The organism is Roseateles asaccharophilus (assembly GCF_031458115.1).
GTDB lineage: Bacteria > Pseudomonadota > Gammaproteobacteria > Burkholderiales > Burkholderiaceae_C > Pelomonas > Pelomonas asaccharophilus_A.
Map to the genome: position 1 here is coordinate 676400 of NZ_JAVDXV010000001.1, position 57671 is coordinate 734070.

The following is a 57671-nucleotide window of genomic DNA, read 5'->3' on the forward strand; positions in this document are numbered from 1 at the left end:
TACCAGCTCCTACCGCGCCGAAGCCGGCACCATCCAGGGCCGTCTGGACATGGCCAAGTACATCACCATGCCCAAGGGTGAGCTGGCCGGCCGCGTGCTGTTGGTGGACGACCTGGCCGACTCCGGCGTCACGCTGAAGGCCGTCGTCGAGCGCCTGCGCGGCATGCCTGCCATCACCGAACTGCGCTCCGCGGTCATCTGGACCAAGCAGGTCTCGGCTTACACGCCGGACTACTACTGCGAGATGCTGGAAACCTCGCCGTGGATCCACCAGCCGTTCGAGGAATACGACGGCATGGGGCCGGAGGCGCTGGCGAAGAAATTCGTCGTCTGAGGCATGACGGTGGGCGCCAGGCACGAATCGCTGAAGCGCCCGTCGAGGGCCTCGGGCTCCTGGCGCCAGACCTTTTGCGCCTTTCCCGAGCACCAAAGCAAAAAGGCCGGCGCTTTCGCGTCGGCCTTTTCATTTCTTGTTTTGGTGCCCAGGAGAGGACTCGAACCTCCACGGAGTTACCCGCTAGTACCTGAAACTAGTGCGTCTACCAATTCCGCCACCTGGGCAAGGTGCTCAAAACTTCTGTTGAAGTCCTGAGCCGTTTCAGGAAAACCGAGACTATATCATCAAAAACTTGAAGAACACAAATTCGTCGCCTACGGGCGATGGCGCAGGGCTGCTCGGCGAGATCGAGGGCACGCTGCAAGGCCACCGCGACGGCCACGGCTTCCTGATCCCTGACGACGGCTCCTCGGACATCTACCTGTCCTCGCAGGAGACGCACGCCGTCATGCACGGCGACCGCCTGCGCGTGCGCGTGGTGCGCTTCGACAAGCGCGGCCGCCCCGAAGGCAAGGTGCTGGAGATCCTCGAGCGCAAGAAGCGGCCCATCATCGGCCGGCTGCTGCTGGAGTCGGGCATCTGGCTGGTCGCGCCCGAAGACCGGCGCATGGGCCAGGACATCCTGATCCCCAAGAACGGCATTGCCAATGCCACGGCGGGTCAGGTCGTCGCCGTCGAGCTGACCGAGCCGCCGTCGCTGTATTCGCAGCCGGTGGGCCGTGTGGTCGAGGTGTTAGGGGAGATTGACGATCCTGGCATGGAGATCGAGATCGCTGTGCGCAAGTACGACGTGCCGCACCGCTTCAGCCCCGAGACGCTGGCGCAATCCGCCAAGCTGCCCGAGAAACTGCGCGCTGCCGACCTGAAGCACCGCATCGACCTGCGCGACGTGCCGCTGGTCACCATCGATGGCGAGGACGCCCGCGACTTCGACGACGCCGTCTACTGCGAGCCCTACAAGGTCGGTCGGGGCAAGAAGGCCTTCGAGGGCTGGCGCCTGCTGGTGGCCATTGCCGATGTGTCGCACTACGTGAAGCCGAACGAGCCGCTGGACGCCGATGCCTACGAGCGCGCGACATCCGTCTACTTTCCGCGCCGCGTCATCCCGATGCTGCCGGAGAAGCTGTCCAACGGCCTGTGCTCACTGAACCCGTACGAGGACCGCCTCAGTATGGTCTGCGACATGCTCGTGTCCAGCGACGGTGCCGTCAGCGCCTACCAGTTCTATCCGGCGGTCATCTGTTCGCACGCGCGCTTCACCTACACCGAGGTGGCCGCCATCCTCGGCAACACGCACGGGCCTGAAGCGGCGAAGCGGCGTGAGTTGGTGCCGCATCTGCTGCATCTGCACGAGGTCTATCGTGCGCTGCTGTCCGAGCGCCAGCGCCGCGGCGCCATCGACTTCGAGACCACCGAGACGCAGATCGTCTGCGACGACAACGGCCGCATCGAGAAAATCATCCCGCGCACCCGCAACGATGCGCACCGGCTGATCGAGGAGGCCATGCTGGCCGCCAACACCTGCTCGGCCGACTTCATCCAGACCAACAAGCATCACGCGCTGTACCGCGTGCACGAAGGCCCCACGCCGGAGAAGCGCCAGACGCTGCAGGCCTACCTGCGCTCGCTGGGCATCGCGCTGGGCATCTCCGACGACCCGGCGCCGCGCGAATTCCAGCAGCTGGCCGAGGCCACCAAGGACCGCCCGGACGCGCAGCAGATCCACCAGATGCTGCTGCGTTCCATGCAGCAGGCCATCTACACCGGCACCAACTCCGGCCACTTCGGCCTGGCCTATCCGGCATACACGCACTTCACCAGCCCCATTCGACGCTATCCGGACCTGCTGGTGCACCGCGTCATCAAGGCGCTGCTGGCGAGCAAGAAGTACGTGCTGGACGCCAGCAAGATGAACGTGCCGCAGGCGCCCAAGCGCCCCGGTCGCCCGCCGCCGCCCAACCCGGCGGAGGCGCGCAACGAGGCCGAGCGCTGGGAGGTCGTCGGCGCGCATTGCAGCGCCAACGAGCGCCGTGCCGACGAGGCCAGCCGCGATGTCGAGGCCTGGCTGAAATGCCGCTACATGCGCGACCGTCTGGGCGAGGAGTTCGCTGGCACGGTCAGCGCCGTCACATCGTTCGGCCTGTTCGTGCAGCTGGACGCGCTCTACGTCGAAGGCCTGGTGCACATCACCGAGCTGGGCGGGGAGTACTTCAAGTTCGACGACACGCGCCAGGAGCTGCGCGGCGAGCGCACTGGCATCCGCTACGCCACCGGCGCGCGCGTTCAGGTGCAGGTCAGCCGTGTGGACCTGGATGGGCGCCGCATCGACTTCCGCCTGGTGCGCGATGCCGACGAGGCGCGGCTGCTGAGTCGAGGCAAGCCTGCGCCCAAGGCGCCGGCGAAGAAACGCGCGCCCAAGACCGCCGTCGAGGCGCTGGACGAAGTGCGTCAGGCCGACCGTGATGTGAAGAAGAGCCGCAAGGAGGTGGTTGCCGGCCTGCATCCGGTCAAGGCGGCGCAGCAGGCGGCCAAGCGTGCGGCCACCAAGGCCGCGAAGAAGACGGCCGCCAAGGCGGCGACGCGCAAGCGCCGCTGAGCGTCAGCGCCCGTCGGGCAGGCGGGCGATGAGGTCGCTGGCGCGCAGCACGCCGTCGACCTCGCCCGCGCGGCCGTGGGCGTCGACGCCCGCGCAGGCGATGCGATGGGCGCTGGCGCCGGGCTGCTGCGCCCACAGGCCGCCCAGCCAGCCCGCAAGCACATCACCGCTGCCGGCCGTCGCCAGCGCCGGCCCGCCGCTGGCGCAGATGGCAGGCCTTTCATCGGGCGATGCGATGACGCTGCCAGAACCCTTCAGCACCACGGTGCAACCCAGTCGCCCGGCCAGCTCCTGCGCTGCGCGCAGGCGGTCGGCCTGCACTCCGGCCGTGTCCAGGCCCAGCAGGCGCGCCGCCTCGAGTGGATGCGGTGTCAGCAGCGTCGCGGAAGCCGGGCGCCCCCGCAGCAGCCCTTGCAGTGACGGATCGGCGGCGATAGCGTTCAGCGCATCGGCATCGATGACGAGCCGTGGCAGCTGTTGCAGCAGCGCGGGCAGGGCATGCGCAATGGCCGGGCCGGCGCCGCAGCCGATGACGCCTAAGGCGTTCGGCAACTCGGCCGGCGTGCCGCGCATCAGTTCCGGCTGGCCAGGGTCCGTGGCTTCGTCGGGTCTGCTGTTCAACAGGTCCAGATAGACCCGGCCCGCACCGCAGGCCAGTGCAGCTCGGGCGGCCAGCCGCGCCGCGCCCTGCATGCCCGGCGCGCCACCGACCACCAGCACCTGGCCGTGGCTGCCCTTGTGGCTGGTAGGGCTGCGGTGGGGCTGTGCTGCGGGACCCAGCAGGTCAGCCGTCGGCGCCTCGTCGGGCGCGACGCGCAGGTCATCAAACCAGAGGCGTCCGGCATGGGCGCGGCCCTCGCCGGTGAACAGGCCAGGCTTCCGCGTCAGTAGCACCAGCGTGTGGTCAGCGCGCACGGCCCGCTCGCCGGCGGGTTGCCCCGTGTCGGCCAGCAGCCCGCTGGGCAGGTCCACGGCGAGGATGGGTGCGCTGCATGCCTGCATGGCCGCCATCGTCGCCAGCATTTCGGCGTTTGGTGGGCGGCTCAAGCCCAGGCCCAGCAGGGCGTCGATGACCAGGCTGGGGCGCTCCGGTGCGGCATGGCCGACGTGGGCTGCGACGCCGGCCTCGGCCAGTCGCCGTGCGGCGATGCGACCGTCGCCACCGTTGTTGCCGGGGCCGCAGACCACCCAGACCGGGCCGTCCCCGCGCCGCAGCGCCAGCGCCAGCTTGGCCACCGCCAGGCCGGCCCGTTCCATCAGGTCGGGCGAGTGGACGAGCGCGCGCGCCTCGATGCGCCGGCTGGCGGCGATGTCGAACAGCGGCAGCGTGGCGGTGGTGGGCAGCAGCGCGTGCATACCCAGGAGCTTAGGCCAGCCGCTGCGGGCCCAGCGCGGTGATGTCCAGCGCCGGCGTCTGGCCGCTGATCTGCTGTGCCAGCACCTGGGCGATACCGCAGGCCTGGCCCCAGCCACCGCCGCCGGGCGACAGGTTCAGCCACAGGCCGGGTGTGCCGCTGGCGCCCAGCAGCGGCATGCCGTCGGGCGCCACCGCGCGGCGACTCTGGCCTTGCTGCACCTGCTGGTGCAGGACCGAGCCTGGGAACCAGTGCTGCAGGTCGCGGTGCAGTGCCTCGAAATCGGGCTTGGCCTTGTCCTTGGTGCCCGTGACGACGAGCCCGCCGGTGACCCGCACGCGCTGGCCTGTTCGGATCACTGTCACGCCGCGCTCCAGGTCCAGCCAGGCGGCTCTTGGCCCCAGATCCGGATGGGCCTCGAGCAGTCTCAGTGGTGCGGTGACCGACGTCTCCCACAGCGCGGCCAGCGGCAGACGCCGCCCCAGCAGCGTCGGCGCTTCCAGGCCATTGCACAGCACGATGGCGTCGAAGCGTTCGTCCTGCGGCCCCGGTGCGTGCGGCTGCGTGTCGCCGGCGTCCCGCTCCGCGGTGCGGGTGGGGGCCTCGGCGGGCGGGGTGTACTCGTGCCGCAGCGTCAGCCCGGCGCCATCTGCGGTGATGGCGCGCACCGTCGTGTGAAAGCGGAATCCCGCGCCCAGCCGGCGTGCCTGGTGGCGCAGTTGCTGCGCGAACAGTCGGGCGTTGCCGGTGCCACCCTGGGCGAACGCCAGCGCGGCCGCCAGGGATGCCTCCCGGTTCAGCCCGGGTTCACGCTGGCGGGCTTGCTCCGCGTCCAGCAGTGCGGCCCGCAGCCCCAGCGCTCGCCAGCTCTCCAGCTTGGCCTCGATGGCTGCGATGTGTTTCGGATCGGTCAGCGCCACCAACAGGCCTTCGGCGGCTTCATCGTCCAGTCCCAGCGTCTGGCGCAGCTCGGTGGTTCGGACGAGGCTCAACTGGCTCAGTGCGCTCAGCACCGAGGCAGCATCGGCGTCACCGCGCGCCGCGCGCCAGCGGCGCCAGCGCCAGGTCAAGGGTGCTGGAGTCGCGGCCTCGTTCAGGCCGGGTGCGAAGGGGGCCAGCAGCGCGCTGCTGGCAAAGCTGGCCTGTTCGGCCACGCTGCCGCCGCGCTCGAAGACCTGGACCTGGCAACCCAGGGCCGCCAGTTCATAAGCCGTCGTCACGCCGGCCAGCCCGGCGCCCACCACCGCGACCTTGCGGCTCACCGATGCACCTGGACGGCGATCACCAGGAGGCTGGTCGTGTGGGCAGGCGCGCAGCGGCGTCGGCGGATGGTGGCCATGAATTGTGTATACTCTGCGGGTTTTGCCGGAGGGCTCAGCACATTTGGTGCTGGTCAGGCCCGGCAGAACGGTTGTGATGAAGGCGGCTGAAGCGTTCAGCGCCACGTTGCAATCAATCGCAAACCGGCCACATCAAGGTGTTGCGGCTTGCGGTGTTCAGGAAACGGTTGTTTCCAGACGCTGCAACGCAATTCGGGCCGGATTTTAGACCCAACCTTCGAGGAAGACCCATGTCTGTCACGATGCGCGAGATGCTGGAAGCCGGCGTCCATTTCGGCCACCAAACCCGCTTCTGGAACCCCAAGATGGCCCCGTATATCTACGGCCATCGCAACAAGATCCACATCATCAACCTGGAAAAGACGCTGCCCGCGTTCCAGGACGCGATGAAGTTCGTCCGCTCGCTGGCGGCCAAGCGCGGCACGATCCTGATGATCGGCACGAAGCGCCAGGCCCGTGAGTTCGTCGCCGCTGAAGCCCAGCGCGCCGGCATGCCCTACGTCGACTCGCGTTGGCTGGGCGGCATGATGACCAACTTCAAGACGGTCAAGACCTCGCTGAAGAACCTGAAGGACATGCAGGCCCAGGTCGAGGCTGGCACCCAGCCCGCGATCAAGAAGGAAGCCCTGCTGTTCCAGCGCGACATCGCCAAGCTGGAAAAGAACATCGGCGGCATCCAGGACATGACCGCGCTGCCCGACGCCATCTTCGTCATCGACGTCGGCTATCACAAGATTGCCGTTGCCGAAGCCAAGAAGCTGGGTATTCCCGTCATCGGCGTGGTTGACACCAACCACTCGCCCGAAGGCATCGACTACGTCATTCCCGGTAACGACGACTCTGCCAAGGCCGTGGCCCTGTATGCCCGCGCCGTTGCTGACGCCGTGCTCGAAGGCAAGGCAAACGCCACCGCCGACGTGCTGGCTGCCGTTGCCCCGGCTGGCGACGAGTTCGTCGAGGTCTCCGAAGAGGCCTGAGCCCTTCCTACCCTGCATTGAAAGGGGCCGTCACGGCCCCTTTTTCCAACCGAAATCTGGAGAAGAGAAATGGCTGCTATCACCGCAAGCATGGTGGGCGAACTGCGTGCCCGCACCGACGCCCCGATGATGGAGTGCAAGAAGGCGCTGACCGAGGCCGACGGCGACCTGGGCCGCGCTGAAGAGATCCTGCGCGTCAAGCTGGGCAACAAGGCCGGCAAGGCTGCCTCGCGCATCACCGCCGAAGGCATCGTTGCCGCGGCCGTGGTCGGCGGCAACGGCGCGCTGATCGAAGTCAACTGCGAGACCGACTTCGTCTCGAAGAACGACGCCTTCCTGGCCTTCGTGAACGCGCTGGCCGGCCTGGTCGCCGAGCAGAACCCCGCTGACGTGGCCGCCCTGTCGGCGCTGCCGCTGTCGCAAGAAGGCTTCGGCCCGACGGTGGAAGACGTGCGCAAGGGCCTGATCGGCAAGATCGGCGAGAACATGACGATCCGCCGCTTCCAGCGCTACACCGGCTCCAAGCTGGCCACCTACCTGCACGGCACCCGCATCGGCGTGGTCGTCGAGTTCGAAGGTGACGAAGTCGCCGCCAAGGACGTCGCGATGCACATCGCCGCCATGAAGCCGGCCGCGCTGTCGGGCGCAGACGTGTCGGCCGAACTGGTGGAGAAGGAACGCAAGATCGCCACCGAGAAGGCTGCCGAATCCGGCAAGCCGGCCGACATCGTCGCCAAGATGGTGGAAGGCTCGGTGCAGAAGTTCCTGAAGGAAGTCTCGCTGCTGGACCAGGTCTTCGTGAAGGCCGCCGACGGCAAGCAGACGGTCGGCGCCCACCTGAAGTCGGTCAACACCACGGTCAAGAGCTTCACGCTCTACGTCGTGGGCGAGGGCATCGAGAAGAAGGTCGACGACTTCGCGGCTGAAGTGGCGGCCCAGGTCGCTGCTGCAAAGGGTCAGTAAAGACTCTTGCGAAAGCGAAAGGGCGCCCGGAATACCACCGAGGCGCCCTTTAAACTTCCGGGCCACATAGGCCCCCGAATTCTGAGGACACCATGCCCGCGTACAAGCGCATCCTGCTCAAACTCTCCGGCGAAGCTCTCATGGGCGACGACGCCTACGGCATCAACCGCGCGACCATCGTCCGCATGGTGCAGGAGGTCCGCGAGGTGACGCAGATGGGTGTGGAAGTGGCCGTCGTCATCGGCGGCGGCAACATCTTCCGCGGCGTGGCCGGCGGCTCGGTCGGCATGGACCGCGCGACGGCCGACTACATGGGCATGCTGGCCACGGTGATGAACTCGCTGGCCCTGGCCGACACGATGCGCCAGGAGGGCATGGTCGCCCGCGTGATGTCGGCCATCGGCATCGAGCAGGTCGTCGAGCCCTATGTGCGCCCGAAGGCGCTGCAATACCTCGAAGAGGGCAAGGTCGTCGTGTTCGCCGCCGGTACCGGCAACCCCTTCTTCACGACCGACACCGCTGCCGCGCTGCGCGGCGCCGAGATCGGCGCCGAGATCGTGTTGAAGGCCACCAAGGTGGACGGCGTCTACACGGCCGACCCTAAGAAGGACCCGAGCGCCACGCGCTACGCCCGCATCAGCTTCGACGAGGCCATCACGCGCAACCTGCAGGTCATGGACGGCGCCGCCTTCGCGCTTTGCCGCGACCAGAAGCTGCCGATCAAGGTCTTCAGCATCTTCAAGGCCGGCGCGCTGAAGCGCGTCGTGCAGGGCGAGGACGAGGGCACGCTGGTCCACGTCTAACCTTAATCAGTTGGGGATAGGGCTACTCGCTGCGCTCGGGCGGTCCGTCCCGCAAAGACATAGGTATCAATCATGAGCACCGCAGACATCAAGAAGAACGCCGAGGCCAAGATGGCCAAGTCGGTCGAAGCGCTGAAGGGCGAACTGCAGAAGATCCGCACCGGCCGCGCCCACCCCGGCATCCTGGACCAGGTCAGCGTCGACTACTACGGTTCCATGGTGCCCATCTCGCAGGTGGCCAACGTGACGCTGCTGGATGCGCGCACCATCTCCGTCCAGCCCTGGGAAAAGGGCATGGGCGCCAAGATCGAGAAGGCCATCCGCGAGAGCGACCTGGGCCTGAATCCTGCCGCCCAGGGCGACCTGATCCGCGTGCCGATGCCGCCGCTGACCGAGGAGCGCCGCAAGGACCTGACCAAGGTAGTGCGCAATGCCGGCGAAGACGCAAAAGTGGCCGTGCGCAACCTGCGCCGCGACGCCAACGAGCAGGCCAAGAAGCTGCTGAAGGACAAGGAGATCGGCGAGGACGATGAGCGCCGCAGCCTGGACGAAGTCCAGAAGCTCACCGACCGGGTGATCAACGAGATCGACAAGGTGATCTCGGCGAAGGAAGCCGAGATCCTGGCGGTTTGAGCGCGCTCCCCATCGTGGCGCAAGACCGTCCGGCGCCGCCGCGCCATGTCGCCATCGTCATGGATGGCAACGGCCGCTGGGCCAAGAAGCGCTTCCTGCCGCGCTTCTTCGGTCACAAGGCGGGCGTGGACTCCCTCGTCAAGATCGTCCAGGCCTGCATTGACCGCGACATCGAGCACCTCACCGTGTTCGCGTTTTCCAGCGAGAACTGGAAGCGCCCCAGCGACGAGGTGTCGGGCCTGATGGGCCTGGTGCTGGCGGCGGTGTCCCGCTACCTGGCCAAGATGGGCGCCATGGGTGTGCGCATCCGCATCGTGGGCGACCGCGACGCCGTGTCCGACAAACTGCGCAACGCGTGGAACGAGGCCGAGACCAGCACGCTGCACAACAGCAAGCTGACGCTGAACGTCGCCTTCAACTACGGCGGCCGCTGGGACATCGTGCAGGCCTGCAAGAAGGCCATCGAAGCCGGCGTGCCGGCTGCCGAACTGACCGAAGCCAAGCTGTCGGAGTTCATGGCCATGGCCCATGCACCCGACCCCGACCTGTTCATCCGCACGGGTGGCGAGGTGCGCATCAGCAATTTCCTGCTGTGGCAGGCCGCGTACACCGAGTTCGTGTTTTCGGACTGCCTGTGGCCGGAATTCGGCGAGCGTGAACTGGATGCGGCCATCGCGTCCTTCCACGAACGCGACCGCCGCTTCGGCGGTGTCAAGGAAGCGCCGGCAGCGGCCTGAATCCGCGAGGGAGCGTCATGCTGAAGACCCGCGTCATCACCGCCATCGTGCTGCTGGCCGTTCTGCTGCCGGTGTTGTTCCAGGCCTCGCCCTGGCCGTTCGCCTGGGTCACCGTCGTGATGATGGGGGCGGCCGGCTGGGAATGGGCGCGGCTCAACGGCCTGCCCGGCAGCGGCGCCATCGCCGCCGGCGTTGCGCTGGCGCTGGCCTGCGTCTGGACGCTGGTGCTGGGCGGCCTGAATGCGCCGTCGTCCTGGATCTGGTTGCTGGCCACCGGCGTCTGGGTGCTGGGTGGTGCCTTCGCACTGCGGGCCGGCCCCGGCGGCTGGCCGCAGATGGCGCGCGCCGGCCGGCTGGCGCTAGGCGCGCTGCTGCTGTGGGGCGCCTGGCTGGCCATCGTGCAAGCCAAGGTGCTGGGCATCAACTTCATCCTGTCGGTGTTCTGCCTGGTCTGGATGGCCGACATCGCCGCCTACTTCTGTGGCCGGGCCTTCGGCAAGCGCAAGCTGGCGCCCGCCATCAGCCCTGGCAAGAGCTGGGAAGGCGTGTGGGGCGGCCTGGTCGGCGTCATCCTTTTGGGCTTTGTGTGGGTGCATGTCATCGACGTCAACATCGCGGTCGACTCGCCCAGCCTCTACACGCTGCTGGTGCAGAAGCATGGCTTCGTTTCCTTGCTGGCGCTGGTCTTCCTCGGCGCGATGAGCGTCGTGGGCGACCTGTTCGAATCCCTGGTCAAGCGCGCCGCCGGTGCCAAGGACAGCAGCAACCTGCTGCCGGGCCATGGCGGCGTGCTGGACCGCATCGACGCGCTGCTGCCCGTGTTCCCGTTGGCGCTTGCCCTGATCACTCTATGAACCGTCGCCAACGCGTCTGCGTGCTGGGCTCCACTGGGTCCATCGGCGTCAACACGCTGGACGTCATCGCCCGCCATCCGGAGCGCTACGAGGTCGTTGCGCTGAGCGCGATGAGCCGCGTGGATGAACTGCTGGCCCAGTGCCTGCAATGGAAGCCGCGCTTTGCCGTGATGCCCGAGCGCGAGGCGGCTGCCCGTCTGCGTGAACGCCTGCGCGAAGCCGGCAGCCACACCGAGGTGCTGGACGGCGCCGCCGCGCTGGTCGACATCGCCGCCCATCCGAACGTCGACACCGTCATGGCCGCCATCGTCGGTGCTGCCGGCCTGGCGCCCGCGATCGCCGCGGCCCGCGCGGGCAAGCGGCTGCTGTTGGCCAACAAGGAGGCCATCGTCGTCGGTGGCGCGCTGTTCATGCACGCGGTGGAAGAGGGCGGTGCGACGCTGCTGCCCATCGACAGCGAGCACTCGGCCATCTTCCAGTGCCTGCCCGAAGACCGCACGACCTGGCACCAGCGCATCGACCACATCGTGCTCACGGCCTCCGGCGGCCCCTTCCGCACGCGCGACCCGAAGACGCTGGCCGACGTGACGCCCGAGCAGGCCTGCGCCCATCCCAACTGGGTCATGGGCCGCAAGATCTCGGTCGACTCGGCCACGATGATGAACAAGGCGCTCGAGGTCATCGAGGCGCGCTGGCTGTTCAACCTCGCGCCCGACCAGATCAAGGTGCTGATCCACCCGCAGAGCATCATCCATTCGATGGTGGTCTGCCGCGACCAATCGGTGCTGGCGCAGCTGGGCACGCCCGACATGCGGGTGCCCATTGCCTACGGCCTGTCCTTCCCCGAGCGCATCACGTCGGGCGCGAGCCGGCTGGACCTGCTGACGACGCCCAGCCTCACGTTCGAGGAGGCCGACGCCGTGCGCTTCCCCGGTCTGCACCTGTCCTGGCAGGCGCTGCGTGGCGCGGAAGGCAGCACGACGGTGCTGAACGCGGCCAACGAAGTCGCCGTCGACGCCTTCCTGAACGGCCGGCTGCGCTTCGACCGCATCCATGCGATCAACTCGCAATGCCTGGCTGACGTTCAGCCGGGCGACTGCGCCAGCATCGAGGCGCTGCTGGATCTTGACGCCCGCACCCGCGCGCACGCCCTGCGCCTGCTATGAGCCTGTCGGACATTCCCGCCTTCCTGGTGGCGATCGCGCTGCTGATCGCCATCCATGAATGGGGCCACTACCGCGTCGCGCGCGCCTGCGGCGTCAAGGTGCTGCGCTTCTCCATCGGCTTCGGCCGCGTGCTGTGGCGTCGCGTCGGGCGCGACGGCACCGAGTTCACGCTGAGCATGCTGCCGCTGGGCGGCTATGTGCGCATGCTGGACGAGCGCGACGGCCCGGTCGCGCCGCACGAGCGTGAGCAGGCCTTCAACCAGCGCCCGCTGCGCCAGCGCGCGGCCATCGTCGCGGCCGGCCCTGCTGCCAACTGGGTGCTGGCCGTGCTGCTGCTGGCGGTCGTGGCCTGGCTGGGCAGCGAGGTGCCCAAGGCGCAACTGGGTACGCCGCCGGCCGGATCGCTGGCCGAGCGTGCCGGCGTGCGCGCAGGCGATTTGGTGCGGTCCGTCTCGTCGGATGGCCAAGCCTGGGAGGACGTGCAGGCGCTGCCCGACCTGATGGCCGCCGTCGTGCAGGCGCAGGCGCTGGGCGAGTCGCTGCACCTGTCGGTCAGCGATGCCAACGGCCACGGCTCGCGAAGCCTGAAGCTGGACACCGATCGCCTGGCTGGACGTGCGCCCGATGCCCATCTGTTCAACGACATCGGCTTTGCGCCGCTGGCGGAGCCGCTGATTCGCCAGGTGCTGCCCGGTGGTGCGGGCGAAAGCGCCGGACTGCAGGTCGATGACCGCGTGCTGGCGATCGACGGCCGCAGCGTGCCCGACGCCGGCTTCCTGCGCGACGCCATCCGCCGCGCCCGCGACGGCGACCAGCCGCGCACGATGGCCTGGCGGGTGGAGCGCGCGGGCCAGACGGTCGACCTGCAGGTCACGCCGCAGTTGGTGGATGTGGACGGGCGCAGCGTCGCGCGGCTGCAGATCGGCGTGGGTGCGCCGCCCGAGCGCGTGATGGTCAGCTACGGTTTCCTGGACGGCCTGGCGCGCGGCGCCCAGCAGAGCTGGGACATGGCCGTGACGACGGTGCGGCTGCTGGGCCGCATGCTGATCGGCGAAGCCTCGGTGAAAAACCTCAGCGGTCCGCTGACCATCGCCGACTACGCCGGCCAGTCGGCCCAGGCGGGCCTGACGCCGTACCTCGATTTCCTGGCCAAGATCTCGCTGAGCCTGGCCGTGCTGAACCTGCTGCCGTTGCCGATGCTCGACGGCGGGCACCTCATGTATCATCTTTTCGAGGGTCTGAGTGGCCGCCCCGTCTCCGAATGGTGGCAACGGCAACTGCAGCGTGCTGGCGCGCTGATCCTGATGCTGATGATGGCCTTGGCCCTTTCCAACGACGTCTCCCGCCTGGCGGGTTGGCACTGAAACTCCCCGGTTCCCATGTCCTTTCATTTCCGTTCGGGAGCGAAGAAGCGTCGCCCCTCACTCCTGGCTTTGGCTCTGTTGGGGATGTTCCAGTCGGGACTGGCCTGGGCTGTCGACCCCTTCGTGCTGAAGGACATCCGCGTCGAAGGCCTGCAGCGCACCGACCCGGGTACCGTGTTCGCGTCGCTGCCCTTCCGCATCGGCGACCTCTACAACGACGAAAAGGGCGCCGCCGCACTGCGCGCGCTGTTCGCCACGGGCCTGTTCAAGGACGTGCGCATCAACATCGAGGGTGACGCGGTCGTCGTCATCATCGACGAGCGTCCCATCATCGCCAACGTGAACTTCGTCGGCCTGAAGGAGTTCGACACCGAGGCGCTGTCCAAGTCGCTGAAGGACGTGGGCATCGGCGAGGGCAAGCCCTTCGACAAGGCGCTGGCCGACCGCGCCGAGCAGGAGTTGAAGCGCCAGTACCTGACCCGCAGCCTGTACGGCGCCGAGGTCACGACGACGATCACGCCCATCGAGCGCAATCGCGTCAACGTCAGCTTCAACGTGACCGAGGGCGAACCGGCCAAGATCGCCGAGATCCGCATCCTGGGCACCAAGGTGTTCTCCGAGAGCACGCTGCTGGGCCTGCTGGAGCAGACCACCAGCGGCTGGCTGACCTGGTACACCAAGACCGACCGCTACTCGCGCGCCAAGTTGAACGCGGACCTGGAAACCATCCGCAGCTACTACCTGAACCGCGGCTACCTGGAAGTGGCGGTGACGTCCACGCAGGTCACGATCTCGCCGGACAAGCAGAGCATCAGCATCGCGGTGACGATCAGCGAAGGCCAGCCCTACACGGTCACCGGCGTGAAGCTGGAAGGCGACTTCCTGGGCCGCGAAGAAGACTTCAAGCACCTGGTCATGCTCAAGCCCGGCCAGTCCTACCAGGGCGAGGCCGTGGCCGCGACGACGCGCGCCTTCTCCGACCTGTTCGGCACCTACGGCTATGCGTTCGCGCGGGTCGACAGCCGCCCCGACATCGACCGCGCGACCGGCCAGGTGGTGGTCACCTTCATCGCCGAGCCGCAGCGCCGCGTCTACGTGCGCAAGGTCATCCTGTCCGGCAACTCGCGCACGCGTGACGAGGTCATCCGCCGCGAGTTCCGCCAGTTCGAATCCGCCTGGTACGACGGCCAGAAGATCAAGGCCTCGCGCGACCGCGTGGAGCGCCTGGGCTACTTCAAGGACAAGGAAGTCAACATCGACACCCAGGAGGTGCCGGGCGCGCAAGACCAGGTCGACGTCATCCTGACCGTCGTCGAGCGCCCCACCGGTGCCATCACCGTGGGTGCGGGCTACTCCAGCCAGACCAAGCTGTCCTTCTCCGGCTCCATCCGTCAGGACAACGTGTTCGGCTCCGGCAACTACCTGGGCATCGACGTGGCCACCGCGCGCACCGGCCGCCAGTTCCAGGTCTCCACGGTGGACCCGTACTTCACGGTGGACGGCGTGTCCCGCGCCATCGACGTGTTCTACCGCACCACCAAGCCCATCAACACGCTGGGCGAGGAATACGAGTACGTCACCAAGGGCGGCGCGATCCGTTTCGGTGTGCCGTTCTCCGAAGTCGACACGGTGTTCTTCGGCCTGGGCTATGAGCAGACCGACATCACGACGTCCAAGGGCCTGCCCAACAGCTATCTGCTGTTCGTGAACCAGTTCGGCCAGCGCAGCAACTCCATCCCGCTGACCATCGGCTGGCAGCGCGACAGCCGCGACAGCGTCATCACGCCGTCGCGCGGCATCTACCAGCGCGCCAACTTCGAGCTGAGCCCGCTGGGCGATGCGCAGTTCGCACGCCTGAACCTGCAGTACCAGCGCTACTTCGAGATCACCAACAAGATCACGCTGGGCATCAACAGCGAACTGGGCTGGGGCGAAGGCCTGGGCGGCAAGCCCTATCCCATCTTCAAGAACTTCTACGGCGGCGGCCTGGGTTCCGTGCGCGTGTTCGAGGCCGGCTCGCTGGGCCCGGTGGACAACACCGGCTCCTACAGCGGCGGTAACCGCCGCTTCAACCTGAACGCCGAGCTGTACCTGCCGGTGCCCGGCAGCGGCAACGACAAGAGCTTCCGCATCTTCCTGTTCGGCGACGCCGGCAATGTGTGGGGCTCGCACGAGAAACTGAAGTTCGACAGCATCCGCGCGTCGGTGGGTCTGGGCCTGTCCTGGATCTCGCCGATGGGTCCGCTGCGCCTCAGCTACGGCAAACCTATCCGCAAGGAACGCACGGATAGAATCGAGAAATTCCAATTCCAGATCGGGACTGCATTCTGATATGAGCAAGCTCTTGCAATCGGTGGCTCTGGCCGCTTCGATGATGGTGGCCACATCGGCCGTGCAAGCCCAGGAACTGAAAATCGGCTTCGTCAACAGCGAGCGCGTGCTGCGCGAGGCCAACCTGGCCAAGACCGCGCAGATCAAGCTGGAAGCGGAGTTCGGCAAGCGCGAGAAGGACCTGCGCGATCTGGAAACCAAGCTGCGCGGTGCCGCCGAGAAGCTCGAGAAGGACGCGCCCACGCTGTCGGAAGCCGAGCGCGGCCGCCGTCAGCGCGACGTGGTCGAACAGGAACGCGACCTGCAGCGCAAGCGCCGCGAATGGCAGGAAGACCTGACCCAGCGCAAGAACGAAGAGCTGTCCGCCGTGGTCGAGAAGGCCAACCGCGTCATCAAGCAGATCTTCGATGCCGAGAAGTACGACCTCATCCTGCAGGACGCCATCCACTTCAGCCCGCGCGTGGACATCACCAAGAAGGTGATCGACACGCTGAACGCGCAGAAGTAAGCGCAGGCCCATGAGCCCGACACCTGTCGCGCTCTCCGAACTGATCGCCGCCTTGGGCGGCGATTTGCTTGGTGGGTCCGATCTGCAGATTGCTGGCATCGCGCCGCTGGACGAGGCGGACGAGCGCAGCATCGCCTTCCTCGCCAACCCGCGCTACCAGGTCCAGCTCGCGACGACGCGTGCGGCCTGTGTCATCGTGGCGCCGGCGCTGGCCGAGGCTGCGGCGGCGCGGGGCGCGGCCATCGTCACACCCGACCCCTACCTGTACTTCGCACGGCTCACGCAGTGGTGGGCGCAGCGCACCCGCCCCGCCGCGAAGGCCGGCGTGCATCCCAGCGCCATCGTGTCGCCGGATGCCAAGCTGGGGCAGGGCGTCGAGATCGGGCCCTTGGCGGTCATCGAGTCCGGCGCCGTCATCGGTGACCACGCCCGCATTGGCGCGCATTGCGTCGTCGAGCGCGACGCGCACGTGGGTGAACGCACCCGCCTCGCGCCGCGCGTCGTGCTGGGCTATGGCTGCCGCATCGGCGCGCGCGGCCTGGTGCATAGCGGCGTCGTCATCGGAGCGGACGGCTTCGGCTTCGCACCGTCCCGCGACGGCTACGTCAAGATCGAGCAGCTGGGCAATGTCACCATCGGTGACGACGTCGAGATCGGCGCCAACACCTGCATCGATCGCGGCGCGCTGGCCGACACCGTCATCGAGGACGGCGTCAAGCTGGACAACCTGATCCAGATCGCCCACAACGTGCACATCGGCAAGCGCACCGCGATGGCGGGCTGTGGCGCCATTGCCGGCTCCACGCGCATCGGCGCGAACTGCACCATCGGCGGGGCGGCCAACATCATCGGCCACCTGAACATCGCCGACGGCGTGCACATCTCGGCCTGCACGACGGTGACCCGCGACATCACGCAGCCGGGTGTCTACACCGGCACCTATCCCTTCGAAGAAAATTCGAGCTGGCAGAAGAACGCGGCGACGCTGCGGCAGCTCCACACCCTGAGAGAGCGTGTCCGCGCGCTGGAAAAGAAATGACGACCGAGACGACGACCCCGATCACGATGGACATCCACGACATCCTGAAGCGCCTGCCGCACCGCTATCCCATCCTGCTGGTGGACCGCGTCGTGGAGCTGGTCAAGGGTGAACGCATCCGCGCGATCAAGAACGTCTCCATCAACGAGCCCTTCTTCCTGGGCCACTTCCCGCACCGCCCGGTGATGCCGGGCGTGCTCATCCTCGAGGCGCTGGCCCAGGCCGCGACGCTGCTGGCCATCGAGAGCGTGGGCATCACGCTGGACGAGAAGTCGGTCGTCTATTTCGCCGGCATCGACGGCGCCCGCTTCAAGCGTCCCGTCGAGCCGGGCGACCAGCTGGTGCTGGAAGTGACGCTGGGCCGCGCCAAGGCCGGCATCTACAAGTTCAGCGCCCGCGCGCTGGTGGGCGACCAGCTCGCCGCCGAAGCCGAGCTGATGTGCACGATGCGCCGCATCAATGATTGAGCCCACCCCCTACCGGCTTCGCCGGCCCCCTCAAGGGGGCGCACCTGGTGGCCTGGCAAAGCCAGTTCCACGGGTGCTACTGGAGGAATCGAGCCCGCGCCTTGCGCGAGCTTCTCAGGAGCAGATATGGCGTTGATTCACCCAACAGCGTTGATCGATCCGTCAGCCGAGCTGGACTCGTCGGTGGCCGTAGGCGCCTATTCGCTGATCGGCCCGCACGTGAAGATCGCGGCCGGCACCAAGGTCGGCCCGCACTGCGTCATCGAAGGCCACACCACCATCGGCCGCGACAACACCTTTTTCCAGTTCAGCTCCATCGGCGCGGCGAACCAGGACAAGAAGTACGCCGGCGAGCCCACCACGCTGGTCATTGGCGACCGCAACACCATCCGCGAGTTCTGCACGCTGAACGTCGGCACGGTGCAAGACCGCGGCGAGACGACGCTGGGCAACGACAACTGGATCATGGCCTACTGCCACCTGGCGCACGATGTCGTCATCGGCAACGAATGCGTGCTGGCCAACAACGCGACGCTGGCGGGCCATGTGCAGGTGGGCGACCACGTCACCATCGGCGGCCTGACCGGCATCCTGCAGCGCATGCGCATCGGCGACCACGCGATGATCGGCTTCCAGGCCCATGTGGCGCAGGACGTGCCGCCGTTCATGACCGTGGACGGCAACCCGCTGGCCGCGCGCGCCGTCAATGTCGTGGGCCTGAAGCGCCGCGACTTCAGCACCGAGCGCATCGCCGTCATCCGCCAGATCTACAAGTTGCTGTACCGCAGCGGCCACACGCTGGACGAAGCCAAGACGGCCATCGCGGCGCTGAAGGGCACGGACGGTGGCGCCGCCGATGGCGACATCGACAACATGCTGACCTTCCTCGCCGCGTCCACGCGCGGCATCGTCAGATAGTGAAGCCGCTCGTCCAAGGATTGCCTTGGCCGGTCCCCCGAGGGGACGGCGATGCTTGGCGGTTCGACTGCCAAGCACATCGCCTGGCCGGGCCGGCTTGGGAGCGGCCCGGCGCCCGGCCCGCGGGCGTCGCAGGGCACTGAGATGCAAGCCTCTCCCCGCCTCGGTATGGTGGCCGGCGAGGCCAGCGGCGACCTGCTCGCCGGCCTGCTGCTGCAAGGCCTGCGCGCGCGCTGGCCGGCGCTGAAGTCCGAAGGCATCGGCGGTCCGAAGATGATTGCCCAGGGTTTCGAAACCTGGTGGCCGCACAGCAAGCTGTCCATCTTCGGCTACGTGGACGCGCTGCTGAACATCCGCGAGCTGCTGTCCATCCGCAAGCAGCTGGGCACCCGCCTCATCTCGAACAAGCCCGACGTCTTCATCGGCGTGGACGCACCCGACTTCAACTTCGGGCTGGAGACGCGGCTGCGCGAGGCCGGCATCAAGACGGTCCACTTCGTCTGCCCGTCCATCTGGGCCTGGCGGCCCGAACGCGTCGTGAAGATCAAGGCGGCGGCCGACCATGTGTTGTGCCTGTTCCCGTTCGAGCCGGAGATCCTGCACAAGGCGGGCATAGGCGCGACCTACGTGGGCCATCCGCTGGCGGACGCGATTCCGATGGAGGCGCCGCGTGCGGCAGCCCGAGAGGCGCTCAAGGTCGCGCCGGACGACACCGTCATCGCGCTGCTGCCCGGCAGCCGCAAGAGCGAGATCAAGTACATCGCGCCTGCATTGATCGGGGCCGCGAAGCTGCTGGCCAAGCCGGGCCGGCGCTTCGTCATGCCCGTGGTGCCGGGGCTGCGTGGCCTGGTCGAACCCATGCTGCAAGGCGCCGAAATCCAGCTCGTCGATGGCCAGTCGCACGCCGCGCTGGCCGCCTGCGACCTGACGCTGGTGGCCAGCGGCACGGCCACGCTGGAGGCGGCGTTGTTCAAGCGGCCCATGGTCATCGCCTACCGCATGAATGCGCTGAACTGGTGGCGCATGAAGGGCAAGGGTCTGCAGCCCTGGGTGGGCCTGCCCAACATCCTGGCGCGCGAGTTCCTGGTGCCCGAGCTGATCCAGGACGCCTGCACGCCCGAGGCGCTGGCCCGCGAGGCCGAGGGCCTGCTGGCCGACGCGCCGCGCCGTGCCGCGCTGCACCAGCGCTTTGTCCAACTCCACGAACTGCTGCGCCAAGACACCGCGCAGCGCGCCAGCGATGCCATCGCGACGCTCATCGGCGCCTGAGCAGGGCGCCCTCGACTGGACGCCGCCCGGCCTTGTCGCCGGCGTGGACGAGGCCGGCCGCGGGCCGCTGGCCGGGCCGGTGTTCGCGGCGGCCGTCATCCTGGACGACCTTCAGCCCATCAAAGGCCTGGCCGACTCCAAGGCGCTGACCGCCGCCAAGCGTGCCAAGCTGTTCGATGAGATCCGCGCGAAGGCGCTGTGCTGCTGCATCGCGCACGCGACGACGGAAGAGATCGACCAGATCAACATCCTGCAGGCCACCATGCTGGCGATGCAGCGCGCGGTCATGGGCCTGCGCCTGAAGCCGGTGCTGGTGCGCATCGACGGCAACCGCCTGCCGGTGCTGCCCATGGCGGCCGAGGCCATCGTGAAGGGCGACGCCACCGTGCAGGCCATCTCGGCCGCATCCATCCTCGCCAAGGTCGCGCGCGACCTGTTCTGCGAGCAGATGCACGAAAGCCATCCGCAATACGGCTTCGCCACGCACAAGGGCTACGGCACGCCCGAGCATCTGGCGGCCCTGAAGGCGCATGGCGCCAGCCCCTGGCACCGCCGCAGCTTTGCGCCGGTGCGCGAGGTCTGCGTGGACGTGACGATCAACCCGCTGGCATGAAGCTCGACCACATCACCTCCCGCGACAACCCGGCGCTGGTGCGGCTGCGCAAGCTGACGGCGGATGCCGGCGGCTATCGCAAGACCGGCAGCGTCTGGATCGAAGGCGACCACTTGCTGCGCGCGGCGCTGCAACGGGGTTGGCAGCCGGCGTTGGTCGTGTTGACCGAGGCCGCGATGCAGGACGCGGCGCTGGCTGCCTTGGCCGAGGCCGCGCCGCGAGCGCTGGTCGTGCCCACGGCCCTGTTCAAGGGCCTGAGCGGCCTCGAATCCCCCGCGCAGATCGGCGCTGAGCTGGCGCTGCCCGACACGCCCGCCATCGACGCGAACGCAGCAACGGTCGTGCTGGACCGCCTGCAGGACGCCGGCAACGTCGGCGCCATCCTGCGCAGTGCGGCGGCCTTCGGCGTGCGCCAGGTGCTGGCTTTGAAGGGCACGGCCGCGCTGTGGTCGCCCAAGGTGCTGCGGGCGGGGCAGGGCGCGCATTTCGGTCTGCGCCTGGTGGAAGGCCTGGCGGCCGATGACCTCGCGCAACTGGCCGTGCCGATGATCGCCACCAGCTCGCACACCGAGCATGTGCTGCACCGCGTGGCGCTGCCATCGCCGTGCGCCTGGGTCATGGGCCACGAAGGCCAGGGCGTGTCGCCGGCGCTGATGGCGCGCTGCGCGCTGACCGTGGGCATCCCGCAGCCGGGCGGCGAGGAGTCGCTGAACGTGGCGGCGGCCGCGGCGATCTGCCTGTACGAGAGCGAGCGCCAGCGGGGCTGAGGCCGGCGATCTTGGGGGGATCCCCCCAAGAAGATGAGAACGACTTGCAATTGAGAATTGTTCTCATTAAAGTTGCGCCATGCTTGTTGACCACAACCCGCGCAAGACATCGGCCCCGTTGCCGGCCGGCCGATCCGACCCCGACGCGCTGCGCCGCGTTGACAGCGCGACGCTGCTGGGCCCGGGCGGCGAGGTGCTCATCGTTCACCAGCAGCAGGTCTACCGCCTGCGCGTGACCAGCCTGGGCAAGCTGATCCTGACCAAGTAGCGCTTCTCTCTCCTCTTTCTTTCGATACTCGCGCCAGCCAGCCCGCAGCCAGCCCGCGCTCTTTTTCGGAGCCCTCCGTGCTGAATACTGCCGTGGCGCCGGCCGCCGCCCGCGCTCGACCCGCCGAGGATGCTTGCGTCGCTTCGCCGACGGATCTGCGCCAGGCCTATGCCCATGCCCGCGCCGCCAGCGCCACGCGCCATCTCGACATTGCGCTGTCGCTGGGCATCACCGAGGGCATGCTGATCGATGCTCACGTGGACGCGCCCGTGTCGGGCAACGAGGGCGGTCTGCAGGCCCAGCGCCTGCGCCGCGACTTTCCCCGCCTGTTGTCCGAACTAAGCCGCGCCGGTGAGTTGATGGCGCTGACACGCAACCCGCACTGTGTCCACGAGCGCATCGGCGTCTACGAGCACGTCAGCGCTCAGGGAGAACCGGGTCGTCAGATGGGCTTGGCGCTGGGCGAGGAGATCGACCTGCGCTTGTTCTACAGCCATTGGGCGCACGGCTATGCGGTACGAGAGGGGGAGCAGCAGAGCCTGCAGTTCTTCGATGCCCGGGGTGTGGCCGTGCACAAGGTCTTCACGCGGCCCGCCACGCAGCTGGCCGCATGGCGGGCGTTGCGTGTGCATTGGGCCGATCCGGACGCTCCCGAGCCGCAGTGGCGCTCCGACGCCGCGGCGCCGTCGGCCGATGCACCGAGCGTCGATGTCCAGGCCTTTCGCGCCGGCTGGGCGGCGCTGCGCGACACACACGAGTTCTTCGGGCTGTTGCGCCGGTACGGCGTCACACGTCGCAACGCCATGCACCTGGCCGCGCCGCAGTTCGCGCAGCGCGTGGACCTGCATGCCGCGCGCGTGCTGCTGGAAGGCGCGGCGGCCAATGTCACGCCGCTCATGGTGTCCGTCGGCAATCCCGGCGTCATCCAGATCCACGGCGGTGCCATCAAGCGCGTGTCCGTCATGGGCGCGTGGCTCAGCGTGCAGGACCCGCGCTTCAACCTGCGGCTGCGCGAGGACGCCATCGCCGAGGCCTGGGCCGTGCGCCAACCCACCGCGGACGGCCTGGTCAGCTCGCTGGAGCTGTATGCCCAGGACGGCGGGCTGATCGCCCAGTTCTTCGGCCAGCGCAAGCCCGGCCAGCCCGAGCGATGCGCGTGGCGGCAGTTGCTGGACGGTCTCGTCGACGACCCGGTGTGGAGCCAGGAAGCGGTGGGATGCGCTGCATGAACACGATTGCCTTGGAGACCCGCAATGGCTGAAGCCTGTTGTGCCGCACATGCGGCCCTGCCGCCCACCACCGGCTCGCGCCGCCGTCGCCTGTGGGAGCTGGGCAGCCACTCGCACTGCCCGGTCATCGGCGTCTGCGTGCCGCTGGAACGCGTGCGCCAGCTCGCGAAGAAGCTGCTGGTGCTGCAGGGCGACGAGGACGACTACACGCTGCACTGCAGCCTGGTCACGGCGGCCGCGCGCCGCAACGCGGTGGCCGAGGCCTTGCAGAAGGACCTGGAGCAGCGCTTCGTGCTGGACCTGCGCCAGGCTGCCCAGGCCAAGTGCCGGGAGTCGCTGATGGCCTGGTGGCGTGGCCGCGCCGCGCAGGGCGAGAACATCGCCGGCGCGCTGTGGGCGACGCTCACTCATGCGCGCTGTGACGAATGGCTGGAGATGCGCGTGCTGGGCCAGGTGCACATGCTGCAGCACCAGGTGGGCGCGGCTCAGCGCGTGGACATGACGCGCCACCGCGAGCTGGCCACGGAGCACCAGGCACTGGTGCGCGACTACGCCGAGGTGCAGCAGCGCGTGACGGCCTGGAGCCTGGAGCGAGCCCGCGAGCAGCAGGCCTGGGAGCAGGAGCGCATGCAGCAGCGTGCCGCGCTGATCGCGCTGCAGACGCAGCTCGCGCAGGCGCAGGACCAGCTGCAGCACTGGCAGGCCGAGCGGCCCGATCTGCCCGAGCGCGAGGCCTTGCGCCAGCGCCTGGCCGAGCAGGTCGAGCGCAACCAGGCGCTGCAGCGCGAAGTCGCGCGCCTGAGTTCACGCGCGGTGGCGGTGCCATGCGAATCGGTGGAGCCGACTCCGGCCGCCATCGAGGAAGCATTGCCGGCCGCCCCGGTGAAGCTGGAACACCGCGTCATCCTCTGCGTGGGCGGACGCGGTGGTAGCGTGCCGCAGTACCGCCAGGCCGTGGAGGGCTGCGGTGCGCAGTTCCTGCATCACGACGGCGGCGACGAGCACAAGCCGGCGCAGCTGGAGCCGCAGCTGGCCGCGGCGGACCTGGTGATCTGCCAGACCGGCTGCATCAGCCACGACGCCTACTGGCGCGTGAAGGACCACTGCAAGCGTCACGGCAAGCGCTGCGTGTTTGTCGAGACGCCCAGCCGCAGCGCCTTCGAGCGCGCGCTGGCGCAGGCCGCCGTCGAGGAGGCCTGAATGGGGGCACCGGACACATCGCTGCAGCTGGCCCATGCGCTGGACGCCTGGCAGCGCCTGGACCTGCGCGTGCGGCTGGCGCTTTACCCGGAGCGACCCTGCGCGATTGGCTGCTATGTGGCCATGGGGCGCCACATGGCGAGGCGTGGGTTGGTGGACGAGGTGGAAGCGGAACTGCGCATGTTCCGGCTGCTGCTGCAGTCCGGCACCGACCTGGCCTTGCCGTGGGCCTGGCGCCAGCATTGCCTGAGCTTCGCGACGCATCCGCTCGCGCGCCTGGCTCTGCTGCACGGCGAGGTCGATCCCGACGCCGTGCTGGCGCTGCAGTCGCGCTGGGAATTGGCGCGCCAGCAGCTGCCAGCGGCCTGACGGCGTCGCCGCCAGGCCCTGGGGGCGCTTACAGCTTGTAGGCCAGCGTCACGCCGACGCTGCGCGGCGGGATGTAGATCGCGCCGTAGGCGATGCCGCCGATGGCCTTCTTGTCGGTCAGGTTGTCGACGTTCAGGCGCAGCGTGGTGCGGTCGTTCACGTCATAGGCGGCGAACGCGTTCAGCTTCACATAGGCGGGCTGCTTGACGCTGCCGACCTTGTAGACGTCCGACTGCCAGCGGCCGGCCACGCCCAGCTTCAGCGCGGGCAGCATGGGCAGACGGCTGTCGACGCGGAAGTTCACCGTGTTGCGCGGCACCCATTCGTAGATGTCCTTGCCGTCCGGGCCGGTCAGCTTCAGGTGGGTGTAGCCCAGCGTGACGCGCGTGTCCTTGGCAATGCGGCCGCTGGCCTCGATCTCGACGCCTTCCGAGTTCACGTCCTTGGGCTCGTAGTAGGAGGTTTGGTCCTCCGGGCGCGTGCCGGCGTAGGTGGCCAGGCCCTGCTGCTTGGCGGTGAACACCGCCAGCGTGGTCAGCAGCTGCTTGTCCAGCCACTCGGCCTTGATGCCCACCTCGGTGTTGACGCCCTTCACCGGCGCCAGCAGGTTGCCGTTGATGTCGGACTGCTCCTGGGCCGCGAAGATGTCCGAGTACGACACATAGCCCAGCAGGTCGGGCGTGATGTCGTAAGTGAAGCCCAGATAGGGGCTGACTTCCTCGGTCTTGGGGTCCAGCAGCTGGCCGCCGGCGCCGTAGCGCGAGCCGCCGCCGCGCACCAGGCGCACCGCGTTCACGCCGACGACGGACTTCAGCGAGTCGGTCAGCGACAGCTGCGAGGCCGCGTAGAAGCGGGTCAAGGTCTGCTCGCCGGCGCTGGCGAGGGTGCGTGCGCCCCAGGTCGGTTCCGGCGAGCTGTCGCCGTTGTAGGGCAGGGCGGGCAGCGGCAGGAAGGCGTTGGTCAATGCGGCGAAGGAGTCGGTGCGCGTCTCCTCGTTTGAGCGGTTCCAGCCTACCAGCAGCTTGTGCTTGCGGCCGAACGCGGAGAACTGGCCGCTGATGTTCGCGTCGATCACCGTGTTCTCGGTGCTGCCCAGGCTGCGGTAGGGCCAGCCGGACAGGCCGGTGTTGTCCGGGTTCAGCATGCCGGTCGTTGGCGAGTAGGCGTAGAACAGCTGGGTGGCCTCGTCGCCCTCGCGGCGGTTGTAGGTCACCTTGGCTTCCCAGTCCGCGCCCAGGCGGTGCGTGTACTCGAGGAAGCCGACGTAGGTGTTGGTGTCCCAGAAGGTCCACTTCTGCGACGTGGACGTGCCCACGGGCAGGTCGGCCTGCGTGCCGTCGGTGCGCAGCAGCGTCAGCGAACCCCACATGGGCGAATCCTGCTTGGCGCTGATGACGGTCAGGCCGGCCGTCAGCACGCCGTTGTCGCCGATCTGGCCGTCGATGACGCCGTAGACCGTGGTGCGCTCGTCCTTCAGGTCACGCAGGTAGGAGTCCTTGTCCTCGTGTGCGACGACCAGGCGGGCGGCCGACGAGCCGTCGGCGCTCAGCACCTTGTTGTAGTCCAGCGCCGCGCGCTTCTTGTTCCACGAGCCGAAGGTCAGCTGCGCCTCGCCGCCGTCCTGGTTGGTGGGGCGCTTGCGCACGTAGTTGATGGTGCCGGACGAGTTGCCCACGCCGGTCAGCAGGCCGTTGGCGCCGCGGATCAGCTCGATCTTGTCGAACAGGAAGGTGTCCTCGCGGCCCACCACGGTGCCCCAGGAATTGGTCATGCCCAGGCCGTCCAGCTGCGTCAGCTGGATCTCGAAGCCGCGCGCATTGAAGGTTGCGCGGTTGGTCTCGTACTGCTCGACGTTGATGCCGGTGGCCAGGCCCAGCGCCTCGTTGCTGCCGGACAGGCCGAAGTTGGCCAGGTCTTCCTTGTCCAGCGTGCTGATGGTCTGCGGCGTTTCCTTCAGCTCCATCGGCAGGCCGGTCGCGCCCTTGGACACGCGGTTGGCGCGCTTGCCGGTCACGACGACGGACTCGAGGTTCTGGGTGGCGGCTTGTGCCTGCGCGTCGCCCAACGTGGCGCAAGCGGCTGCGACGGCGATGGCCGTCAGGGTGAGGTTGTTTTTCATGAGGCTGCTGGAGGGCGCCTGGCGGCGATGCCCGTGTGGGGTCTGTGAACCGTCAGAACGCTGGGACAAAGGGTTTACGAGCGGAATTCTAAATGCGAACGATTTGCATTTGTTTCCGCGAATGCCTGTTTCACCCCATCCGTGGCGCCGGGCCGACAACGTTGGACTTTCCGGCTTCGCCGCGTCGGTGGCGTGCATTGCCGGCTGAAGAAGCTCTCGCGCACCGCCTCGGGGCGTGGCGGCCTGGCACTTGCTACGGTGCGGGGTGTCGGCCACACACTTGCGGGAACCCCCGCTGGTGGCCGGCGCAGCACCCGCCCAGACTGGGGCGAAACCAACCAAGACATCCCATGGCCACCGCACCCTCGCCGCACCAGCTGTCCCGCCGCGCCATCGCCCTCGTGCTGGCCGGTGGCCGCGGCTCCCGCCTGAAGCAGCTCACCGACTCGCGCGCCAAGCCGGCCGTCTACTTCGGCGGCAAGTTCCGCATCATCGATTTCGCGCTGAGCAACTGCGTCAACAGCGGCATCCGCCGCATCGGCGTCGTCACGCAGTACAAGAGTCATTCGCTGTTGCGCCACATCCAGCGCGGCTGGAGCTTCCTGCGCGCCGAACTGAACGAGACCGTGGACCTGATGCCCGCCCAGCAGCGCGTGGACGAGGAGAGCTGGTACCGCGGCACGGCCGACGCCGTCTACCAAAACCTGGACATCATCCAGAGCACCCAGGCCGAGTACATCGTCGTGCTGGCCGGCGACCATGTCTACAAGATGGACTACTCCAGCATGCTGGTGGACCACGTGACCACCGGCGCCGGTTGCACCGTGGGCTGCATCGAGGTGCCCAAGGTCGAGGCCAGTGCCTTCGGCGTGATGGCCGTGGATGGCGAGCGCCAGATCACCGCCTTCCAGGAGAAGCCCGCCGACCCGCCCTGCATGCCCGGCAGCGACACTGTGTGCCTGGCGAGCATGGGCATCTACATCTTCAACGCCGACTACCTCTACCGCCTGCTGGCCGAGGACCTAGCCGATCCCGGCTCCAGCCACGACTTCGGCAAGGACGTGATCCCCAAGGTTGTCGCAGAAAAGCGCGCCGTGGCGCACCCCTTCGGCATGAGCTGCATCCACAACCCCAACGGCGCGCCGCCGTACTGGCGCGACGTGGGCACGCTGGACGCGTTCTGGGCCGCCAACCTGGACCTGGCCTCCATCAGCCCCGAGCTGGACATCTACGACACCGACTGGCCGATCTGGACCTACCAGCGCCAGCTGCCGCCGGCCAAGTTCATCCCCGATCACAACGGCATGCACGGCATGACGGTCAACACCATCGTCAGCGCGGGCTGTATCGTGTCGGGCTCGCATGTCGTGCAGTCCGTGCTGTTCAACAACGTGCGCATCCGCTCGTTCTGCAACATCCACCAGAGCGTGCTGCTGCCCGGTGTGGAGGTGGGGCGGCATTGCCGGCTGACCAAGGTCATCATCGACCGTGCCTGCGTCATCCCCGACGGCCTGGTCGTCGGCGAGGACGCCAAGCTGGACGCGGCCCGCTTCGAGCGCACCGAGAACGGCGTCGTGCTGATCACCAAGCAGATGCTGGCGAAACTGTGACGCATGTTCTGCAGGTCAGCGCGGAGCTGTTCCCGCTGCTGAAGACCGGCGGCCTGGCCGACGTGGCCGGCGCGCTGCCCGCTGCGCTGGCTGCTGCAGGCGCCGAGCCGCGGCTGCTGGTGCCGGGCTTCCCGGCCATCCGTGAATCGCTGACGCAGGAATGCGCCGTCGCGCCCGTTGCGTTGCCGTGGAGCGAGGGCCGGGCAGCGCTGCTGCGTGGGCGACTGCCGGGCTTTGACGCCGTGGTCTACGTGCTGGATGCGCCGGGCCTGTTCGACCGCCCCGGCAATCCGTACGGCGACGCCGCTGGCGTGGCCTATGCCGACAACCACCGTCGCTTCACGCTGCTGGGCTTGGCCGCGGCGCGGCTGGCCGAAGGCGTGGATGGCAGCTGGAAGCCCGACATCGTGCATGCCCACGACTGGCATTCCGGCCTGGCCTGCGCGCACATCGCCGCCAGCCGCGCGCGCCGCCGCACGCAGGCGCGCACGGTCTTCACGGTGCACAACCTGGCCTACCAGGGCCTGTTCCCGGCCGACCACTTCTGCGACCTGGGCCTGCCGTCGGCGTACTACGCGGTGGAAGGCGTCGAGTTCTACGGCCAGGTCAGCTTCATGAAGGCCGGCCTGCATTTCGCCGACGCGATCACGACCGTCAGCCCGACGTATGCCCGCGAGATCCAGACACCCGAGCAGGGCTGTGGTCTCGATGGCCTGCTGCGCCATCGCGCCGCCGCGTTGCACGGCATCCTGAACGGCGTCGACTACACGGTCTGGTCGCCCGCGCGCGACCGCAGCATCGCGCAGCCCTACGACGTTGATCGCCCCGGCGGCAAGGCCGACTGCAAGGCCGCGCTGCAGCGCGAATGCGGGCTGGATGTGAAGGCCGATGCACCGCTGTTCGGCATCGTCAGCCGGCTCACCGAGCAGAAGGGCCTGCCGCTGGTGCTGGAGGCGCTGGGCGACCTCATAACCGCAGGTGGCCAACTCGTGATCCTGGGCAGCGGCGATGCGCGGCTGGAGGCTGCGTTTGCCGATGCCGCCGCCAAGCACCCGGGCCAGATTGCCCGCCGCACCGGCATGGACGAGGGCCTGGCCCACCGCATCTATGCCGGCAGCGACGTCGTGCTGGTGCCCAGCCGCTTCGAACCCTGCGGTCTGACGCAGCTCTACGCGCTCAGCTACGGCGCGCTGCCGCTGGTGCACCGCGTGGGCGGCCTGGCCGACACGGTCGTCGACACGACGCTGGAAGACCTGGCCGCCAGTACGGCGACGGGCTTTGTCTTCAACGCCTTCACCGCCGACGCCTACCACCGCGCACTGCGCCGCGCGTTCGCGTTGTGGAGCCGGCCGGAGTACTGGACGCGCGTGCGGGAGGCGGGGATGCGGCAGCGGTTTGGCTGGGATGCCGCGGCGACGCGCTATGTCGAGATCTACGAGGACGTGCTACAGCGCTAGCGCGACGACGCCCGCTCCGATCAGCGCGGCGCCCGCAATGCGCCAACCTTTTTCGCCTTCGCCCAGCAACTGCCCACCCAGCAGCGCCGCGATCAGCATCGACACCTCGCGCGCCGGTGCCACGCGCGACAGCGGCGCCTCCTTCACGGCCAGCAGCACCAGCACATAGGCGGCCGGCCCCAGCACGGCGACGGCCAGGATGCCCTTCCAACTGCGCTGCACCTCCGGCCAGAACGTATGCGTCTGGCGCAGCGTGACCGGCAGCTGCATCGCCACTCTCAGCACGTTGCCGAAGTAGTCCAGCAGCAGCGGCGACATCGCCAGCACCTTGACCGCGTAGCCGTCCAGCACCGTGTAGCCGGCGATCAGCGCGCCGGTGGCCGCGCCCCAGTAGATGCCATGGCGGCGGCGCCGCGCCGATTCGGCGTCGTGCGCGACACCGCGGCCGATGAGGCGTGGCCCCATGGTGATGACGAGGATGCCGCCGACCACGCCTGCCAACCCCAGCGCGCCGAACACGCCCAGGTGCTCGCCCAGCAGCACCACGGCGGCCAGTGCGGACAGCAGCGGCCCGCTGCCGCGCGCGACGGGGTAGACGACGGTCAGGTCGCTGGCGCGGTAGCCGGCGATCAGGCAGTTGAAGTACAGCAGGTGCACGACGGCGCTGGCGGCGATGAAGGCCCAGTTCAGCAGCGTCCAGCCGGGCACCTCGCCCAGGCCTATCCACAGCACGGCCGGCAGCCAGACGATGACGACACCCACCGCGCAGGTCAGCACGAAATGCGGCCCGCCGCCCCAGCGCTTGGCGGCGAGGTTCCAGAGGGCGTGGAGGAGGGCGGCGGTGAGGACGAGGGCGAGCGCGTGGGCCGGCATCAGTACACGAGCCGGTCCGGCCGGATGTCTCGCAGGATGGTCGTCGCGATCTCTTCGATGCTCTTGTGCGTGGACGACAGCCACGAGATGCCCTCGCGCTTCATCATGGCCTCGGCCTCGTTGACCTCGTAGCGGCAGTTCAGCGTGTCGGCGTATTTGCTGCCGGGGCGGCGCTCATTGCGGATGCTGCTGAGGCGCTCGGGGTCGATGGTCAGGCCAAAGCACTTGCGCTTGTGCGGCAGCAGCGGCGCGGGCAGCTTGCGGCGCTCGAAGTCTTCGGGGATCAGCGGGTAGTTGGCGGCCTTGATGCCGTGCTGCATGGCGAGATACAGCGACGTGGGCGTCTTGCCCGAGCGCGACACGCCCACGAGGATCACGTCGGCCACGTCCAGGTTCTTGGCCGACTGGCCGTCGTCGTGCGCCAGCGAAAAGTTGATGGCCTCGATGCGGTCGTGGTACTCCTGGCTCTGCGCCACGTCGGAGAAGCGGCCCACGCGGTGGTTGCTCTTGATGCCGAACTCGTCTTCCAGCGGCTCGATGAAGGTGCCGAACATGTCCATCACGCGGCCCTGGCAGTGCTCGCGGACGATCTTCAGCACGTCGCGATCCACCAGCGTCGCGAACACGATGGGGCGCTGGCCCTCGCGGATGGCCGCTTCATTGATCTCGGCCACGACGGCCTGCGCCTTGTCGGCCGTGTCGATGAAAGGCCGGCGCACATGGCGGGCCTTGATGGAGAACTGCGCCAGGATGGAGTTGCCGAAGGTCTCCGCCGTGATGCCGGTGCCGTCCGAGACGAAGTAAACGGTTCTGGCGATCATGGGGACAGCTCGCGAAGTTCAGGGCGAGGCCATGATAGCCAGCCGCTCAGCCCGTGCCCCGGAGACGGCCTATCAACTCCTGCATGACGGTCTGCTCCGCCTCGGGCAGCAGGCCCGCGCGCAGCAGCGACTCGCGCTCCAGTTCGCGCAGCCGCCATTCCAGTTCGCCAACGACGCTCAGCAGTTCGGCCTGCAGTTCGGCGTCGCGTTGTTCCGACAGCACGGCCGCCAGTTCATCCGGACGGTGGGCATCCAGCCCGGTGCTGGAAAAAGCGGTCTGGATGCGCAGCAGGCGCTGCAAGCCGGCGTCCAGCACCGCACGCAGCGCCGGGCGGGCCGCGGCCATGCGCTCCTCCATCCAGGGGCGTGCTTCGCGAAAGCGCTGCAGCGCGGCGGCGATGGCGACCACGCGGGGCAGCGCTTCCTCGATGGCGTCTGGCTCCATGCGCGGTGTGATCTGCGGCAGGCCGGTCGCTGCGGTCGTGATGGCCTCGGTCAATTCGCGGCTGAACTCGCCGGGGATGAGCTTGGTCGACACGCTGGCGCGCGCCAGCGCCGTCGTGCCGCTCTCGATGAAGGCCATCAGCCACTCGGCGGCGGCGAGGATCTGGCCGGCAATGGGCACGGCCTTGCCGCTGACGCCGCGCGGGTAGCCGAAGCCGTCCAGCCGTTCATGGTGGTGCAGCACCGCGGCCGCCACCTCCTTGCCCGCACCAGGCATGCCGCGCAGCACGCGCTCACCCACCAGCGGGTGCGAGGCCACGTGCCGCCACTCGGCCGGGCCCAGCGGCGTGCCGGGGCGCAGGTACTGCGGGTCGATGTAGAGCTCGCCCACGTCATGCAGCAGGCCCGCCAATGCCAGCATGCGGTGCGTCTCGGTCTCGCCGGGCAGCAGGCGACGCGCCAGCGCCAGCGCCAGCATGGCCACGCCCACCGTGTGCTTCAGCCGGTCGCCCTGGTACTCGGCATAGACGGTCAGCAGCGACTGCACCGGCCCGCTGAGCTTCAGCGTCGCCAGCGTGGTGGGCGCGCCGGGGTAGAGGTCGTGGGCGCACAAGGCCTTCAGCAGCGGGTGCTGCGCCAGCAGGTCTTCGCCCAGCGGGCCGAAGCTCTCGGGCATGACGCCGGCGGTGACCTGGATGCAGTCCTCCAGCGGCTTGCTGAGCTTGTGCATCAGCAGCCGCTCGCGCACCTTGGCATTGATCTGCGCGCCCTTGGCCAGCAGCTTGATGCCGTTCTGGCTCAGGATGTCTTCGGTGGCCTCGACCGGGCGGGATTCGGACACCTGGACGACATGGTCCAGATAGTGGGGGTTGACTTCGGCGGCGGCGGTTTCGGTCGTCACGCGGGCATTGTGCACAGCCGGCGGCGGTTACGCGCGGGTACGAACCGCCTAGAATCCGCCCCAATTTCCTCGCGAACCGCCCTCATGCGCGCCTCCTTCCTCCCAGAAGAATCCAGAAATGGATGGAGCCGCGCCTGCCTTGAGCCCCCGGGCTCGGCACCGGGCGTGGACGACGCGAAGACACCGGTTTTTCAACCTCCCGGAGTTTTTCCATGTCCACCCTGTTCGAGGCGACCGCCCTGGTCGTACCGTTTGAGAACCTGAGGATGACCGACGTCGAGTCTGTTGGCGGCAAGAACGCCAGCCTCGGCGAAATGATCTCGCAGCTCGCCGCCAGCGGCGTGCGTGTCCCCGGAGGCTTCGCCACCACGGCGCATGCCTTCCGGCAGTTCCTCAAGCACGAGGGCCTGGACGCGCGCATCGCGGCGCGGCTGGCCACGCTCAACACCGACGACGTCCGCGCGCTGGCCGAGGCCGGCGCCGAGATCCGCGGCTGGATCGAGCATCAGCCGTTCCCGGCCGATCTGGAGGCTGCGGTGCGCGCGTCGTTTGCGCAGCTGACCGCCGACAACCCCGGCGTGTCCTTCGCCGTGCGCTCTTCCGCCACGGCCGAAGACCTGCCCGACGCGTCCTTCGCCGGTCAGCAGGAAACCTTCCTGAACGTCGTCGGCATCGACGAGGTGCTGCACAAGATGCGCGAGGTGTTCGCGTCGCTGTACAACGACCGCGCCATCAGCTACCGCGTGCACAAGGGCTTCGCCCACGGTGACGTGGCGCTGTCGGCCGGCGTGCAGCGCATGGTGCGCTCCGACCTCGGCTCGGCCGGCGTGATGTTCACGATCGACACCGAAAGCGGCTTCCAGGAAGTCGTCTTCATCACGTCCAGCTACGGCCTGGGCGAGACGGTGGTGCAGGGCGCCGTGAACCCGGACGAGTTCTACGTCCACAAGCCCGCGCTGAAGGCAGGCAAGCTGGCCATCATCCGCCGCAACCTGGGCTCCAAGCTGCTGCGCATGGAGTTCGCGACGCCTGAAGAGAAGGCCGCCAGCGGCAAGCTGGTCAAGACCGTGGACACCGCGCCCGAGTCGCGCAACCGCTACTCGCTGAACGACGCCGAGGTCACCGAGCTGGCCCAGTACGCGCTCATCATCGAGAAGCACTACGGCCGCGCGATGGACATCGAGTGGGGCCGTGACGGCGTGGACGGCAAGATCTACATCCTGCAGGCTCGCCCCGAGACGGTGAAGAGCCAGCAAGCCGGCCAGGTCGAGCACCACTACAAGCTCAAGGCCCACAGCGCCGTGCTGGCCGAAGGCCGCGCCATCGGCCAGAAGATCGGCACCGGCCCGGTACGGCTCGTCGAGAGCGTTGCCGAGATGGAACGTGTGCAGCCGGGCGACGTGCTGGTCACCGACATGACCGACCCGAACTGGGAGCCGGTCATGAAGCGCGCCAGCGCCATCGTCACCAACCGCGGCGGCCGCACCTGCCATGCGGCCATCATTGCGCGCGAGCTGGGCATTCCGGCCGTGGTGGGCTGCGGCGATGCGACCGATGTGCTGAAGGACGGCCAACTGGTCACCGTGGCGTGCTCCGAGGGCGACACCGGCTACATCTACGACGGCCTGCTGGAAACCGAGATCAGCGAGGTGCACCGCGGCGAGCTGCCCTACTGTCCCATCAAGATCATGATGAACGTGGGCAACCCGCAACTGGCCTTCAACTTCGCGCAGATGCCTTCCGGCGGCGTGGGCCTGGCCCGGCTGGAATTCATCATCAACAACAACATCGGCGTCCACCCCAAGGCCATCCTGGACTATCCGAACATCGATGCCGACCTGAAGAAAGCCGTCGAGTCCGTGGCCCGCGGCCACGCGTCGCCGCGCGCGTTCTACGTGGACAAGCTGGCCGAAGGCATCGCGACCATCGCGGCCGCGTTCTTCCCGCGCCCGGTCATCGTTCGCCTGTCGGACTTCAAGTCCAACGAGTACCGCAAACTCATCGGCGGCACGCGCTACGAGCCGGACGAGGAGAACCCGATGCTGGGCTTCCGCGGCGCATCGCGCTACATCAGCGGCGAGTTCCAGGACGCGTTCGCGATGGAGTGCGAGGCGCTGAAGCGCGTGCGCAAGGACATGGGCCTGGACAACGTCGAGATCATGGTGCCCTTCGTGCGCACGGTGAAGCAGGCGGAGAAGGTCGTCAGCATGTTGGCCGACAAGGGCCTGAAGCGCGGCGTCGATGGCCTGCGCCTCATCATGATGTGCGAGGTGCCCAGCAACGCCATCCTGGCCGAGCAGTTCCTGGAGCATTTCGACGGCATGTCCATCGGCTCCAACGACCTGACGCAGCTCACACTCGGCCTGGACCGCGACTCCGGCCTGGAGCAGCTGGCCGGCGACTTCGATGAACGTGATCCGGCCGTGAAGGCCATGATCTCGCGCGCCATCCGCGCCTGCCGCGCCACCGGCAAGTACATCGGCATCTGCGGCCAGGGCCCCAGCGACCACCCGGACTTCGCCGAGTGGCTGGCCGAGGAGGGCATCGTGTCCATCTCGCTGAACCCCGACACCGTCATCGACACCTGGCAGCGCCTGGCCGCCAAGTAAACCTCGCGTCTTGCGACCGACCCGGGTTCTCCGTAAGGGAACCCGGGCTTTTTTGCGGCCATCATCGCGGCCGTGTCCACCCACCGCCATCTCCACCGCCGCTACCTGCTGTTCGCGCTGAGCTTCATAGCGCTCGTCGTGGGCCTGGGGCTGGCGGAGAGCCGCGGCATGCCCAAGGCCTGGATCGGCTACACCTTCCTGGGCGCAACGGTGGCGGTCTACGCGGTCATCGGCATCCTGTGCCGAGCGACCGACCCGGCCGAATATTTCGTCGCCGGCCGCCGCGTGCCGCCTCTGTACAACGGCATGGCCGCAGGCGCCGACTGGATGAGCGCGGCCACCTTCATCGGCCTGGTGGGCACGCTGTACGCGAGCGGCTATGCGGGCCTGGCCTATGTGCTGGGCTGGACCGGCGGCTTCGTGCTGGTGGCGCTGTGCATCGCGCCTTATCTGCGACGCTTCGGCCAGTTCACCATCGGCGACTTTTTGGCCGAACGCTACGAGAGCCGCACGCTGCGCCTGGTCGGCGCGAGCGCGGCCATCCTCGTGTCCTTCGTCTACCTCGTCGCGCAGATCTACGGCGTGGGGCTGATCACCACGCGGCTGACCGGCCTGGGTTTCGAGGTGGGCGTGTTCGTCGGCCTGGGCGGCGTGCTGGTCTGCTCCTTCCTCGGCGGCATGCGCGCCGTCACGTGGACGCAGGTGGCGCAGTACCTGATCATGATCCTGGCCTACCTGGTGCCGGTGATCTGGCTCAGCGTGAAGCAGACCGGCTGGCCGCTGCCGCAGCTGGTCTACGGTCAGCAGCTGCACCAGCTGGCCGAGCGTGAGCGCGAGCTGATGCACGACCCGGCCGAGCTTCAGGTGCGCGCCATCCACCAGCAGCGCGCCGATGCCACGGGCGAGCGGCTGGCTGATGTGCCCAAGGCGCTGGCCGACGAGCAGGCGAAGGCGGCCGCGCACGTGGCGGCGCTGAAGGCCCAGGACGCACCGCTGGCGCAGATCCAAGGGGCCGAGAAGCAGCGGGCCGCGCTGCCGCGCACGGCTGCCGAAGCGGAGGAGCGCTGGCGTCGCGAGCAGGCGACCGAGGCGCAGTTGGCGCGCCCTCTGTCCGGACTCGTGCCGCATACCCAGCCCTTTGCCGGGAACCCGGACGGCAGCCCGGCCGAGCAGGCGCAAGCCAGCGAGTCGCGCCGCAACTTCATTGCGCTGGTGCTGTGCCTGATGGTGGGCACCGCCGGCCTGCCGCACCTGCTGACGCGCTACTACACGACGGCTTCGGTCGCGACGGCGCGGCAGTCGGTGGCGTGGTCGCTTGTGTTCATCTGCCTGCTGTACCTGACCGCACCCGCGCTGGCCGTGATGGTGAAGACCGAGGTGTTCAACGGCCTGGTGGGTACATCGTTCGACCAGCTACCGGCCTGGATACGCCAGTGGCAGCGCGTGGACCCGGCGCTGCTGTCCGCCGTGGACCTGAACGGCGACGGGCTGCTGCAGCTGGGCGAGCTGCGCCTGCACCCCGACCTGGTCATGCTGGTCATGCCCGAGCTGGGCGGGCTGCCCTATGTCATCTCCGGCATGGTCGCCGCCGGCGGGCTGGCAGCGGCCTTGTCCACGGCCGACGGCCTGCTGCTGGCCATCTCCAGCGCGCTGTCGCACGACCTGTACTACAAGACGCTGAACCCCGAGGCCTCGCGCACGCGGCGCGTCACGCTGTCCAAGGCCTTGCTGCTGGCCGCGGCGCTGGCGGCAGCGGCGGTGGCCTCCAGCCGGCCGGCAGACATCCTGGCCGTCGTGACAGCAGCGTTCTCCATTGCCGGATCGACCTTTTTCCCCGCGCTGGTGGCCGGCGTGTTCTGGCGCCGTGCCAACCGTGCCGGTGCGCTGGCCGGCATGCTGACGGGGCTGGCGGTCTGCGTGGTCTATCTGCTGATCGCCCACCCGGGCCTGCGCGCCATGGTGGGGTTGCCAGGGCCGGTGACGCTGATCTGGGGCATTCAGCCGGCGTCGGCGGGCCTGTTCGGCGTACCGGCCGGCGTGCTGGCGCTGGCGGTCGTCAGCCTGATGACCGCGGCCCCCGGCCCGCGGGCTCGTGAGCTTGTCGACGCGCTGCGCGGCCGCCCGGCCCCCTGACGCTGCCGGCCACACGGCCCGCGGATTTGGTCATTCCGGCAGTCCAGGCTAGAATCATTGGTTCCCCCTTGCCGTACCGCGTGTAGACGCCGTGGTGCGGCTTCCACAGACCGGGCATCCCCGTCCGGGCTGGAATCCACAAGGAGTACCTATGCGTCACTACGAAATCGTTCTGCTGATCCATCCGGATCAAAGCGAACAGGTTCCGGCCATGCTGGAGCGTTACAAGGGCCTCGTCACCGCCGGTGGTGGTGTCGTGCACCGTGTCGAAGACTGGGGTCGCCGTCAGCTGGCCTACCAGATCCAGAAGCTCGCCAAGGCCCACTACCTGTGCCTGAACATCGAAGCCACCAAGGAAATCCTGGGTGAGCTCGAGACCGGCTTCCGCTTCAACGACGCCGTGCTGCGCCACCTGACCGTGGTGCAAGACAAGGCCATCACGACCCCCTCGGTCATGATGAAGGCCGTCGAGCGCGAAGAAGCCCGCAAGGCGCCGCAACAAGAAGCGGCCTGAGGCCAGCTCATTCGCTAGCACCAGGTTTCAGAGCAGCAACCGCCGACGCGTGAACCAGCTTTTGCTGTCGGCACAGATCCAGCAACTCGGACAAGTTCGCTACACACCCGCCGGGCTGATGGCCCTGGACGCAAGCCTCAAGGCCGAGTCCGAAGTCATCGAAGCCGGCAGGCCGCGCAAGATCTCCCTAGAGATCAAGGCGGTTGCAGTGGGCGAAGTGGCCAAGCAGTTGCAGGCGCTGGGAATCGGTGGCCTCGCGGTCTTCCGCGGCTTCCTGACCCACCAGCGCAACGGCCGGGGCTTTGTCGCCCATGTCACGTTGATCGAACCCGTTGCTGCAGAGCCCGGTAATTTTTGAATCCGGATAGATTTAACAGAGGTCCAACATGCCCCCTCTTCGTGGCAAAGGTCGCTTCTCCAAGGACAAGAAGCCCAAGCGCAACCAACAATCGCTGCTGTTCCGCCGCAAGCGTTTCTGCCGTTTCACCGTCGCTGGCGTCGAGAAGATCGACTACAAGGACATCGACACGCTGCGCGATTTCATCGCCGAAAACGGCAAGATCACGCCCGCTCGCCTGACCGGCACGCGTGCTTTCTTCCAGCGCCAGCTGACCGTCTCGATCAAGCGCGCTCGTTTCCTGGCTCTGCTGCCGTACAGCGACCAGCACAAGGTCTAAGGAGCTGACGACATGCAAGTGATCCTGCTCGAAAAAGTCGCCAACCTCGGCAACCTCGGCGATGTCGTCAAGGTCAAGGACGGCTACGCCCGCAACTTCCTGATCCCGACCAAGGCCGCTCGCCGCGCCACGGAAGCCGCGATCAAGGAATTCGAAGCCAAGCGCGCCGAACTGGAAAAGATCGCCGCCGAGAAGCTCGCCGAAGCCCAGAAGCTGGGCGAGAAGCTGGCCGGCACCACCATCCGCATCGCCCAGAAGGCCGGTGTGGACGGCCGCCTGTTCGGCTCGGTGACCAACGCCGACATCGCTGACGCGCTGACCAAGGCCGGCACTGCCGTCGCCAAGGCTCAGGTGCGCCTGCCCAGCGGTCCGCTGAAGACCGTCGGCGAGTTCCCCGTGAACGTCGCTGCCCACACGGACGTGGTCGTCGAGATCAACGTCCACGTGGTTGCCGAAGCCGAGTAATCTCGCGCTTCCCCTGATGTGCGGTGACGCCAGTCGCCGCAACATCGAACGAAGGCCGATGCCCTCCGGGTTTCGGCCTTCGGTTTTTCTGGCCTGAGTTTTCCCGCGCTACCCACCGGTTGCGCCCGTGTCGTCCACAGCTTTGTCCACAGGCATGTCCGCGATCTTTCCTGCTTCCTCCTCCGCCGCACCGCAAGACGACGAAGTGGCGCGCCTGCGCGTGCCGCCGCATTCGGTCGAGGCCGAGCAGAGCGTGCTGGGCGGCCTGCTGATCGACAACTCGGCCTGGGACAAGGCCGCCGACCTGCTGATCGAAAGCGACTTCTACCGCTTCGAGCACAAGCAGGTGTATGCGGCGGTCGGCAAGCTCATCAATGCCGGCAAGCCGGCCGACGTGGTCACGGTCTTCGACGAGCTGACCTCGGTCGGCCGCGCCGAGGAATGCGGTGGCCTGGCCTACCTGAACGCGCTCGCGCAGAGCGTGCCCAGTGCCGCCAATCTGCGGCGTTATGCGGAGATCGTCCGCGAGCGCGCCATCCTGCGCAAGCTGGTCGCCACGTCCGACGAGATCGCCACCGCCGCGATGAATCCGCAGGGCCGTGCCGTCACGCAGATCCTGGACGAGGCCGAGGGCAAGATCTTCAAGATCGGCGAGGAAGGCTCGCGCAGCCAGCAGGGCTTCCAGAGCATGGACCGCCTCGTCGTCGCGCTGATCGACCGCGTCAACGAGTTGGCGGAGGCCGGGCACCAGGACGTCACCGGCGTGCGCACCGGCTTCTACGACCTCGACAAGCAGACCGCCGGCCTGCAGCCCGGTGACCTCATCGTGCTGGCCGCGCGCCCATCCATGGGCAAGACGGCGTTCGCGGTCAACATCGCCGAGAACGTGGCCATCGACGAAGGCCTGCCGGTCGTCATCTACTCGATGGAAATGGGCGCCGCGCAGCTGGCACTGCGTATGGTGGGCTCCATCGGCCGCATCGACCAGAGCCGCCTGCGCACCGGCCAGCTCCGGGATGACGAGTGGGGCCGCCTGTCCGAGGCCGTCGACAAGCTCGGCAAGGCCGCCATCTACATCGACGAGAGCCCCGGCCTGAGCCCGTCCGAGGTGCGCGCTCGCGCCCGGCGCCAAGCGCGCATCAGCGGTCAGCTGGGCCTGATCGTCATCGACTACCTGCAGCTGATGACCGGCAACGGCGGCGGCAGTGAGGAGAACCGCGCCACCGTGCTGGGCGAGATCTCGCGGGGCCTGAAGGCGCTGGCCAAGGAACTGAAGTGCCCCGTCATCGCGTTGTCGCAGCTGAACCGCTCGGTGGAACAGCGGCCCGACAAGCGTCCCATGATGTCCGACCTGCGTGAGTCCGGCGCCATCGAACAGGATGCTGACATCATCATGTTCATCTACCGGGACGAGTACTACACCAAGGACGAGTGCAAGGAGCCGGGCGTGGCCGAGATCATCATCGCAAAGCAGCGTAACGGCCCGGTGGGCACGGTGAAGCTGGCCTTCCAACGCATGCACACCAAGTTCGAGAACCTCGCGCCCGGCTACGTGGGCGTGGAGCGCGACGAGTACTGAGCCCGCGCGCGGCCGCCGTTACGTCTTCGGCCGCGTTTGGCCGCCTTAGTTCACGGCCGCCTTTCGAGGCGCATCAAGCGCAGAGCCTTCCCTCCCGAAGAATCGGGCAGCGAAGGAAGTTCTGCCGTGCCGTACCGTTTCTCCAGCCTCATTGTTCTCCTGATGCTGCTCTGGCGGCCCGCGTCGGCGGCCGAGCTGACCCCGCTGGAGTACCGCTGGCTGCAGGGCGTCTGGCCCGTCGTCAGCCATGCGCGCCAACAGTTGGCGTTGCCGCTGGACATCGTCGTCCAACCCCAGGATGCACCCGGTGCGGCGCCGCTGGCGCTGGGTTTTGTCGATGGCCGCTGCAAGCTGGTGCTGTCGCTGCGCGGCAACCCGCTAGGCCAGCGCCAGCTCGACGCCATCGCCGCTGATTTGCAGGCCGCCGCGCTGGAGTTGATGGCCGCTCACGAGGTGGGCCACTGCCGGCGCTATCTGGACGGCGCCTGGTTCAGCCTGCCGGCGGGCTTCGTCGCCGCGCAGGTGCCGGCCGGGCTGTCGACCGACCTGCAGCAGGCCTGGCTGTACATGCGCTCCACGCGCCGCGAGGAGGCCTATGGCGACCTGGTGGGCCTGGCCTGGGTGAAGGAGCGTCATCCCGGCCTGTACGGGCGGCTGCATGCGTGGCTGGTGGCCGAGCGCTCGGCCGACCTGCTGCCGGGCAGCCATCACGACACGCTGGCCTGGCTGGCGCTGGTGCGGGACGGCCGCGTACTGCAAGGCCGCGATCCCTTCGAGGCGGCGGCCAAGGTCTGGCGCGAGGGCTTGAAGGATTGAGACGACACGGCCGCGGCGCGGCTTGGAACGCGGCCAAATACTGTATATATTTACAGTATGCCACCCAAGCCCACCCGCATTGCCGCCGCGCAGCCGGCGCTCGTGCCGCTCGCCTCGATCAAGGGGCGCGGCACGGCCACGGCGATGCCGCACCGCTTCGAGCAGCGCGATCGCGAGCAGTACGACGACGGCTGGGGTTCGCTGGACCAGCAGGCCGACGAGGAGCACCTGCCGCCGGCCACCGAGGTCATCGAGGAGATGGCCAAGAAGATCGTCACCAGCAACCAGTCGCCGGACATCACGTTCGACTACTCCATCAATCCGTACCGAGGCTGTGAGCACGGCTGCATCTACTGCTTTGCGCGGCCTACGCACAGCTATCTGAACCTGTCGCCGGGGCTGGACTTCGAGACCCGCATCGTCGCCAAGGTCAACGCGGCCGAACGCCTGCGCGAGACGCTGGCCGGCGCGCGCTACGAGCCGCGCTCGCTGGTGCTGGGTACGGCCACCGATGCCTACCAGCCCATCGAGCGCAAGCTGGGCATCACGCGGCGCATCGTGGAGGTGCTGGCCGAGTGCGGCCATCCGTTCTCGGTGGTCACCAAGAGCAGCGGCATCGAGCGCGACCTGGACCTGATCGCGCCGATGGCGGCGCAGGGGCTGGTGTCGGTCTATCTGTCGATCACGACGCTGGACAACGACCTGGCCCGCATTCTTGAACCCCGCGCGGCGGCCCCGGCGCGGCGGCTGCGCACGATCAAGGCGCTGGCGGATGCCGGCGTGCCGGTGGGTGTCAGCGCGTCGCCCATCATTCCATTCATCAACGAGCCGGAGCTGGAGCGCATCCTCGAAGCCGCGGCGGCCGCTGGTGCCAGCAGCGCCTTCAGCATCCCGGTGCGGTTGCCTTGGGAGGTGAATCCGCTGTTCCAGGACTGGCTGCAGCGCCACTTTCCCGACCGCGCCGAGCGCGTGATGGCCCGCATCCGCGACATGCGTGGCGGCAAGGACAACGATGCGCGCTTCGGCACGCGCTTCACCGGCGAGGGCATCTGGGCGGAGCTGCTGCAGTCGCGTCTGCGCCGCGTGGTCAGGAAGCTGGGGCTGCGCAACGAACGGCGGCCGGTGCAGCTGGCGGTGTTCCAGCCGCCGCGCAAGCCATCGGCGCAGGGCGACCTGTTCTAGCGCCGGCAAGCCGCCAACAGGTCCCACTGCGGCCTGTAGGCATCGGCCCGCGCGCCCACCCAGCCCATCGTGGTGTGGAACAGGTGGTCATGCGAAGCTGGCTTGTCGCGCAGGCCGGTCAGACACCCGGGCTTCAGCGACGCGGCCAGCGTGCCGCCCTCGGGCATCCACAGAATCATGGGCACATGCGTCTGCTCGCGCGGCGCCATCGCATAGGGCATGCCGTGCAGGTACAGGCCCTTCTCGCCCAGCGACTCGCCGTGGTCGGACACATAAAGCATGCCGGTGTCGAAATGTGCCTGCTGCGCCTGCAGCCAGGCGATGCTGCGGGCCAGCAGGCGGTCGGTCGTGGCGATGGTGTTGTCGTAGCTGTTGATGACCTGTTCGCGCTGGCAGTGCTGCAGCGCATTGGTCTTGCACTCGGGCTGGAAGGGCTTGAGGTCGGGCGGCGAGCGTTTGTAGTAGGCCGGGCCGTGGCTGCCCATCGGGTGCATGACCAGCACCAAGCCGCGCTTCAGACGCTCCGGATCCAGCGCCGCGATGCGCTGATCCAGGCCGTGCAGCAGTGCCTCGTCGAAGCACTCCCGGCCGGTGCACAAGCCCGGTGGCAGCGGCAACGCGCCGTCCGGCAAGTCCTTGGTGAAGGCGTGCGGCACGCGGTCGCACAAGCCCTTGCAGCCGCTCTGGTTGTCCAGCCACAGCACAGCCAGGCCGGCGCGTTGCAGCACGTCCAGCAGGTTCTCCTGCGCGGCTTCCAGTTTCAGGAATTCCGTGCGGCCCAGCGGCGAGAACATGCATGGCAGCGACGCGGCCGTGGCCGTGCCGCAGGACGTGACGTCGCGCAGGCTCAGCACCTGCAGCTTCTGCAGCTCGGGATTGGTGGGACGTGGGTAGCCGTTGAGGCTGAAGTTCATGGCCCGCGCGGTCTCGCCGACGACCAGCAGCAGCAGCGGCGGCTTGGTGCCTTCGGCGCGCGGCAGCAGGCGGGCGTCGGCGCCGATGACGGCGGGCGGGCCGGCCGGCACGCGCTGGCTGCGCACGGCGGCGGCGCTCAGCGAGTAGACGGCGTTCAGCGGCGTCACCATGTAGCGCAGCTGCTTGTGCGTGCGCGTCGTGGACGACAGCGTAGAGAACTGCAACAGCGCCAGCAACACCATGCCGGCGATGCCCAGCGCGAAGCCGGCCAGGTTGCCGCCCAGCCGCTTCGCCGCCGCCTGCGCCGGCGCGCGCGGGCGGCGCAGCAGCCACAGCGCGGGCAGGGCGCCCAGCAGCGCGACGCTCAGCAGCAGCCGCCAGTTCAGCAGGTCGCGCGTTTCGTGCACGTCGGTCTGCACCAGGTTCGTGACCATGGTGGGGTCGAACACGATGCCGTAGCTGCCGATGAAATAGGCCAGCGCGCCTGAACCCAGCAGCAGCAGCACGAGCGCGACGGTGACCAGCCGCGGCCAGGCCAGCAGGCTCAGCACCGCGCCGGTGGCGCACACCACCATGCCGGCCAGCGCGATGATGAAGACGGGCGTGATGTCCGGCATCGCATGCAACTGCCGCCACAGCGGCCAGTTGGCCAGCAGCCCCATCCACAGCGCGGCCAGCCAGACTTGCGACAACGGGCGGGTGGTATCGGGCCGGAACCAGGCCAGCAGGCACTTGAGCGGGAACATGGGGGCAGCGGATCAGAGGCGGCGCGGATTCTCTCTGGCGGCCGCTTAGGCCAGACTGAGTCGGGTGTCTGGAAGCTGTCAGGCTGCCTGTGGCGCGGCCGTGCGCAGCGCGACGCCGCCACTGGCGCGCGGCTTGCCCGAGCCGCTGCCCATGGGCTTCACGTACTTGTCATGCAGGCCATCGATCTGCTCGGCCAGCGCGGGAGCGTCGACGATCTTCTCGGCATGGCGTTTCAGCACCAGCCCGGCCATGTCGATGAGCTTGGCGTTGCGCGTGACCATGCCTTGTTGGATCAGCAGCTCCACGCCGATGCGTGCATCGCCGCGCAGCGAGTGGCGCATGGCCGTCTCGGCGACGTTGAAGATCTTCTGGTGGCAGTCGCGGAACTGCTCGGCCGAGGCCTGGTGACTCTCGGTCATCGCCACCAGGATCTCGGTGCTGGCCTTGGCGGTGCAGTGGCGCGTGCCCAGCTGCTTCAGCACCGGCATCATTTCCTCCAGCTCCACCTCCTGGCTGGACAGGCGTATCCACAGCGCCGTCAGCAGTGATGCGGCTTCGAGGTCGAAGTTGCCGGCGTCTGCATGGCCCGTGAACTCGCGCGCGATGAGCAGCGCCTGGCCCACGCGCCGCTCCAGCAGGAAGGACAGGCCGCGGAAGACCATGTCGAAGCGCTGCAGCCGTATCGAGCCGGGCGCGCGCTCCAGCGCGGCGGCCAGCGAGTCGTGGGCGTACTTGAAGCCCTTGTAGTCCTTGGCGTCGAAGCGCATCAGGCCCAGCAGCACGAGGCTCAGCATGTCGAACAGCTTGGAACGCAGGCCTTGCGACATCGCGCGCTCCAGCATGCGCGTGGCTTCCTGGCGCTGGCCGGCGTAGAAGCCCAGCGAGCCGCAGCGCTGCAGCCGCAGCAGGCAGCCGGGTGTCAGCGTCGCCGCGGTCTGATAGGTCTTCATGGCCTCGTGCAGGTCGCCTTGCTCCATCTGCACATGGCCCATCAGGTCGTGCGAGTCGGCGTAGTCGGGCAGGTCGCCGATCAGGTTCTCCAGCGTGCGCCGAGCCGCCTGCAGGTTGCCGCTGGCGACCTCGGTGCGCGCCACGCCCAGCCGCGCCCAGGGCACGGTCTTGGCCGCGATGATGGCCTCGTACAGCTTCTTGGCGTCGTCGAAGCGCTTGAGCCGCAGCAGCAGCTCGGCGCCGATGCGCGCGGCGTACAGCCAGTACTTGTCCTTGGCCTCGAAGCGCGCCAGGCACAGGTTGGCGGCGGTATCGAAGTCCTCGCACTCGATGGCCTCGAAGATGCCCTTCAGCACGCGCTTGCGATGCCGCGCGCTGGCCAGCCGCTCGGCCAGGTTGGCGCTGGTGTAGGGCTTGATCAGGTAGGCGTCCAGCGCGGCTTCCGCCGCCTCGGCGACCTTGGCGTAGGTGGCCTCGCTGGTCACCATGACGAAGACGGTGGAGTAGGGCAGCAGACCCTCGCGGCGCAATTCGTCCAGCAGGTCCTGGCCCGAGGTATCGCCGCTGTCGAAGTGGTAGTCGCACAGCACGATGTCGAAGCTCTGGTACTCCAGCATGACGCGCGCATCCTTCACACGCGGCGTCTGCTTGACCGTACCCACACCCAGGTCGCGCAACTGCGACGACATCAGGCTGCGCGAGTTGGCATTGCTGTCGATGATCAGCGCCGTCGCTTCCTGGATGTGCTGGTCCATCAGGAACATGCCGCCTCCTTCCCCGGCGCAAGGCCGTGGACTGTGAGCGGGGGGCGGGTAGGCGTGATCACTTATGAGGTTCCGTGCCGATTGCGGGCGGACTTTATGGTTTCCGCTTCGTAAAGTGACAGCTGGTTTACGCGCGCTTTCGGTGCCGCACGTGACATAAGGCGCAGGCTTGCTTCGCGCGGCGCGCAGGTTGGCGCATGAAAAAGGCCGCAGGCCCGTCGAAACGGGCTGCGGCCTCGGTCTTGAGATGAGCCGGCGTGCGGCTTACTTGAACAAGTCCTTCACGCGGTCGGTCCAGCTCTTGGCGTTGGGCGAGTGCTTCTCGCCGCCCTTCTTCAGCGACTCGTCGAGCTCCTTGAGCAGCTTCTTCTGATGCTCGGTCAGCTTGACGGGCGTTTCGACGGCGATGTGGCAGTACAGGTCGCCCGGGTAGCTGGAGCGCACGCCCTTGATGCCCTTGCCGCGCAGGCGGAAGGTCTTGCCGTGCTGCGTGCCCTCGGGCAGCTCGATCTCGGCCTTGCCGCCCAGCGTGGGCACCTCGATGCCGCCGCCCAGCGCCGCCGTGATCAGCGAGACGGGCATCGTGCAATGCAGGTCGTCGCCGTCGCGCTCGAAGATGTCGTGCTGCTTGATGCGGATCTCGATGTAGAGATCGCCCGCCGGGCCGCCGTTCACGCCAGGCTCGCCATTGCCCGCGGAGCGGATGCGCATGCCCTCGTTGATGCCGGCCGGGATCTTGACCTCCAGCGTCTTCTGCTTCTTGACCTTGCCCTGGCCGTTGCAGCTGGTGCAGGGGTCGGGAATGATCTTGCCGCTGCCGTGGCAGTGCGGGCAGGTCTGCTGGATGCTGAAGAAGCCCTGGCGCATGTGCACCGTGCCGGAGCCGCCGCAGGAGCCGCAGCTCTTGGCGCTGGTGCCGGGCTTGGCGCCCGAGCCGCCGCAGGTCTCGCAGCCTTCCCAGCTGGGAATGCGGATCTGCGTCTCCTTGCCGCGTGCAGCTTCTTCCAGCGTGATCTCCATCGCGTAGCTGAGGTCGCTGCCGCGGTAGACCTGCTGGCCGCCGCCGCCGCGGCGCTGCCCGCCCTGGCCGCCGAAGATGTCGCCAAAGATGTCGCCGAACGCCTCGGCAAAGCCGCCAAAGCCTTCCGCGCCCGGGCCGCCGCGGCCGCCACCCATGTTGGGGTCCACGCCCGCATGGCCGTACTGGTCGTAGGCGGCGCGCTTCTGCGAGTCGGACAGCATCTCGTAGGCCTCCTTGGCCTCCTTGAAACTCTCCTCGGCCGCCTTTGCCCCGTCGCCCTGGTTGCGGTCGGGGTGGTGCTTCATGGCCAGCTTGCGGTAGGCCTTCTTGATGTCGTCATCGGACGCGTTCTTGGCGACGCCGAGGACTTCGTAGTAATCGCGCTTGGAAGCCATGCTTCTCTTTCAATGGAAAAGCCCGAGGGCGCTCTGGAGCGCTCCCGGGCCGTGAAGTCATCGAAGGATTACTTGGTGTCCTTGACTTCCTTGAACTCGGCATCCACGACGTTGTCGTCGGCCGGACGCTTGGCTTCGCCTTGCGGCGCAGCCTCGGGCTGCTCCGCACCGGCCGCGGCAGCGGCCGCGGCCTGTGCACCCTGCTGGTCGGCGTAGATCTTCTCGCCCAGCTTCTGGCTGGCGGTCATCAGCGCCTCGGTCTTGGCCTCGATGGCGGCCTGGTCGTCGCCCTTGATGGCTTCTTCCAGTTCCTTCACGGCGGCCTCGATCTTCTCCTTCTCGCCGGCATCCAGCTTGTCGCCGTGCTCGGCCAGCGACTTCTGCACGCTGTGCACCATGCCGTCGGCCTGGTTGCGGGCCTGCACCAGCTCGACCTTCTTCTTGTCCTCGGCCGCATTGGCCTCGGCGTCCTTCACCATCTTCTCGATCTCGGCTTCGGAGAGGCCCGAGTTCGCCTTGATGGTGATCTTGTTTTCCTTGCCGGTGCCCTTGTCCTTGGCGCCGACGTGCAGGATGCCGTTGGCGTCGATGTCGAACGACACCTCGATCTGCGGCACGCCGCGCGGCGCCGGCGGGATGCCTTCGAGGTTGAACTCGCCCAGCGACTTGTTGGCCTGGGCCAGCTCGCGCTCGCCCTGGTAGACCTTGATGGTCACGGCCGGCTGGTTGTCTTCAGCGGTCGAGAAGGTCTGGCTGAACTTCGTCGGGATGGTCGTGTTCTTCTTGATCATCTTCGTCATCACGCCGCCCAGGGTCTCGATGCCCAGGCTCAGCGGGGTGACGTCCAGCAGCAGCACGTCCTTGCGCTCGCCGCCCAGGACCTGGCCCTGGATGGCGGCGCCGACGGCCACGGCCTCGTCGGGGTTCACGTCACGGCGCGGGTCCTTGCCGAAGAACTCCTTGACCTTTTCCTGCACCTTGGGCATGCGGGTCATGCCGCCGACCAGGATCACGTCGTCGATCTCGCTGACCGACACGCCGGCGTCCTTGATGGCCGTGCGGCAGGGGGCGATGGTGCGCTCGATGAGCTCGTCCACCAGCGACTCCAGCTTGGCGCGGGTCAGCTTGACGTTCAAGTGCTTGGGGCCGGTCGCGTCGGCCGTGATGTAGGGCAGGTTGACGTCGGTCTGCGCGCTGTTGGACAGCTCGATCTTGGCCTTCTCGGCGGCTTCCTTCAGGCGCTGCAGGGCCAGCACGTCCTTGGTCAGGTCGACGCCCTGGTCCTTTTTGAACTCGGCAATGATGTAGTCGATGATGCGCTGGTCGAAGTCCTCGCCGCCCAGGAAGGTGTCGCCGTTGGTCGACAGCACTTCGAACTGCATCTCGCCGTCCACGTCGGCGATCTCGATGATGGACACGTCGAACGTGCCGCCGCCCAGGTCATAGACGGCGATCTTGCGGTCGCCCTTGCCGTGCTTGTCCAGGCCGAAGGCCAGCGCCGCGGCAGTGGGTTCGTTGATGATGCGCTTGACGTCCAGGCCGGCGATGCGGCCGGCGTCCTTGGTGGCCTGGCGCTGGGCGTCGTTGAAGTAGGCCGGCACCGTGATGACGGCCTCGGTCACTTCCTCGCCGAGGTAGTCCTCGGCGGTCTTCTTCATCTTGCGCAGCACTTCGGCGCTGACCTGCGGAGGCGCGAACTTCTTGCCGCGCACTTCCACCCAGGCGTCGCCGTTGTCGGCGGCGGCGATGGTGTAGGGCATCAGGTCGATGTCCTTCTGCACTTCCTTCTCGGCGAACTTGCGGCCGATCAGGCGCTTGACGGCGTAGAGCGTGTTCTTGGGGTTGGTGACGGCCTGGCGCTTGGCCGAGGCACCGACGAGGATCTCGCCGTCTTCCTGGTACGCAATGATGGACGGCGTCGTGCGCGCGCCCTCGGCGTTCTCGATCACGCGGGTCGTGTTGCCCTCCATGACGGCGACGCAAGAGTTCGTCGTGCCGAGGTCAATACCGATGATCTTTCCCATTTTTTATCGCTCCTGGTGAAATGCTTGGATGCTTCGAATCTGTGGATAACTCGGCCGCCTTCAAGAGCAGCCGGTTGTGAATTACTTGGGCGCGGCCACCGTCACGAGCGCCGGGCGCAGCACGCGATCGGCAATCAGGAAGCCTTTTTGCAGCACGGCCACGACGGTGTTGGCCTCCTGCTCGGCGGGCACCATGGAGATGGCCTGGTGCTGGTGCGGGTCGAACTTCGTGCCGGCGGCCGGGTTGATCTCGACGACCTTGTTGCGCTCCAGCGCGCTGGCCAGTTGGCGGCGCGTGGCGTGCACGCCTTCCAGCACCACCTCAACGGCGGCACCCGGCGTGGCGATGGCGCCTTCCAGGCTGTCCATCACCGGCAGCATGGCCTCGGCAAAGCCTTCCACGGCGAACTTGCGTGCCTTGGCGATGTCGTCATCGGCGCGGCGGCGGGTGTTCTCGACCTCGGCCTTGGCGCGCAGATAGGCGTCGCTCATCTCGGCCAGGCGGCGCTCGAGGTCGGCGATCTTGATCTCGGGGTTCAGGTCGGCCGCGCTGGGCTCGGCGGCTGCGTCTTCGGGCAGTTGGTTGTCGGTCGTCATGGCAGTCAAGGTTCGGGAACGGCGAAGACATGGGGCGCCAATTCCCGCTTTCAAGAGGGGAGATTCAAATTGAATTACTCGGGGTCAACCCGGGTCGTCGCCAGGATCGCGATCGTCCAGCGAGACCGACCAGCGGTCCCACTCGGCCAGGCGGCGGCGGTCCTGTTTGGTCGGGCGACCCTGTTCTATGGTGGCGGCCGGTTCCGGCGCCAGCCGGCGCGCCTCGGCGGCGGCCTCGCGGGCGGTGATGCTGGCGGCGGTTTCGGCGTAGAGCAGCTGCGCCTGCGGCGCTGGGCCACGTTGGTTGGAAAGTCCCTTGACCTCCACCTCGCGGGCAATGGCGCCGATACGGATGCTCAGCACGTCGCCGATCTTCACGTCGCGCGCCGGCTTGACCGGCTGACCGCCCACGCGCACCCGGCCCAGGTTGATCTCGTCGACCGCCAGCGCCCGCGTCTTGTAGAAGCGCGCGGCCCACAGCCATTTGTCCAGCCGCATGCTGGTGGGCGCGTCGCTCATTCCTTCGCTCCGGCGGCCAGGGCCCGCTGCCGTTGCAGCGCCAGCGTGTCGGGGTGGGGCGCCTCGGTAGGCCAGCCCTGCAGGTGGCGCTCGGCCAGCTTCGCCAGCGCGCGCATGCCGTTCGGATGGTCGTTCAGGCAGGGGATGTAGCCGAAGCGCTGGCCGCCCGCGTGCAGGAAGGCCTCGCGGGCCTCCTGGTTGATCTCTTCCAGCGTCTCCAGGCAGTCCACCGCGAAGCCAGGGCAGATGACGTCGACCGATTTCAGGCCGCCCTTGGCCAGCTTGACGAGGCTGGGCTCGGTGTAGGGCTCCAGCCATTTGGCCTTGCCAAAGCGGCTCTGGAAGGTGACCAGCCACTCGCCGTCCTTCAGCCCCAGCGCCTCGGCCAGCAGGCGCCCGGTCTTCAGGCATTCGCAGTGGTAGGGGTCGCCCAGGTGCAGCGTGCGCTCGGGCATGCCGTGGAAGCTCATGACCAGTTTGTCGCCACGGCCTTCGCGCTGCCAGTGCTCGCGCACGGTCTGCGCGAGCGCGGCGATGTAGCCGGCGTCGTCGTGGTAGCGGTTCACGAAGCGCAGCTCGGGCAGATGCCGCGTCTTCAGCGCCCAGCGCGCCACGTCATCGATGACGCTGGCCGTCGTCGCGCCCGAGTACTGCGGGTAGGCGGGCAGCACCAGCACGCGGCGCACGCCTTCGAGCTTGAGCGCGTCCAGCGTGGCCGCGATGGCGGGCTCGCCGTAGCGCATCGCGTAGGCCACCCGCACGCGCAGTCCGCGCTCGCCCAGGTGGCCTTGCAGCAGCTTGGCCTGCTTGGCCGTCCAGACCTTCAGCGGCGAGCCTTCGGGCGTCCAGACGGTCTGGTACTTCGCCGCCGACTTGGCCGGGCGCACGCGCAGGATGATGCCGTGCAGGATCAGTGCCCAGACCAGCTTGGGGATCTCGACGACGCGCGGGTCGGCCAGGAACTGGGCCAGGTAGCGGCGCAGCGCCGGTGCAGTCGGTGCATCAGGCGTGCCGAGGTTGCACAGCAGCACGGCGGTATCTGGGCCGGCGGTAGCGCCGTGCCGCTGCGGCGGTTCGGGAGCGAAGGTCATCAGCGGCGAGAACGGGGGCCGCCGAAGGCTTGCGGCTCCGTGTCGGCAAAGTGCAGCACCTCGAAGCGCACGATGGGCGATTGCTCATCGGTCGGCAGGCCGCCCAGCCCGATGACGCCGCTGCCGTGCAGCGTGCAACTGCCGCGCTTCAGGCTCAGCAGCTCGCCGGACTCGCCGAAGCGCACGTAGGTGCCGTTGTAGGACAGGTCGGTCAGCTCGAAGCTGCTGCCCTGCCAGTCGATGCGGGCGTGCGAGCGCGACACGCGGGCATCCGTGATGCAGTAGGTGGCCTGCACGCTGCGACCCAGCACGATGGGCATCGCGCCGATGTCGAAGACGCGGTCCAGGTCCTGCCAGATCAGCCGCATGCCATCGGGCTCGACCGAGCGCATGGGCTCGCCGAACTGCGTCGCGGTGTCGTCGGCGCTGAGCAGCGGCGCGGCATCGAGGCGATAGACGTGCACGGACTCGATGCGGCCGCGCACCGAGATGCGGTCCAGGCTGCGGAAGCGCCCCTTGGACGCGTGGTGCAGGCCGGCCAGCACTTCGGCCGTGATGAGGATCTCGCCGTCGCCGGCGTGGTCGATGAGGCGGGCGGCCACGTTCACGGCATCGCCGAAGCAGTCGCCGTTCAACTCCACCACTTCGCCGCGCGCCAGCGCCACCTGCAGCCGCAGGGCCAGCATGGCCGGGTTGTTCTGGCGGCGAGCGCGCTGCACCGTGCGCTCCAGCATCTCCTGCATGCGCTGGGCGGCGCGCACGCCATCGCGCGGCGTCTCGAACGCGGCCATCAGGCCGTCACCCAGCGTCTTGATCAGGTGGCCGCCGCTTTCCAGCACGGCCTCGCTGATCTGGCCAACGGTCTGCGTGACCATGCCGCTCGCCTCGGCATTGCCCAGGGACTCGTACAGCCCGGTGCTGCCGCGCAGGTCGGCAAACAGGACGGTGCGCTCTCGGATCGCGGTCATGGGTTCAGTGTAGGACGCAAAAAGAAAGGCCGGACGAACCGGCCTTCGGGAGTCGCGCGCAGCTTGTGCCCAGCCTCGCTGCGCGAGTCAGGGCACAAGTTGCGTTGCCGCTGCGCGGCAGTTCGCTGGCGCGAACCACGTCTCCAGCCAACCTTTACAGGTTGTCCAGATACGTGCGCAACTTGTCCGAGCGGCTCGGGTGCTTGAGCTTGCGGATCGCCTTGGCTTCGATCTGGCGGATGCGCTCACGCGTGACGTCGAACTGCTTGCCGACTTCTTCCAGCGTGTGGTCGCTCTGCATCTCGATGCCGAAGCGCATGCGCAGCACCTTGGCTTCGCGCGGCGTAAGCGAGTCGAGGATGTCCTTCACCACGTCGCGCAGGCCGGCCTGCATGGCGGCTTCGATGGGCGCCGTGTTGTTGGTGTCCTCGATGAAATCGCCCAGGTGGCTGTCGTCGTCGTCGCCGATCGGCGTTTCCATGGAGATCGGCTCCTTGGCGATCTTCATGATCTTGCGGATCTTGTCTTCCGGGATCTCCATCTTCTCGGCCAGCGTCGGGGCGTCCGGCTCGTAGCCGAACTCCTGCAGGTGCTGGCGCGAGATGCGGTTCATCTTGTTGATCGTCTCGATCATGTGAACCGGGATGCGGATGGTGCGGGCCTGGTCGGCGATGGAGCGCGTGATGGCCTGACGGATCCACCACGTCGCATACGTCGAGAACTTGTAGCCGCGGCGGTATTCGAACTTGTCCACCGCCTTCATCAGGCCGATGTTGCCTTCCTGGATCAGGTCCAGGAACTGCAGGCCGCGGTTGGTGTACTTCTTGGCGATGGAGATCACGAGGCGCAGGTTGGCCTCGATCATTTCCTTCTTCGCGTCACGAGAGGCCTTCTCGCCCTCGTTCATCTTCTTGTTGATGTCCTTCAGGTCGTCCAGCGGCACCACGGCCTTGGCCTGGATGTCGATGAGCTTCTGCTGCAGTTCCTGCACCGGCGGCAGGTTGCGGCTCAGGATGACGCTGTAGTTCTTGCCGGCGGCCACTTCCTTCTCGGCCCACTTCAGGTTCAGTGCGTTGGGCGGGAAGGTCTTGATGAAGTGGTCCTGCGGCATGCCGCACTTGTCCACGACGATCTTGCGCAGTTCGCGCTCGTAGCGGCGCACGTCGTCCACCTGCGAGCGCAGGATGTCGCACAGCTTTTCAATCGTCTTGACCGTGAAGCGGATGGTCATCAGCTCGCTGCTGATGGCCTGCTGGGCCTTGTTGTACGAGACCGACTTGTAGCCTTCCTTCTCGAAGGCCTTGCGCATCTTGTCGAAGGCGGCAGACATGGAGTCCAGCTTCACCAGCGCGGCGTTCTTCAGCTCTTCCAGCTTCTTGGTCAGTGCCTTGGAGCCGCCGTTGCCGTCGTCGTCGTCTTCCTCGTCGAACTCGTCGAAGTCTTCCTCGGCCACGTAGTCGTCGGCCTCGTCTTCGGCCACGAAGCCGTCGACGACGTCGGAGATCTGCATCTCGCCGGCGCGGATCCTGGTCGCGTACTCGAGGATGTGGGCGATGGTCGTCGGCGACGCCGAGATCGCCAGCATCATGGCCTGCAGGCCGCCTTCGATGCGCTTGGCGATTTCGATTTCGCCTTCACGGGTCAGCAGTTCTACCGTGCCCATCTCGCGCATGTACATGCGCACCGGGTCGGTCGTGCGGCCGAACTCGGAGTCCACCGTCGACAGCGCGGCTTCCGCGGCTTCTTCGGCTTCTTCCTCGGTCGACGTGGCGGTGGTGTTGCCCTGGATCAGCAGCGTGGCGGCGTCGGGCGCCTGCTCGTACACCGCGATGCCCATGTCGTTGAGCATGGAGATGATGGCCTCGAGGATTTCCTCGCTGACCAGCTTCTCGGGCAGGTGGTCGTTGATTTCCTGGTGCGTCAGGAAACCACGCGTCTTGCCCATCTTGATGAGGGTCTTCAGCTCCGTGCGGCGCTTCAGGGCTTCCTCTTCGGTCAGGGCGGTCTCTTCCAGGCCGAACTCGCGCATCAGCGCGCGCTCCTTGGCGCGGCTGACCTTCATGCGCAGCGGCTTGGCCTTGGCGGTTTCCTCGGTGACTTCCGTCGTCTCTTCCGCAACCGTTTCCTCGGCTTCGCCCTCGACGTCGGCGTCGATGTCGGAGAAGTCCTCGTCGTCCTCGGCGTCCTTCTTGCCGGCCTTCTTGGACGTCGTTTCCGCCTTGGGCTTGCGACCGCGCTTGGGCTTGTCCTCGTCCGCCGCGGCAACCTTCGCTGCAGGCTTGGCCGCCGCCTTGGCAGTCTTGGCGGGCGCTTCGGCAGCAGCCTTCAAGGCCGTCTTCTTCTTCGTTTCTTCGGCGGGGGCGGGGCTGGCCTTGGTCGCGGTCTTCTTGGCGGTCATGCAGGTCCTTCGAGGGGTTTGCGCGGTCAATTCAGAAATGCAGCAGCCACCGCGGCCGGCCCGGGCTCGTCGTCAGACAGGCGGGGCTGGGGGCGGTGGCTTTCATCACCCGGTATCACCCGTCGTGCGGGTCAGGGACCGTGGCGTGGCGCGAACAAGCTGGCGTGATCGTTTGGTATGCAGAGCTGGCGGGTAGTTTGGCCATCAAAACTCTTGAACGAGTTGCCCAGTGTCGCTGGGTGGCCGGGTCCGGCATTTCTCTGCCGTCACTCTTGTTGACGCGCGCGGAAAACGTTGAATTATCTGCCAGATTCATCCAAAGGTCAAAAACTGAGGCCATTCAGCGTGAGGAGACGCCATGTCGGGCGCGCAGTTGGGCCATCAACTCCAGCGCCTGCCGACGGTCTTCGTCGGTGACGCTGCCGCCCGCGGGCGCGGCCTGGGCCCCCAGCCGCGACAAGCGCATCGCATTCACGGCGATGCTGAGGTCGCTTGCTGGGCTCTGTTCTTCGACGCCCAGCTCCTGGGCGGGTCGAGAAAGCTTAGAGGCGGCGCCTGCCAGCCCGTCGGCCTGCAACGCGGTTTCGACAGCCGCCCAAGGAGCCGCCCCGTGGTTCACCAGATAGCGTTCCAGCCACTGAATCAGCTCACCATGCACGCCGGGGAGGTCGTGCAGCAGCGCACGGTCCTCGTCGGCCAGTGTTTCCCACAGTTCGCTGTGTTGCAGCAGCAGGCGCACGGCGTTGTCGGTGGGAGTCGAGGGTGTGGCGCGTGGGCCGGCGGGGCGTTGCTCGTCGTCGCGACCCTTGCGTTTCCAGTCACCTTTGCCCTTCCACTCCCCTTTGGGCTTCCATTCGCCCTTGGGCTGCCAGCGTGGCTTCTCAGCGGGCGCTTCGGCCGGTGTGCCCGCTGATTCAGCGGCCGGCGGCGGTGCACCCAGCCACAGCGACTGGAGCTCGGCTTCGGGCATCTGGCCCTGGCGGGCGATTTCGCCCAGCAGCTGCCGGCGCAGCAGGCCCTCCGGCAGCAGGCTCCACAACGGCCGGGCCTGGTTGAGCATGCGGGCGCGGCCCTCGGGGGTGCCCAGGTCGCAGCCGTCGGCGGCCACGGTGGTGAGCTGGCGGGACAGCGGCACCGCGCCTTCGACACAGCGCTCGAACGCATCGGCGCCCAGGTCGCGCACGTAAGAGTCGGGGTCGTGCTCGGTGGGCAGGAACAGGAACTTGACGGTGCGCGTCTCGGTGGCGTGAGGCAGGGCGGCTTCCAGTGCGCGCACGGCGGCGCGGCGGCCGGCGGCGTCACCGTCGAAGCTGAAGACCACGGTTTCGGTATGACGAAACAGCTTGTGCACATGGTCGGCCGTGCAGGCCGTGCCCAGCGTGGCGACGGCGTTGCCGATGCCGTACTGGGCCAGCGCCACGACGTCCATATAGCCTTCGACAACCAGCGCATAGCCGCGCTGGCGCATCGCCTGCCGGCCCTCGAAGAGCCCGTACAGCTCCCGCCCCTTGTGGAACACCGGCGTCTCGGGCGAGTTCAGGTACTTGGGTTCGCCCTTGTCCAGCACGCGGCCACCGAAGCCGATGACCTCACCCTGCACATTGCGGATGGGGAACATCACGCGATCGCGGAAGCGGTCGTAGCGCTTCGCGTCCTGCCCCGGCTCGGCGTCGGGCGTGATGACGAGGCCGGATTCGACCAGCTGCGGGTCGTCGTAGGACGGAAAGCCGCTGGCCAGCGAGCGCCAGCCCTCGGGGGCGTATCCCAGGCCGAAGCGGGCGGCGATCTGGCCGGTCAGGCCGCGGCCCTTCAGATAGGCCACCGCACGGGGCGACTTGCGCAGTTGATCCTTGTAGAAGCCTGCCGCGCGGGCCAGCACGTCGGTCAGGCTCTGCTGCCTGGCCTTCTCGGCCTTGGCCTTCTCGCGCTGTTCCGGGCTGCGTTCGTCCTGCGGCACCACCATGCCGACCTGCTGGGCCAGGTCTTCCACGGCCTCGACGAAGGTCGCTGCCGTGTGCTCCATCAGGAAGCCGATGGCGTTGCCGTGCACGCCGCAGCCAAAGCAGTGGTAGGTCTGGCGGCTGGGGCTGACGATGAAGCTGGGCGATTTCTCGCCGTGGAAGGGGCACAGGCCCTTGTGGTTGATGCCGGCCTTCTTCAGATCGACATGGCGGCCCACCACCTCGACGATGTCGACGCGGGTCAGCAGATCATGGATGAAGCCTTGGGGGATCACCCCGCAAGTTTACGGACGCGCGTGGGTGGGCAGCCGCAACTGCGCGGTCCAGCCGCTGCGGCCGAAGGCCTGCATCCAGCCCGGTATGGCGGCCGGCGGCATGGCCGCGGCGATGCCGTTGCCCTGACCCAGTCGGCAGCCCAGCCGCAGCAGCTCGCGTGCGTGGGCCCGGCTTTCCACGCCCTTGGCCAGCACGGAGCAGCCGATGTTGCGCGCCAGGCCGATGACGCCCTCGACCAGCGACAGGTCCTGCGCGTCGCCCAGCATGCCTTGCACATAGCTGCGGTCCATCTTGAGCGTGTCGACCGGCAGTTGCTTCAGTGAAGTGAGGCGCGAATAGCCGGCGCCGAAATCGTCCAGCGCGATGCCCACGCCCAGGCTCAGGCAGCGCTGGATCAGCGCCTGAGTGGCGGCGGTCTCGGCCAGCGCGTCGGCCTCCAGCACGTCCAGGTGCAGCAAATGGGCCAGCTCGGGCGGCTGGCGCTGGATCAGCTCCTGCAGCCGCTGCGGGAAGTCGGGCTGGTTCAGCTGGCGCGCGGCGACGTTGACGCTGACCTGCAGCCCGCGCCCTTCGTTGAGGCCGCTGCGCTGCCACAGCGCGGCCTGGGTGAGCGCCTGCTCGATGACCCAGTCGCCGATCTGCACGGCCAGGCCGGAGTTCTCGCTGGCGGGCAGGAACAGCGCCGGCGTCAGCAGGCCGCGTTCGGGGTGCTGCCAGCGCAGCAGCGCTTCCACGCCCATG

Annotated in this window: 50 protein-coding genes and 1 tRNA gene (2 of these 51 running past the window's edge); 33 read left to right on the top strand and 18 right to left on the bottom strand. The window is 67.9% G+C overall.

Annotated features, from left to right (window positions below; genetic code table 11):
- On the top strand, positions 1-334 hold the 3' portion of the coding sequence (locus J2X21_RS03035) for a phosphoribosyltransferase (protein ID WP_310324677.1). The gene continues 188 nt to the left of window position 1, outside the view; the window shows 334 of its 522 coding nt (coding positions 189-522); its start codon lies beyond the left edge, outside the window; it ends in the stop codon at positions 332-334.
- Positions 335-476: 142 nt separating this feature from the next.
- Here the strand turns inward: J2X21_RS03035 and J2X21_RS03040 are convergent.
- Positions 477-561: transfer RNA gene (locus tag J2X21_RS03040), tRNA-Leu, on the bottom strand.
- Positions 562-629: 68 nt separating this feature from the next.
- Here J2X21_RS03040 and rnr point away from each other — a divergent pair.
- Complete coding sequence (gene rnr, locus J2X21_RS03045) at positions 630-2933, top strand: ribonuclease R (RefSeq protein WP_310324680.1); 2304 nt, start codon at positions 630-632, stop codon at positions 2931-2933.
- 3 nt (positions 2934-2936) lie between these two features.
- Here rnr and J2X21_RS03050 read toward each other — a convergent pair whose 3' ends face one another.
- Together J2X21_RS03050 and J2X21_RS03055 are read right to left on the bottom strand one after the other, a co-directional pair.
- Positions 2937-4289 carry an NAD(P)H-hydrate dehydratase gene (locus tag J2X21_RS03050; RefSeq protein ID WP_310324682.1) on the bottom strand — a complete coding sequence of 451 codons (1353 nt, stop codon included), beginning with the start codon at positions 4287-4289 and terminating at the stop codon, positions 2937-2939.
- A 10-nt stretch (positions 4290-4299) separates the two neighbouring features.
- Positions 4300-5550 (bottom strand): NAD(P)/FAD-dependent oxidoreductase, encoded by a 1251-nt coding sequence (locus J2X21_RS03055; protein ID WP_310324684.1) that lies wholly within the window; start codon positions 5548-5550, stop codon positions 4300-4302.
- Positions 5551-5858: 308 nt separating this feature from the next.
- Between J2X21_RS03055 and rpsB the strand changes: the two genes are divergently transcribed.
- The 20 genes from rpsB (at position 5859) to J2X21_RS03155 (ending at position 24103) form a co-directional block, all read left to right on the top strand.
- Positions 5859-6605: a 30S ribosomal protein S2 gene (gene rpsB / locus J2X21_RS03060; protein ID WP_310324686.1), complete on the top strand. Its 747-nt coding sequence runs from the start codon at positions 5859-5861 to the stop codon at positions 6603-6605.
- Positions 6606-6674: 69 nt separating this feature from the next.
- Positions 6675-7568 (top strand): translation elongation factor Ts, encoded by an 894-nt coding sequence (gene tsf, locus J2X21_RS03065; RefSeq protein WP_310324688.1) that lies wholly within the window; start codon positions 6675-6677, stop codon positions 7566-7568.
- A gap of 92 nt (positions 7569-7660) precedes the next feature.
- Positions 7661-8371 (top strand): UMP kinase, encoded by a 711-nt coding sequence (gene pyrH, locus J2X21_RS03070; RefSeq protein ID WP_310324691.1) that lies wholly within the window; start codon positions 7661-7663, stop codon positions 8369-8371.
- A 72-nt stretch (positions 8372-8443) separates the two neighbouring features.
- Positions 8444-9004: a ribosome recycling factor gene (frr, locus tag J2X21_RS03075; protein WP_310324693.1), complete on the top strand. Its 561-nt coding sequence runs from the start codon at positions 8444-8446 to the stop codon at positions 9002-9004.
- Between the two features lie 11 nt (positions 9005-9015).
- Positions 9016-9741: a polyprenyl diphosphate synthase gene (gene uppS, locus J2X21_RS03080; RefSeq protein ID WP_404666574.1), complete on the top strand. Its 726-nt coding sequence runs from the start codon at positions 9016-9018 to the stop codon at positions 9739-9741.
- A 17-nt stretch (positions 9742-9758) separates the two neighbouring features.
- On the top strand, positions 9759-10595 hold the full coding sequence (locus J2X21_RS03085) for a phosphatidate cytidylyltransferase (RefSeq protein ID WP_310324697.1): 837 nt from the start codon (positions 9759-9761) through the stop codon (positions 10593-10595).
- Positions 10592-11761 (top strand): 1-deoxy-D-xylulose-5-phosphate reductoisomerase, encoded by a 1170-nt coding sequence (gene ispC, locus J2X21_RS03090; protein ID WP_310324699.1) that lies wholly within the window; start codon positions 10592-10594, stop codon positions 11759-11761. The genes J2X21_RS03085 and ispC overlap by 4 nt, the downstream gene beginning before the upstream one ends.
- On the top strand, positions 11758-13125 hold the full coding sequence (gene rseP, locus J2X21_RS03095) for an RIP metalloprotease RseP (protein WP_310324701.1): 1368 nt from the start codon (positions 11758-11760) through the stop codon (positions 13123-13125). Before ispC ends, rseP begins: the two co-directional genes overlap by 4 nt.
- 84 nt (positions 13126-13209) lie before the next feature.
- On the top strand, positions 13210-15456 hold the full coding sequence (gene bamA, locus J2X21_RS03100) for an outer membrane protein assembly factor BamA (protein ID WP_310324704.1): 2247 nt from the start codon (positions 13210-13212) through the stop codon (positions 15454-15456).
- Between the two features lies 1 nt (position 15457).
- A complete protein-coding gene (locus J2X21_RS03105) occupies positions 15458-15964 on the top strand; it encodes an OmpH/Skp family outer membrane protein (RefSeq protein ID WP_310324707.1) in 507 nt (168 codons plus the stop codon).
- Positions 15965-15974: 10 nt separating this feature from the next.
- Positions 15975-17003, top strand: a complete 1029-nt coding sequence (lpxD, locus tag J2X21_RS03110; RefSeq protein ID WP_310324710.1) for a UDP-3-O-(3-hydroxymyristoyl)glucosamine N-acyltransferase — start codon at positions 15975-15977, stop codon at positions 17001-17003.
- Positions 17000-17470 carry a 3-hydroxyacyl-ACP dehydratase FabZ gene (gene fabZ, locus J2X21_RS03115; RefSeq protein WP_310324713.1) on the top strand — a complete coding sequence of 157 codons (471 nt, stop codon included), beginning with the start codon at positions 17000-17002 and terminating at the stop codon, positions 17468-17470. The genes lpxD and fabZ overlap by 4 nt, the downstream gene beginning before the upstream one ends.
- A gap of 126 nt (positions 17471-17596) precedes the next feature.
- Entirely contained in the window at positions 17597-18388 is a 792-nt protein-coding gene (lpxA, locus tag J2X21_RS03120) for an acyl-ACP--UDP-N-acetylglucosamine O-acyltransferase (protein WP_310324716.1), read from the top strand.
- Between the two features lie 144 nt (positions 18389-18532).
- Positions 18533-19657 carry a lipid-A-disaccharide synthase gene (gene lpxB, locus J2X21_RS03125; protein WP_310324720.1) on the top strand — a complete coding sequence of 375 codons (1125 nt, stop codon included), beginning with the start codon at positions 18533-18535 and terminating at the stop codon, positions 19655-19657.
- Complete coding sequence (gene rnhB, locus J2X21_RS03130) at positions 19629-20270, top strand: ribonuclease HII (RefSeq protein WP_310324723.1); 642 nt, start codon at positions 19629-19631, stop codon at positions 20268-20270. Before lpxB ends, rnhB begins: the two co-directional genes overlap by 29 nt.
- Positions 20267-21037: a TrmH family RNA methyltransferase gene (locus J2X21_RS03135; RefSeq protein ID WP_310324725.1), complete on the top strand. Its 771-nt coding sequence runs from the start codon at positions 20267-20269 to the stop codon at positions 21035-21037. The genes rnhB and J2X21_RS03135 overlap by 4 nt, the downstream gene beginning before the upstream one ends.
- A gap of 79 nt (positions 21038-21116) precedes the next feature.
- Positions 21117-21305 carry a hemin uptake protein HemP gene (hemP, locus tag J2X21_RS03140; RefSeq protein WP_310324727.1) on the top strand — a complete coding sequence of 63 codons (189 nt, stop codon included), beginning with the start codon at positions 21117-21119 and terminating at the stop codon, positions 21303-21305.
- Between the two features lie 77 nt (positions 21306-21382).
- Positions 21383-22534 carry a hemin-degrading factor gene (locus J2X21_RS03145; RefSeq protein ID WP_310324729.1) on the top strand — a complete coding sequence of 384 codons (1152 nt, stop codon included), beginning with the start codon at positions 21383-21385 and terminating at the stop codon, positions 22532-22534.
- A 24-nt stretch (positions 22535-22558) separates the two neighbouring features.
- The gene (locus tag J2X21_RS03150) at positions 22559-23734 is read left to right on the top strand and encodes a DUF2325 domain-containing protein (RefSeq protein WP_310324732.1); all 1176 of its coding nucleotides are present in this window, start codon (positions 22559-22561) and stop codon (positions 23732-23734) included.
- Entirely contained in the window at positions 23735-24103 is a 369-nt protein-coding gene (locus J2X21_RS03155) for a hypothetical protein (protein ID WP_310324734.1), read from the top strand.
- A gap of 28 nt (positions 24104-24131) precedes the next feature.
- Here the strand turns inward: J2X21_RS03155 and J2X21_RS03160 are convergent, their stop codons facing one another.
- A complete protein-coding gene (locus tag J2X21_RS03160) occupies positions 24132-26222 on the bottom strand; it encodes a TonB-dependent siderophore receptor (RefSeq protein WP_310324737.1) in 2091 nt (696 codons plus the stop codon).
- A gap of 350 nt (positions 26223-26572) precedes the next feature.
- On the opposite strand from J2X21_RS03160, the gene glgC reads away from it, so the two are divergent.
- Together glgC and glgA are read left to right on the top strand one after the other, a co-directional pair.
- Entirely contained in the window at positions 26573-27832 is a 1260-nt protein-coding gene (gene glgC / locus J2X21_RS03165; protein WP_310324740.1) for a glucose-1-phosphate adenylyltransferase, read from the top strand.
- Entirely contained in the window at positions 27829-29289 is a 1461-nt protein-coding gene (gene glgA, locus J2X21_RS03170) for a glycogen synthase GlgA (protein WP_310324742.1), read from the top strand. The genes glgC and glgA overlap by 4 nt, the downstream gene beginning before the upstream one ends.
- Here glgA and J2X21_RS03175 read toward each other — a convergent pair.
- The 3 genes from J2X21_RS03175 to J2X21_RS03185 are packed head-to-tail and all read right to left on the bottom strand — an operon-like array spanning position 29278 to position 32328.
- On the bottom strand, positions 29278-30162 hold the full coding sequence (locus J2X21_RS03175) for an EamA family transporter (protein ID WP_310324745.1): 885 nt from the start codon (positions 30160-30162) through the stop codon (positions 29278-29280). The two genes, glgA and J2X21_RS03175, sit on opposite strands and share 12 nt — an antisense overlap.
- Positions 30162-30983 carry a posphoenolpyruvate synthetase regulatory kinase/phosphorylase PpsR gene (gene ppsR, locus J2X21_RS03180; protein WP_310324749.1) on the bottom strand — a complete coding sequence of 274 codons (822 nt, stop codon included), beginning with the start codon at positions 30981-30983 and terminating at the stop codon, positions 30162-30164. Before ppsR ends, J2X21_RS03175 begins: the two co-directional genes overlap by 1 nt.
- A gap of 46 nt (positions 30984-31029) precedes the next feature.
- Positions 31030-32328 (bottom strand): HD-GYP domain-containing protein, encoded by a 1299-nt coding sequence (locus J2X21_RS03185; protein WP_310324752.1) that lies wholly within the window; start codon positions 32326-32328, stop codon positions 31030-31032.
- A 212-nt stretch (positions 32329-32540) separates the two neighbouring features.
- Here J2X21_RS03185 and ppsA point away from each other — a divergent pair, with 212 nt between their 5' ends.
- The 9 genes from ppsA to J2X21_RS03230 all read left to right on the top strand — a co-directional run bounded on the left by ppsA (position 32541) and on the right by J2X21_RS03230 (position 42303).
- Positions 32541-34937 carry a phosphoenolpyruvate synthase gene (gene ppsA / locus J2X21_RS03190; RefSeq protein WP_310324755.1) on the top strand — a complete coding sequence of 799 codons (2397 nt, stop codon included), beginning with the start codon at positions 32541-32543 and terminating at the stop codon, positions 34935-34937.
- Between the two features lie 72 nt (positions 34938-35009).
- Positions 35010-37070: a sodium:solute symporter family protein gene (locus tag J2X21_RS03195; protein ID WP_310324757.1), complete on the top strand. Its 2061-nt coding sequence runs from the start codon at positions 35010-35012 to the stop codon at positions 37068-37070.
- A gap of 151 nt (positions 37071-37221) precedes the next feature.
- Positions 37222-37584, top strand: a complete 363-nt coding sequence (rpsF, locus tag J2X21_RS03200; protein WP_310324759.1) for a 30S ribosomal protein S6 — start codon at positions 37222-37224, stop codon at positions 37582-37584.
- 49 nt (positions 37585-37633) lie between these two features.
- Positions 37634-37942, top strand: a complete 309-nt coding sequence (gene priB, locus J2X21_RS03205; protein WP_310324761.1) for a primosomal replication protein N — start codon at positions 37634-37636, stop codon at positions 37940-37942.
- A gap of 28 nt (positions 37943-37970) precedes the next feature.
- Positions 37971-38261, top strand: coding sequence for a 30S ribosomal protein S18 (gene rpsR / locus J2X21_RS03210; protein WP_310324763.1), 291 nt, complete (start codon positions 37971-37973; stop codon positions 38259-38261).
- A gap of 12 nt (positions 38262-38273) precedes the next feature.
- Complete coding sequence (gene rplI, locus J2X21_RS03215) at positions 38274-38726, top strand: 50S ribosomal protein L9 (protein WP_310324766.1); 453 nt, start codon at positions 38274-38276, stop codon at positions 38724-38726.
- 154 nt (positions 38727-38880) lie between these two features.
- Entirely contained in the window at positions 38881-40305 is a 1425-nt protein-coding gene (gene dnaB / locus J2X21_RS03220; RefSeq protein ID WP_310324768.1) for a replicative DNA helicase, read from the top strand.
- A 126-nt stretch (positions 40306-40431) separates the two neighbouring features.
- The gene (locus J2X21_RS03225; protein WP_310324770.1) at positions 40432-41121 is read left to right on the top strand and encodes a hypothetical protein; all 690 of its coding nucleotides are present in this window, start codon (positions 40432-40434) and stop codon (positions 41119-41121) included.
- Positions 41122-41178: 57 nt separating this feature from the next.
- On the top strand, positions 41179-42303 hold the full coding sequence (locus J2X21_RS03230; protein ID WP_310324773.1) for a PA0069 family radical SAM protein: 1125 nt from the start codon (positions 41179-41181) through the stop codon (positions 42301-42303).
- Here the strand turns inward: J2X21_RS03230 and J2X21_RS03235 are convergent.
- From J2X21_RS03235 to J2X21_RS03285, 11 genes are all read right to left on the bottom strand, one after another.
- A complete protein-coding gene (locus tag J2X21_RS03235) occupies positions 42300-43964 on the bottom strand; it encodes a phosphoethanolamine transferase (protein WP_310324776.1) in 1665 nt (554 codons plus the stop codon). The two genes, J2X21_RS03230 and J2X21_RS03235, sit on opposite strands and share 4 nt — an antisense overlap.
- 78 nt (positions 43965-44042) lie before the next feature.
- Entirely contained in the window at positions 44043-45680 is a 1638-nt protein-coding gene (locus J2X21_RS03240; RefSeq protein WP_310324779.1) for a response regulator, read from the bottom strand.
- Between the two features lie 264 nt (positions 45681-45944).
- On the bottom strand, positions 45945-47096 hold the full coding sequence (gene dnaJ, locus J2X21_RS03245; protein ID WP_310324782.1) for a molecular chaperone DnaJ: 1152 nt from the start codon (positions 47094-47096) through the stop codon (positions 45945-45947).
- Positions 47097-47164: 68 nt separating this feature from the next.
- Complete coding sequence (gene dnaK / locus J2X21_RS03250) at positions 47165-49120, bottom strand: molecular chaperone DnaK (protein ID WP_310324786.1); 1956 nt, start codon at positions 49118-49120, stop codon at positions 47165-47167.
- An 81-nt stretch (positions 49121-49201) separates the two neighbouring features.
- Entirely contained in the window at positions 49202-49717 is a 516-nt protein-coding gene (gene grpE, locus J2X21_RS03255) for a nucleotide exchange factor GrpE (RefSeq protein ID WP_310324789.1), read from the bottom strand.
- Positions 49718-49801: 84 nt separating this feature from the next.
- Positions 49802-50236 (bottom strand): RNA-binding S4 domain-containing protein, encoded by a 435-nt coding sequence (locus J2X21_RS03260; protein WP_310324792.1) that lies wholly within the window; start codon positions 50234-50236, stop codon positions 49802-49804.
- Positions 50233-51327 (bottom strand): ferrochelatase, encoded by a 1095-nt coding sequence (hemH, locus tag J2X21_RS03265; protein ID WP_310324794.1) that lies wholly within the window; start codon positions 51325-51327, stop codon positions 50233-50235. The genes J2X21_RS03260 and hemH overlap by 4 nt, the downstream gene beginning before the upstream one ends.
- On the bottom strand, positions 51327-52295 hold the full coding sequence (locus J2X21_RS03270; RefSeq protein ID WP_310324797.1) for an adenylate/guanylate cyclase domain-containing protein: 969 nt from the start codon (positions 52293-52295) through the stop codon (positions 51327-51329). The genes hemH and J2X21_RS03270 overlap by 1 nt, the downstream gene beginning before the upstream one ends.
- 154 nt (positions 52296-52449) lie before the next feature.
- Positions 52450-54693 carry an RNA polymerase sigma factor RpoD gene (gene rpoD / locus J2X21_RS03275; RefSeq protein ID WP_310324800.1) on the bottom strand — a complete coding sequence of 748 codons (2244 nt, stop codon included), beginning with the start codon at positions 54691-54693 and terminating at the stop codon, positions 52450-52452.
- A 340-nt stretch (positions 54694-55033) separates the two neighbouring features.
- Positions 55034-56929: a DNA primase gene (dnaG, locus tag J2X21_RS03280; RefSeq protein WP_310324803.1), complete on the bottom strand. Its 1896-nt coding sequence runs from the start codon at positions 56927-56929 to the stop codon at positions 55034-55036.
- A 9-nt stretch (positions 56930-56938) separates the two neighbouring features.
- Positions 56939-57671, bottom strand: partial view of a putative bifunctional diguanylate cyclase/phosphodiesterase gene (locus J2X21_RS03285; RefSeq protein ID WP_310324806.1) — the 3' end only. It continues 2414 nt past the right edge of the window; only the last 733 of its 3147 coding nucleotides appear in the window; its start codon lies beyond the right edge, outside the window; the stop codon is at positions 56939-56941.

Coding starts and splice junctions, on each gene's coding strand:
- J2X21_RS03050 (WP_310324682.1), bottom strand. CDS start 4,289: ATGCACGCGCTGCTGCCCACCACCGCCACGCTGCCGCTGTTCGACATC.
- rpsB (WP_310324686.1), top strand. CDS start 5,859: ATGTCTGTCACGATGCGCGAGATGCTGGAAGCCGGCGTCCATTTCGGC.
- tsf (WP_310324688.1), top strand. CDS start 6,675: ATGGCTGCTATCACCGCAAGCATGGTGGGCGAACTGCGTGCCCGCACC.
- pyrH (WP_310324691.1), top strand. CDS start 7,661: ATGCCCGCGTACAAGCGCATCCTGCTCAAACTCTCCGGCGAAGCTCTC.
- frr (WP_310324693.1), top strand. CDS start 8,444: ATGAGCACCGCAGACATCAAGAAGAACGCCGAGGCCAAGATGGCCAAG.
- J2X21_RS03085 (WP_310324697.1), top strand. CDS start 9,759: ATGCTGAAGACCCGCGTCATCACCGCCATCGTGCTGCTGGCCGTTCTG.
- ispC (WP_310324699.1), top strand. CDS start 10,592: ATGAACCGTCGCCAACGCGTCTGCGTGCTGGGCTCCACTGGGTCCATC.
- rseP (WP_310324701.1), top strand. CDS start 11,758: ATGAGCCTGTCGGACATTCCCGCCTTCCTGGTGGCGATCGCGCTGCTG.
- bamA (WP_310324704.1), top strand. CDS start 13,210: ATGTTCCAGTCGGGACTGGCCTGGGCTGTCGACCCCTTCGTGCTGAAG.
- J2X21_RS03105 (WP_310324707.1), top strand. CDS start 15,458: ATGAGCAAGCTCTTGCAATCGGTGGCTCTGGCCGCTTCGATGATGGTG.
- lpxD (WP_310324710.1), top strand. CDS start 15,975: ATGAGCCCGACACCTGTCGCGCTCTCCGAACTGATCGCCGCCTTGGGC.
- fabZ (WP_310324713.1), top strand. CDS start 17,000: ATGACGACCGAGACGACGACCCCGATCACGATGGACATCCACGACATC.
- lpxA (WP_310324716.1), top strand. CDS start 17,597: ATGGCGTTGATTCACCCAACAGCGTTGATCGATCCGTCAGCCGAGCTG.
- lpxB (WP_310324720.1), top strand. CDS start 18,533: ATGCAAGCCTCTCCCCGCCTCGGTATGGTGGCCGGCGAGGCCAGCGGC.
- rnhB (WP_310324723.1), top strand. CDS start 19,629: ATGCCATCGCGACGCTCATCGGCGCCTGAGCAGGGCGCCCTCGACTGG.
- J2X21_RS03135 (WP_310324725.1), top strand. CDS start 20,267: ATGAAGCTCGACCACATCACCTCCCGCGACAACCCGGCGCTGGTGCGG.
- hemP (WP_310324727.1), top strand. CDS start 21,117: ATGCTTGTTGACCACAACCCGCGCAAGACATCGGCCCCGTTGCCGGCC.
- J2X21_RS03150 (WP_310324732.1), top strand. CDS start 22,559: ATGGCTGAAGCCTGTTGTGCCGCACATGCGGCCCTGCCGCCCACCACC.
- J2X21_RS03155 (WP_310324734.1), top strand. CDS start 23,735: ATGGGGGCACCGGACACATCGCTGCAGCTGGCCCATGCGCTGGACGCC.
- J2X21_RS03160 (WP_310324737.1), bottom strand. CDS start 26,222: ATGAAAAACAACCTCACCCTGACGGCCATCGCCGTCGCAGCCGCTTGC.
- glgC (WP_310324740.1), top strand. CDS start 26,573: ATGGCCACCGCACCCTCGCCGCACCAGCTGTCCCGCCGCGCCATCGCC.
- J2X21_RS03175 (WP_310324745.1), bottom strand. CDS start 30,162: ATGCCGGCCCACGCGCTCGCCCTCGTCCTCACCGCCGCCCTCCTCCAC.
- ppsR (WP_310324749.1), bottom strand. CDS start 30,983: ATGATCGCCAGAACCGTTTACTTCGTCTCGGACGGCACCGGCATCACG.
- ppsA (WP_310324755.1), top strand. CDS start 32,541: ATGTCCACCCTGTTCGAGGCGACCGCCCTGGTCGTACCGTTTGAGAAC.
- rpsF (WP_310324759.1), top strand. CDS start 37,222: ATGCGTCACTACGAAATCGTTCTGCTGATCCATCCGGATCAAAGCGAA.
- rpsR (WP_310324763.1), top strand. CDS start 37,971: ATGCCCCCTCTTCGTGGCAAAGGTCGCTTCTCCAAGGACAAGAAGCCC.
- rplI (WP_310324766.1), top strand. CDS start 38,274: ATGCAAGTGATCCTGCTCGAAAAAGTCGCCAACCTCGGCAACCTCGGC.
- dnaB (WP_310324768.1), top strand. CDS start 38,881: ATGTCCGCGATCTTTCCTGCTTCCTCCTCCGCCGCACCGCAAGACGAC.
- J2X21_RS03230 (WP_310324773.1), top strand. CDS start 41,179: ATGCCACCCAAGCCCACCCGCATTGCCGCCGCGCAGCCGGCGCTCGTG.
- J2X21_RS03235 (WP_310324776.1), bottom strand. CDS start 43,964: ATGTTCCCGCTCAAGTGCCTGCTGGCCTGGTTCCGGCCCGATACCACC.
- J2X21_RS03240 (WP_310324779.1), bottom strand. CDS start 45,680: ATGTTCCTGATGGACCAGCACATCCAGGAAGCGACGGCGCTGATCATC.
- dnaJ (WP_310324782.1), bottom strand. CDS start 47,096: ATGGCTTCCAAGCGCGATTACTACGAAGTCCTCGGCGTCGCCAAGAAC.
- dnaK (WP_310324786.1), bottom strand. CDS start 49,120: ATGGGAAAGATCATCGGTATTGACCTCGGCACGACGAACTCTTGCGTC.
- grpE (WP_310324789.1), bottom strand. CDS start 49,717: ATGACGACCGACAACCAACTGCCCGAAGACGCAGCCGCCGAGCCCAGC.
- J2X21_RS03260 (WP_310324792.1), bottom strand. CDS start 50,236: ATGAGCGACGCGCCCACCAGCATGCGGCTGGACAAATGGCTGTGGGCC.
- hemH (WP_310324794.1), bottom strand. CDS start 51,327: ATGACCTTCGCTCCCGAACCGCCGCAGCGGCACGGCGCTACCGCCGGC.
- J2X21_RS03270 (WP_310324797.1), bottom strand. CDS start 52,295: ATGACCGCGATCCGAGAGCGCACCGTCCTGTTTGCCGACCTGCGCGGC.
- rpoD (WP_310324800.1), bottom strand. CDS start 54,693: ATGACCGCCAAGAAGACCGCGACCAAGGCCAGCCCCGCCCCCGCCGAA.